The sequence below is a fragment of the Thioalkalivibrio sp. ALJ4 genome, from assembly GCF_000377225.1.
Classification (GTDB): Bacteria; Pseudomonadota; Gammaproteobacteria; order Ectothiorhodospirales; family Ectothiorhodospiraceae; genus Thioalkalivibrio.
In genome coordinates this window covers 56,889-112,171 of the sequence record NZ_KB897917.1, presented here as the reverse complement: position 1 = coordinate 112,171, position 55,283 = coordinate 56,889, and the positions used below count along the sequence as shown (strand labels likewise).

At 68.7% G+C, this 55,283-nt stretch carries 54 protein-coding genes (1 of these 54 only partly in view); 24 read left to right on the top strand and 30 right to left on the bottom strand.

Translation table 11 applies throughout. The features are described from left to right. The 3 genes in view from C936_RS0100530 to C936_RS0100520 are tightly spaced (at most 13 nt apart) and all read right to left on the bottom strand, a layout consistent with a single transcriptional unit that may run on beyond the window. Positions 1-548, bottom strand: the 5' portion of a protein-coding gene (locus C936_RS0100530) for a class I SAM-dependent methyltransferase (protein ID WP_018174894.1). The gene continues 205 nt to the left of window position 1, outside the view; the window shows 548 of its 753 coding nt (coding positions 1-548); it begins with the start codon at positions 546-548; its stop codon lies off the left edge, out of view. Between the two features lie 13 nt (positions 549-561). Further along, complete coding sequence (gene bioB / locus C936_RS0100525; protein ID WP_018174893.1) at positions 562-1,557, bottom strand: biotin synthase BioB; 996 nt, start codon at positions 1,555-1,557, stop codon at positions 562-564. Then, complete coding sequence (locus C936_RS0100520; RefSeq protein WP_012983647.1) at positions 1,554-2,012, bottom strand: hypothetical protein; 459 nt, start codon at positions 2,010-2,012, stop codon at positions 1,554-1,556. Before C936_RS0100520 ends, bioB begins: the two co-directional genes overlap by 4 nt. Before the next feature lie 12 nt (positions 2,013-2,024). On the opposite strand from C936_RS0100520, the gene C936_RS15160 reads away from it, so the two are divergent. Then, positions 2,025-2,801 (top strand): ComF family protein, encoded by a 777-nt coding sequence (locus tag C936_RS15160; RefSeq protein WP_369771395.1) that lies wholly within the window; start codon positions 2,025-2,027, stop codon positions 2,799-2,801. Positions 2,802-2,806: 5 nt separating this feature from the next. On the opposite strand, the gene ubiA is transcribed toward C936_RS15160, so the two are convergent. The 10 genes from ubiA to C936_RS0100465 form a co-directional block, all read right to left on the bottom strand. Continuing rightward, entirely contained in the window at positions 2,807-3,676 is an 870-nt protein-coding gene (ubiA, locus tag C936_RS0100510) for a 4-hydroxybenzoate octaprenyltransferase (protein ID WP_012983645.1), read from the bottom strand. A 91-nt stretch (positions 3,677-3,767) separates the two neighbouring features. Beyond that, positions 3,768-4,433 (bottom strand): OmpA family protein, encoded by a 666-nt coding sequence (locus tag C936_RS0100505; RefSeq protein ID WP_012983644.1) that lies wholly within the window; start codon positions 4,431-4,433, stop codon positions 3,768-3,770. Between the two features lie 104 nt (positions 4,434-4,537). Continuing rightward, complete coding sequence (gene aroE, locus C936_RS0100500) at positions 4,538-5,386, bottom strand: shikimate dehydrogenase (protein WP_012983643.1); 849 nt, start codon at positions 5,384-5,386, stop codon at positions 4,538-4,540. Then, positions 5,383-6,399 (bottom strand): porphobilinogen synthase, encoded by a 1,017-nt coding sequence (hemB, locus tag C936_RS0100495; RefSeq protein WP_018174891.1) that lies wholly within the window; start codon positions 6,397-6,399, stop codon positions 5,383-5,385. Before hemB ends, aroE begins: the two co-directional genes overlap by 4 nt. Before the next feature lie 22 nt (positions 6,400-6,421). Further along, the gene (gene hemF, locus C936_RS0100490) at positions 6,422-7,351 is read right to left on the bottom strand and encodes an oxygen-dependent coproporphyrinogen oxidase (RefSeq protein ID WP_018174890.1); all 930 of its coding nucleotides are present in this window, start codon (positions 7,349-7,351) and stop codon (positions 6,422-6,424) included. 16 nt (positions 7,352-7,367) lie between these two features. Further along, a complete protein-coding gene (locus C936_RS0100485) occupies positions 7,368-7,961 on the bottom strand; it encodes an L-threonylcarbamoyladenylate synthase (protein ID WP_012983640.1) in 594 nt (197 codons plus the stop codon). Continuing rightward, positions 7,948-10,512, bottom strand: a complete 2,565-nt coding sequence (locus C936_RS0100480) for a DNA topoisomerase I (RefSeq protein ID WP_012983639.1) — start codon at positions 10,510-10,512, stop codon at positions 7,948-7,950. Before C936_RS0100480 ends, C936_RS0100485 begins: the two co-directional genes overlap by 14 nt. Positions 10,513-10,653: 141 nt before the next feature. After that, positions 10,654-11,139, bottom strand: a complete 486-nt coding sequence (locus tag C936_RS0100475; protein WP_018174889.1) for a DUF494 family protein — start codon at positions 11,137-11,139, stop codon at positions 10,654-10,656. Further along, on the bottom strand, positions 11,136-12,269 hold the full coding sequence (gene dprA / locus C936_RS0100470; RefSeq protein ID WP_012983637.1) for a DNA-processing protein DprA: 1,134 nt from the start codon (positions 12,267-12,269) through the stop codon (positions 11,136-11,138). The genes C936_RS0100475 and dprA overlap by 4 nt, the downstream gene beginning before the upstream one ends. Before the next feature lie 28 nt (positions 12,270-12,297). Beyond that, positions 12,298-13,467, bottom strand: coding sequence for a LysM peptidoglycan-binding domain-containing protein (locus tag C936_RS0100465; RefSeq protein ID WP_012983636.1), 1,170 nt, complete (start codon positions 13,465-13,467; stop codon positions 12,298-12,300). Positions 13,468-13,611: 144 nt separating this feature from the next. Here C936_RS0100465 and def point away from each other — a divergent pair, with 144 nt between their 5' ends. From def to msrA, 13 genes are all read left to right on the top strand, one after another. Further along, positions 13,612-14,145, top strand: a complete 534-nt coding sequence (def, locus tag C936_RS0100460) for a peptide deformylase (RefSeq protein ID WP_018138929.1) — start codon at positions 13,612-13,614, stop codon at positions 14,143-14,145. After that, positions 14,145-15,107 carry a methionyl-tRNA formyltransferase gene (gene fmt, locus C936_RS0100455; RefSeq protein ID WP_018174888.1) on the top strand — a complete coding sequence of 321 codons (963 nt, stop codon included), beginning with the start codon at positions 14,145-14,147 and terminating at the stop codon, positions 15,105-15,107. The genes def and fmt overlap by 1 nt, the downstream gene beginning before the upstream one ends. A 3-nt stretch (positions 15,108-15,110) precedes the next feature. Continuing rightward, positions 15,111-16,466: a 16S rRNA (cytosine(967)-C(5))-methyltransferase RsmB gene (gene rsmB / locus C936_RS0100450; RefSeq protein ID WP_018174887.1), complete on the top strand. Its 1,356-nt coding sequence runs from the start codon at positions 15,111-15,113 to the stop codon at positions 16,464-16,466. Positions 16,467-16,469: 3 nt separating this feature from the next. Beyond that, positions 16,470-17,039 (top strand): DUF4390 domain-containing protein, encoded by a 570-nt coding sequence (locus tag C936_RS0100445; RefSeq protein ID WP_018138932.1) that lies wholly within the window; start codon positions 16,470-16,472, stop codon positions 17,037-17,039. Continuing rightward, a complete protein-coding gene (locus C936_RS0100440) occupies positions 17,024-19,231 on the top strand; it encodes an ATP-binding protein (protein WP_038038520.1) in 2,208 nt (735 codons plus the stop codon). The genes C936_RS0100445 and C936_RS0100440 overlap by 16 nt, the downstream gene beginning before the upstream one ends. Then, a complete protein-coding gene (locus C936_RS0100435) occupies positions 19,228-20,607 on the top strand; it encodes a sigma-54 dependent transcriptional regulator (RefSeq protein ID WP_018174886.1) in 1,380 nt (459 codons plus the stop codon). Before C936_RS0100440 ends, C936_RS0100435 begins: the two co-directional genes overlap by 4 nt. A gap of 57 nt (positions 20,608-20,664) precedes the next feature. Beyond that, entirely contained in the window at positions 20,665-22,044 is a 1,380-nt protein-coding gene (gene trkA / locus C936_RS0100430; protein ID WP_018138935.1) for a Trk system potassium transporter TrkA, read from the top strand. Between the two features lie 13 nt (positions 22,045-22,057). Next, positions 22,058-23,512 carry a TrkH family potassium uptake protein gene (locus C936_RS0100425; protein WP_018138936.1) on the top strand — a complete coding sequence of 485 codons (1,455 nt, stop codon included), beginning with the start codon at positions 22,058-22,060 and terminating at the stop codon, positions 23,510-23,512. 28 nt (positions 23,513-23,540) lie between these two features. Continuing rightward, the gene (locus tag C936_RS0100420) at positions 23,541-23,879 is read left to right on the top strand and encodes a tetratricopeptide repeat protein (protein ID WP_018138937.1); all 339 of its coding nucleotides are present in this window, start codon (positions 23,541-23,543) and stop codon (positions 23,877-23,879) included. Next, positions 23,876-24,853, top strand: coding sequence for a lipid A biosynthesis acyltransferase (locus C936_RS0100415; protein ID WP_018138938.1), 978 nt, complete (start codon positions 23,876-23,878; stop codon positions 24,851-24,853). The genes C936_RS0100420 and C936_RS0100415 overlap by 4 nt, the downstream gene beginning before the upstream one ends. A 13-nt stretch (positions 24,854-24,866) precedes the next feature. Then, positions 24,867-25,691, top strand: coding sequence for an Fpg/Nei family DNA glycosylase (locus tag C936_RS0100410; protein ID WP_018174885.1), 825 nt, complete (start codon positions 24,867-24,869; stop codon positions 25,689-25,691). A gap of 84 nt (positions 25,692-25,775) precedes the next feature. Continuing rightward, positions 25,776-26,936 carry a PQQ-dependent sugar dehydrogenase gene (locus C936_RS0100405; RefSeq protein WP_018174884.1) on the top strand — a complete coding sequence of 387 codons (1,161 nt, stop codon included), beginning with the start codon at positions 25,776-25,778 and terminating at the stop codon, positions 26,934-26,936. Between the two features lie 31 nt (positions 26,937-26,967). Then, positions 26,968-27,603 carry a peptide-methionine (S)-S-oxide reductase MsrA gene (msrA, locus tag C936_RS0100400; RefSeq protein ID WP_018174883.1) on the top strand — a complete coding sequence of 212 codons (636 nt, stop codon included), beginning with the start codon at positions 26,968-26,970 and terminating at the stop codon, positions 27,601-27,603. Positions 27,604-27,621: 18 nt separating this feature from the next. On the opposite strand, the gene dut is transcribed toward msrA, so the two are convergent. The 3 genes from dut to C936_RS0100385 are packed head-to-tail and all read right to left on the bottom strand — an operon-like array spanning position 27,622 to position 29,927. Continuing rightward, the gene (dut, locus tag C936_RS0100395) at positions 27,622-28,083 is read right to left on the bottom strand and encodes a dUTP diphosphatase (RefSeq protein ID WP_018174882.1); all 462 of its coding nucleotides are present in this window, start codon (positions 28,081-28,083) and stop codon (positions 27,622-27,624) included. After that, positions 28,064-29,314, bottom strand: coding sequence for a bifunctional phosphopantothenoylcysteine decarboxylase/phosphopantothenate--cysteine ligase CoaBC (gene coaBC / locus C936_RS0100390; protein WP_018174881.1), 1,251 nt, complete (start codon positions 29,312-29,314; stop codon positions 28,064-28,066). Before coaBC ends, dut begins: the two co-directional genes overlap by 20 nt. Positions 29,315-29,324: 10 nt before the next feature. Next, the gene (locus C936_RS0100385) at positions 29,325-29,927 is read right to left on the bottom strand and encodes a DUF502 domain-containing protein (protein ID WP_018174880.1); all 603 of its coding nucleotides are present in this window, start codon (positions 29,925-29,927) and stop codon (positions 29,325-29,327) included. Positions 29,928-30,370: 443 nt separating this feature from the next. Here C936_RS0100385 and C936_RS0100380 point away from each other — a divergent pair, with 443 nt between their 5' ends. Beyond that, positions 30,371-31,318: an MBL fold metallo-hydrolase gene (locus C936_RS0100380; protein ID WP_018174879.1), complete on the top strand. Its 948-nt coding sequence runs from the start codon at positions 30,371-30,373 to the stop codon at positions 31,316-31,318. Between the two features lie 15 nt (positions 31,319-31,333). Here C936_RS0100380 and C936_RS0100375 read toward each other — a convergent pair whose 3' ends face one another. Then, the gene (locus C936_RS0100375) at positions 31,334-32,374 is read right to left on the bottom strand and encodes a lipid A deacylase LpxR family protein (protein WP_018174878.1); all 1,041 of its coding nucleotides are present in this window, start codon (positions 32,372-32,374) and stop codon (positions 31,334-31,336) included. Between C936_RS0100375 and C936_RS0100370 the strand changes: the two genes are divergently transcribed. Continuing rightward, on the top strand, positions 32,373-34,094 hold the full coding sequence (locus C936_RS0100370) for a potassium/proton antiporter (RefSeq protein ID WP_018138947.1): 1,722 nt from the start codon (positions 32,373-32,375) through the stop codon (positions 34,092-34,094). The genes C936_RS0100375 and C936_RS0100370 overlap by 2 nt on opposite strands. A 265-nt stretch (positions 34,095-34,359) precedes the next feature. On the opposite strand, the gene C936_RS0100365 is transcribed toward C936_RS0100370, so the two are convergent. Continuing rightward, complete coding sequence (locus C936_RS0100365) at positions 34,360-36,411, bottom strand: UvrD-helicase domain-containing protein (protein WP_018174877.1); 2,052 nt, start codon at positions 36,409-36,411, stop codon at positions 34,360-34,362. Between the two features lie 140 nt (positions 36,412-36,551). Between C936_RS0100365 and C936_RS0100360 the strand changes: the two genes are divergently transcribed. From C936_RS0100360 to C936_RS0100345, 4 genes are read left to right on the top strand one after another with little or no spacing between them, the layout of a single operon-like run. After that, positions 36,552-36,710 carry an entericidin A/B family lipoprotein gene (locus tag C936_RS0100360; protein WP_018138949.1) on the top strand — a complete coding sequence of 53 codons (159 nt, stop codon included), beginning with the start codon at positions 36,552-36,554 and terminating at the stop codon, positions 36,708-36,710. Positions 36,711-36,741: 31 nt separating this feature from the next. Then, entirely contained in the window at positions 36,742-37,068 is a 327-nt protein-coding gene (locus tag C936_RS0100355) for a co-chaperone YbbN (protein ID WP_081601210.1), read from the top strand. Further along, the gene (gene ampD / locus C936_RS0100350) at positions 37,065-37,631 is read left to right on the top strand and encodes a 1,6-anhydro-N-acetylmuramyl-L-alanine amidase AmpD (RefSeq protein ID WP_018174876.1); all 567 of its coding nucleotides are present in this window, start codon (positions 37,065-37,067) and stop codon (positions 37,629-37,631) included. The genes C936_RS0100355 and ampD overlap by 4 nt, the downstream gene beginning before the upstream one ends. Beyond that, entirely contained in the window at positions 37,628-38,215 is a 588-nt protein-coding gene (locus C936_RS0100345) for a histidine phosphatase family protein (protein WP_018138952.1), read from the top strand. The genes ampD and C936_RS0100345 overlap by 4 nt, the downstream gene beginning before the upstream one ends. A gap of 64 nt (positions 38,216-38,279) precedes the next feature. On the opposite strand, the gene C936_RS0100340 is transcribed toward C936_RS0100345, so the two are convergent. Beyond that, a complete protein-coding gene (locus tag C936_RS0100340; RefSeq protein ID WP_018174875.1) occupies positions 38,280-38,597 on the bottom strand; it encodes a DUF2322 family protein in 318 nt (105 codons plus the stop codon). A gap of 130 nt (positions 38,598-38,727) precedes the next feature. On the opposite strand from C936_RS0100340, the gene C936_RS0100335 reads away from it, so the two are divergent. Continuing rightward, positions 38,728-39,507: an inositol monophosphatase family protein gene (locus C936_RS0100335; RefSeq protein ID WP_018174874.1), complete on the top strand. Its 780-nt coding sequence runs from the start codon at positions 38,728-38,730 to the stop codon at positions 39,505-39,507. 65 nt (positions 39,508-39,572) lie between these two features. Here the strand turns inward: C936_RS0100335 and C936_RS0100330 are convergent, their stop codons facing one another. The 11 genes from C936_RS0100330 to C936_RS0100280 all read right to left on the bottom strand — a co-directional run bounded on the left by C936_RS0100330 (position 39,573) and on the right by C936_RS0100280 (position 51,670). Then, positions 39,573-39,911, bottom strand: a complete 339-nt coding sequence (locus C936_RS0100330) for a helix-turn-helix domain-containing protein (RefSeq protein ID WP_018174873.1) — start codon at positions 39,909-39,911, stop codon at positions 39,573-39,575. Between the two features lie 2 nt (positions 39,912-39,913). Further along, positions 39,914-40,906 (bottom strand): tRNA dihydrouridine synthase DusB, encoded by a 993-nt coding sequence (dusB, locus tag C936_RS0100325; RefSeq protein WP_018174872.1) that lies wholly within the window; start codon positions 40,904-40,906, stop codon positions 39,914-39,916. 60 nt (positions 40,907-40,966) lie between these two features. Further along, complete coding sequence (locus tag C936_RS0100320; protein WP_018174871.1) at positions 40,967-41,704, bottom strand: hypothetical protein; 738 nt, start codon at positions 41,702-41,704, stop codon at positions 40,967-40,969. 51 nt (positions 41,705-41,755) lie between these two features. Beyond that, positions 41,756-42,637: a 50S ribosomal protein L11 methyltransferase gene (gene prmA / locus C936_RS0100315; RefSeq protein ID WP_018138958.1), complete on the bottom strand. Its 882-nt coding sequence runs from the start codon at positions 42,635-42,637 to the stop codon at positions 41,756-41,758. Beyond that, positions 42,637-43,983, bottom strand: a complete 1,347-nt coding sequence (gene accC / locus C936_RS0100310; protein ID WP_018174870.1) for an acetyl-CoA carboxylase biotin carboxylase subunit — start codon at positions 43,981-43,983, stop codon at positions 42,637-42,639. The genes prmA and accC overlap by 1 nt, the downstream gene beginning before the upstream one ends. Positions 43,984-44,016: 33 nt before the next feature. After that, positions 44,017-44,478 (bottom strand): acetyl-CoA carboxylase biotin carboxyl carrier protein, encoded by a 462-nt coding sequence (gene accB / locus C936_RS0100305; protein WP_018174869.1) that lies wholly within the window; start codon positions 44,476-44,478, stop codon positions 44,017-44,019. A 7-nt stretch (positions 44,479-44,485) separates the two neighbouring features. Beyond that, the gene (gene aroQ / locus C936_RS0100300) at positions 44,486-44,929 is read right to left on the bottom strand and encodes a type II 3-dehydroquinate dehydratase (RefSeq protein WP_018174868.1); all 444 of its coding nucleotides are present in this window, start codon (positions 44,927-44,929) and stop codon (positions 44,486-44,488) included. Between the two features lie 285 nt (positions 44,930-45,214). Beyond that, positions 45,215-49,747 carry a DEAD/DEAH box helicase gene (locus C936_RS0100295; RefSeq protein ID WP_018174867.1) on the bottom strand — a complete coding sequence of 1,511 codons (4,533 nt, stop codon included), beginning with the start codon at positions 49,745-49,747 and terminating at the stop codon, positions 45,215-45,217. Positions 49,748-49,765: 18 nt separating this feature from the next. Then, a complete protein-coding gene (locus tag C936_RS0100290; protein WP_018138962.1) occupies positions 49,766-50,068 on the bottom strand; it encodes a hypothetical protein in 303 nt (100 codons plus the stop codon). A gap of 65 nt (positions 50,069-50,133) precedes the next feature. Further along, on the bottom strand, positions 50,134-51,267 hold the full coding sequence (locus C936_RS0100285; RefSeq protein WP_018174866.1) for an alkaline phosphatase family protein: 1,134 nt from the start codon (positions 51,265-51,267) through the stop codon (positions 50,134-50,136). Positions 51,268-51,349: 82 nt separating this feature from the next. Continuing rightward, on the bottom strand, positions 51,350-51,670 hold the full coding sequence (locus C936_RS0100280) for a BolA family transcriptional regulator (RefSeq protein WP_018138964.1): 321 nt from the start codon (positions 51,668-51,670) through the stop codon (positions 51,350-51,352). A 116-nt stretch (positions 51,671-51,786) separates the two neighbouring features. Here C936_RS0100280 and C936_RS0100275 point away from each other — a divergent pair, with 116 nt between their 5' ends. The 3 genes from C936_RS0100275 to C936_RS0100265 all read left to right on the top strand — a co-directional run bounded on the left by C936_RS0100275 (position 51,787) and on the right by C936_RS0100265 (position 55,200). Further along, the gene (locus C936_RS0100275; RefSeq protein ID WP_018174865.1) at positions 51,787-52,455 is read left to right on the top strand and encodes a haloacid dehalogenase type II; all 669 of its coding nucleotides are present in this window, start codon (positions 51,787-51,789) and stop codon (positions 52,453-52,455) included. A 98-nt stretch (positions 52,456-52,553) separates the two neighbouring features. Further along, a complete protein-coding gene (locus tag C936_RS0100270) occupies positions 52,554-53,723 on the top strand; it encodes a GNAT family N-acetyltransferase/peptidase C39 family protein (protein ID WP_018174864.1) in 1,170 nt (389 codons plus the stop codon). Then, positions 53,716-55,200 carry a RimK family protein gene (locus C936_RS0100265; RefSeq protein ID WP_018174863.1) on the top strand — a complete coding sequence of 495 codons (1,485 nt, stop codon included), beginning with the start codon at positions 53,716-53,718 and terminating at the stop codon, positions 55,198-55,200. The genes C936_RS0100270 and C936_RS0100265 overlap by 8 nt, the downstream gene beginning before the upstream one ends. Positions 55,201-55,283: the final 83 nt, after the last annotated feature.

Below are 55,283 nucleotides of genomic sequence, written 5' to 3'. Positions count from 1 at the left end.
GTCTCGATCTCCGGCCAGGGGAACGGCAGGTCGCGGTAGTGGCTACGGATATGGCTGCGTTCTTCCGGCCACCAGGGCGCCAGGGTGGTGTCGTGAAAGTCGGTCAGCAGGCGGTCCAGCGCCGGGTCCTCGGCGCGCAGGATGCCGTAGCCCCAGATCGCCAGCAGGCCGCCCGGGCGCAGGACGCGTGCAACCTCGTCATGGAACTCGGCGTGGCGAAACCAGTGCGCGGCCTGGGCGACGCAGGCGAGATCCACCGAGGTATCGGCCAGTGCGCAGGCCTCGGCGGCGCAGGCTACTCGGTTGATCCCGGCTGTCGCCGGCAGAGCGGCCAGCAGGGCTGGGGCGGCATCGGTCGCTACGACCTGGGAGAAGTGAGGCTGCAGGCCCTGCGCGGCCTGGCCATTGCCGCTGGCGCAGTCCCAGGCCTGTTCGTGGTGCGGGGTGCGCGCGGCCAGCCAGTCAAAGAGATCGGCGGGGTAGTCCGGGCGGTGGCGGGCATACGCCGCCGCCACCGCCGAGAAATGATCGGGAAAGTCGCCCGCCACTGGCCGGTCGGCATCAGGCCGATGCGGAGGCGGGCCGGTCCGATTCCCCGGGGGCTTCCGGGCCGGCCTCCGGGCGCAGGCCGAGGCGTTCGAACAGCGCGAGGTCGTGGTTCTCGCCGGGGTTCGGTGTGGTCAGCAGGGTGTCGCCGTAGAACAGCGAGTTGGCGCCGGCCAGGAAGCACAGGGCCTGCATCTCGTCGGACATCTCGGTGCGCCCGGCGGACAGGCGCACGTAGGAGGCCGGCATCAGGATGCGGGTCACGGCGATGGTGCGCACGAACTCCAGCGGGTCGAGGTCCTCGATCCCGTGCAGTGGGGTGCCCTCGACCTGGATCAGCTGGTTGATCGGGACCGACTCCGGGTGCTTCGGCAGGTTGGCCATCTGCTGCAGCAGGCGCGCGCGGTCGCGGCGCGACTCGCCCATGCCGAGGATGCCGCCGCAGCAGACGTTCATGCCGGCCTCGCGCACGTGCTCCAGGGTCTCCAGACGGTCATCGTAGGTGCGGGTGGAGATGATGTGGCCGTAGAACTCCGGCGAGGTGTCGAGGTTGTGGTTGTAGTAGTCCAGCCCCGCCTCGGACAGGCGCTTCGCCTGCTCGGCCTTCAGCATGCCGAGGGTCATGCAGGTCTCCAGACCCTCGTCCTTGACCGCGCGCACCATCTCGATCACGCGCTCCAGGTTCTTGTCGGTGGGGTTGCGCCAGGCGGCACCCATGCAGAAGCGGGTCGCGCCCTGGGCGCGGGCGTTGCGCGCGGCCTCGAGCACTTCCTCCAGCGGGAGCAGGCGTTCGCGTTCCAGCTCCACGTCGTGGTGCGCGCTCTGCGGGCAGTAGGCGCAGTCCTCCGGGCAGGCCCCGGTCTTGATCGACAGCAGGGTGCTTACCTGAACCGCGTTGGGGTCAAAGTGCTCGCGGTGCACCGTCTGCGCGCGAAAGATCAGGTCGTTCAGCGGCAGGTCGAGCAGGGCCTCGACCTCGTCGGTGTTCCAGTCGTGGCGGGGCGTGCTCATGAGTGTGGCTCCTTGTCGGCTTCCGCCGGGATGGCGACATCGGCCCAGGGTTCGCGGTAGACGCGGAACAGGGCGTAGACCGTCCACGGCAGCAGGATGGCGGCAGCCACGGCCCAGTAGGCGCGGTAGTAGGCCAGATCCGGCGGGAAGAAGGTGGCGACCCCGATCAGCAGGCCCATCAGCGCGTAGTAGCGATAGGCCGCCCACTGCGTGAAATGGCCCACTCGCGGATCGGGGTGGTGCTTGTTCAGGGCGTACACCAGCATGGAGGCGCCAAACCACAGCACTAGCGGCACGATGCCCATGATCGCGGCAATGATGAAGCCGACTCCGACCCCCTCGCTGCTGACCACAAACAGCGGGATGCCGGCAATCGACACGCTGATCAGATTGCCGACGTCGAACATCGCGGCGGCGCGCCGCGAACTGCGTGCGGAGACGGTCTTGGTCGCCATGGACTACCCTGAATGCAAAAGCGGAAGCATACCATCATGGCTCATCCCCCTTCAGCCACGCCGGGGCAAACTGGAGAGCGATCGGGCGCGCTGCGTGCGCTGAGCGCCTGGGCGGCCCGGGCGCTGTATCCCGACCACTGTGGCTTGTGTCTGGCCCCGTTGCCGGAGGGCGGGGCCATCTGTCCTGCCTGCCGCAAGGACCTGGTGCGGGTGGAGGTCCCGTGCCCGGGTTGCGCGGCACCCCTGCCGGCGACAGTGGCCTGCCCCGCCTGTCAGCGCCGCCCTCCGGCGGTAGACGCCCTGCGGGCGCCATGGGCCTATGCCTGGCCGCTGGATCGGGTGCTGCTGGCCTACAAGCGCAGCGGCCACGCCCGCGCTGAACGGATCCTCGTGGACCTGGCCGCACAGGCAGCCCGCGAACGCCGGGATGCGTCGACGCCGTTGCCTACCCGCGTGGTGCCGGTCCCGTTGCACCCTTCGCGCCTGCGCGAGCGTGGGTTCAATCAGTGTGAGCCTCTGGCACAACGTGTCTCTGAGGAACTGGGGCTCCCGCTGGATACCGGGTGCGTGCTCCGTGTGCGGGCCACGCCTTCGCAGCAGACGCTGAGTGGTCCTCAGCGGCGCCGGAACCTGCGCGATGCGTTTGCCGTAAAGATGGCGCTGGCGGGCGAACGGGTGCTGCTGGTGGACGATGTGGTCACGACCGGGGCGACCCTGGATGCGCTGGCCCGTGCGCTGCGGGCGGCGGGAGCGGCATCGGTCGAGGGTCTGGCGCTTGCCCGCGCGTAACCGAGTTAGCCCCCCAGATGATGGTCTGCGATCATCGCGAGCAGGACCACGGCACCGAGATAATGGTTGTTCTTGAATGCCCGCAGGCAGTCGGTCGGCTCGCGTTCGGCGATCAGGAACTGCTGGTAGAACATCAGCATCGCCACGATCACCAGCCCCGCCGTGTAGTAGCCGCCGAGCCCGGCATGCTGGCCGATCAGGTACAGCCCCAGCCAGACGAGCACCTGGAGCCCCGCGGTGATCAGACGGTCCATCTCGCCGAACGCGATGGCGGTGGACTTCACCCCGATTTTCAGGTCGTCTTCTCGGTCCACCATCCCGTAGAAGGTGTCATACACCACGGTCCAGGCGAGCACGGTCACGTACAGCAGCCAGGCGAGCGGCGGCGGGTGATCCCCGGTGACCGCGGTAAAGGCCATGGGCACGGCCCAGGCGAAGGCCGCGCCCAGGTGCACCTGCGGAAAGTGGTGAAAGCGCTTGGCGAAGGGATAGGTAGCGGCCAGCACCACCGCGACCAGGGAATAGAGAATGGTCAGCAGGTTGGTGAACAGGACCAGCACGAAGGCGGTCAGGGCCAGCACGGCGAAGGTCGCCAGTGCCTCGTTCGGGGTGATCGTGCCCAGCGCCAGCGGGCGGTCGCGCGTACGGGCGACATGGGCGTCGAAGTCGCGGTCCGCGTAGTCGTTGATCGCACAGCCGGCCGAGCGCATCAGCACGACGCCGGCAACGAAGATGAAGATCAGCGAACCCGGCGGCCAGCCCTCGGCTGCGATCCAGAGCGCCCACAGAGTCGGCCACAGCAGCAGATAGATGCCGACAGGCCGGTCCAGGCGGACCAGTCGGGCCAGTTCCCACAGGCGTGCACGTGCGTCCATGGCGGCCAAGCTTACCAGCCCGGCGCGCCGGATGGATGAGGAAGGGGGCGGGTCGGGCAATCCCCGGCCCGATCGTGCTGGGGGCCGGCGCTCAGTCCGCGGTCAGCGGGAACAGGGTCAGTTCTACACGCCGGTTCAGCGCGCGGCCCTCGGCGGTTTCGTTGGTCGCGATGGGCTGATGCGGCCCGAAGCCGACGGTGTCGACGCGCACCGACTGGACGCCGCGCCGTATCAGGGCGCGCCCGACGCTCTGAGCGCGCCGTTCCGACAGGTCCATGTTGTACTCGACGCGTCCGGTGATGTCGGTATGGCCGGCGACCTCGATACCGGTCTGGTCGTATTCGGCCAGGACCAGCGCCACCGAGTTCAGCACCTCCTCGAACTCCGGTTTGATGTCGGTGCGGTCGATATCGAAGGTGATGTGCCCGGGCATGTTCAGGATGATGTTGTCGCCGTCGCGGGTCACGCTGACACCGGTTCCCCGCAGCTGCTCGCGCAGCTCGGCCTCCTGGCGGTCCATGTAGTTGCCGATCGCACCGCCGGCCAGGGCCCCGATCCCGGCCCCGATCATCGCGCGCTGGGTGCGGTTGCGGCGGCTGGTGATGCTGCCGACCACGGCCCCGGCAGCCGCGCCGACACCGGCGCCGATGGCCGTGCGCGATACCCGCTCCTCGCCGGTATAGGGATCCGTGGTGGTACAGCCGATGGCGAAGGTCAGAAAACCGACCAGTACCAGAACACCAATGCGCGAGATCATGCTTGCCCCCCAGCCGGGAAGGAACTCCCGGGTTTCAGTCTGCGCCCACGGGCGCGCTCGGGAACAGGATTGCGCCGTTGCTTGAACGGAAGGTGAACCGGGCGTCAGGCCGTGTCGTTTTCGTGACGCAGTTGGCGCAATACCGGGGTGGTGTCGGGGTGGATGCCGCGCCAGGTCGCGAAGGCCTCGGCGGCCTGCTCGACCAGCATGCCCAGGCCGTCGGACGTCTGCCGGCAGCCAGCATCCCGGGCCCAGTCAAGGAACCGGGCCGCACCGGGGCCGTAGACCAGGTCGTAGGCCAGGCTGTCCGGGTGCACCAGCGTCGCGGGCAGGTTCAGCCCCGCGTCGGACAGGCCGGCGGCGGTGGCGTTGATGACCAGATCGAACGGGCCGGCGGGCAGGGCGTCGAGGCCGCAGGCGGAGAGCTCGGTATCGATCGCCAGGTCGGCGAAGTCCTCGGCCAGTGCCTCGGCCCGCGCCGCAGTGCGGTTGGCGATCACCAGCTGTGCGGGGTGGCGCTCCAGCAGGGGCTGCAGCAGCCCGCGGGTCGCGCCGCCGGCCCCGAGGATCAGGATGCGCCGGCCGGGCACCTCGCCACCCAGGCGGTCGAGGTCGCGGCAGAAGCCGATGCCGTCGGTGTTGTCGCCGTGGAGCTGGCGCTCGTCGTCGCGCCAGAGGGTGTTCACGGCGCCGGCGCGCCGGGCGCGGTCGGTCAGGACCCGGGCCAGGGCGAACGCCTCTTCCTTGAACGGGACGGTCACGTTCAGGCCGCGGAACCCGGAGGAGAACCATGCCCAGACCTCCTCGGCGAACTGACCCGGGGTGCCCAGCAGGGCCTCGTAGGTCAGGTGCTGCCCGGTCTGTTCGGCGAATAGGGCATGGATGCGCGGCGACAGCGAATGGCGGATCGGGTTGCCGACCACGCCATAACGATCGGGGCGCGGCTCGCTCATCGGGCCGCGTCCTCCGTCAGCCATTCGGCCACGGTGCGGGCGTAGTAGGTGAGGATGCCGTCGGCCCCGGCGCGCTTCATGCCGGTCAGGGCCTCCAGCACGCAGGCGCGCTCGTCCAGCCAGCCGCGTTCGGCGGCGGCCTTGAGCATCGCGTACTCGCCGGAGACGTGATAGACGAAGGTCGGGCGCTGGAACTCGTCGCGAATCCGGCGGACCACGTCCAGGTACGGCATCCCCGGCTTGACCATCACCATGTCGGCGCCCTCGGCCAGGTCGAGCGCGACCTCGTGCAGGGCCTCATCGCCGTTGGCCGGGTCCATCTGGTAGGTCTCCTTGCCGCCCTTGCCCAGATTGCTGGCTGAGCCCACCGCATCGCGGAACGGCCCGTAGAAGGCCGAGGCGTACTTGGCGGAGTAGGCGAGGATGCGCGTGTGCACGTGCCCGCCATCTTCCAGCGCGGTGCGGATCGCGCCGATGCGCCCGTCCATCATGTCGGAGGGGGCGACCACGTCGGCCCCGGCCGCGGCATGCGACAGCGCCTGCTCCACCAGCGCCTCGACGGTGATGTCGTTCACCACGTAGCCGTCATCGTCGATGATGCCGTCCTGGCCGTGGGTGGTGAACGGGTCCAGGGCGACGTCGGTGATCACGCCGAGCTCGGGGTGGGCCTGCTTCAGGGCGCGTACCGCGCGCTGGGCCAGGCCCTCGGGGTTCCAGGCCTCGGCGGCATCCAGGCTCTTCTTCTCGCCCGGGACCACCGGGAACAGGGCCAGCGCCGGGATGCCGAGGCGCACGGCGGCGGCCGCCTCCTCCAGCAGCAGGTCGATGCTGACGCGCTCCACGCCGGGCATCGACGGCACCGCCTCGCGCACCCCTTCGCCCTCGGTGACGAACACCGGCAGGATCAGGTCGTCCGCGCGCAGGTGATGCTCGCGCATCAGGCGGCGGGAGAAGGCGTCGCGGCGCATGCGGCGCGGACGGCCGGCGGGATAGGGGGCGATCGGTGCGGTCATGCGGGTCGTCCTTGTTGGTGGGTCAGCCGGCGGACTCGGCCAGCCAGTCGCGCGGCTTCAGATAGTGCTCGTAGAGTTCGGCCTCGGGCGTGCCGGCCTCCGGCTGGTAGTTGTATTCCCAGCGCACCAGCGGCGGCAGCGACATCAGGATCGACTCGGTGCGCCCGCCCGACTGCAGGCCGAACAGGGTACCGCGGTCGTAGACCAGATTGAACTCGACATAGCGCCCGCGCCGGTAGAGCTGGAACTGGCGCTCGCGCTCGCCGTATTCGGTCGCGTGGCGACGCTCGACGATCGGGCCATAGGCATCCAGATAGGCATTGCCGACGCTCTGCATGTAGCCGAAGGCGTGCTCGAAGCCGCCCTCGCTGAAGTCGTCGAAGAACAGCCCGCCGACGCCGCGCGGCTCGTCGCGGTGCTTGAGATGAAAGTACTCGTCGCACCACTGCTTGTGCGCCGGGTAGAGGTGCTCGCCGAACGGACGACAGGCGGCCTCGGCCGTGCGGTGCCAGTGGATGCAGTCCTCGTCGAAACCGTAGTACGGGGTCAGGTCGAAGCCGCCGCCGAACCACCAGATCGGCTCCTCGCCGGGCTTCTCCGCGATGAAGAAGCGCACATTCGCGTGCGAGGTCGGCACATACGGGTTGTGCGGGTGGATCACCAGCGACACGCCGGTGGCCTGGAACGAGCGTCCGGCCATCTCCGGGCGGTGCGCGGTGGCCGAGGCCGGGAGGTTGTCGCCCATCACATGGGAGAAGTTGACCCCGGCCTGCTCGAAGACCCGCCCCTCGTGCATTACACGGGTGCGGCCGCCGCCGCCGGCCGGGCGTTCCCAGGCGTCCTCCTGGAAGCGGGCCTGGCCGTCCAGGCCCTCGAGACCCTGGCAGATGCGGTCCTGCAGGCCCTGCAGGTAGTCGATGACACGGTCGATGGAGACGTGGTCCTGGCTCATGCTGCGTCCCGGTTGGTTATTCGTGGGTATCCGGCGCGCCCCGGAGCCAGGCCCCGGTGCGGGCATCGCGGATCGTGCTGGGTGCGGTGCGCCCGCCACATTCTGCCTGCAGGATCGCGTCGATGCCCGCCCCGAGCTGCGTGTTCACGCAGTCCCAGGTGCGGCAGGGCTCTATGCCCGCGCGGTTGGCGCTGGTGGAGACCAGGGGGCTGCCCGCGGCCGCGCACAGCGCGCGCGTCTCCGGGTGGGCGGTGACGCGTACCGCGAGGCTGTCGTGTTCGCCGCGCAGCAGCGGCGGGCAGGCATCGGTGACGGGTAGCAGCCAGGTGGTCGGCCCAGGCCAGCTGGCGTCGATCTCGGCCCGGCGTTCGGCCGGTAGCGGCGCCAGCCAGGGCGCGAGGCGATCCAGCCGGTCGGTGACCACAATCAGTCCCTTGGTGGCCGGGCGGCCCTTGATCTCGAGGATGCGATCGATCGTCCGGGGGTCATCCGGGCGGCAGCCAAGGCCGAAGACCGCCTCGGTGGGGTAGGCGACCACGCCGCCGTCGCGCACGCACTGCGCGACGGGCTCGATCTCGGGGGTTAGCAGCGGTTGGCTATTCGGATCCACGGTCGCCGGAGGGCTGGGCACTCAGGCGGCTGTCGCCGCTGCCGGATTTCGCGCTACCAGACTTGGCGGTCGAAGCCTTCTTCGCCGGGGCCTTCTTCGACGTGCTCGTCTTCTTTGCGGTGGCCTTTTTCGTGCCCGTCTTGCTGGCGGCCTTCTTGGTGGTGGCTGCCTTTTTCGTGGTCGTCTTCTTTGCGGTCGACGACTTGGAGGCGGTTTTCCCGGAGGACTTGCCGGTCGACTTGGCCGCCCCCTTGCGGCCGCGGCCCTTGCGTTCCGGGGCGGCGGCGATCAGTTCCTGGCACTGCTCCAGCGTCAGGGACTTGGGATCGGTCTCCTTGGGGATCTTGGCGTTCTTGTTGCCGTCGGTCACGTAAGGGCCGTAGCGCCCGTTGAGGACCTGGATGCCCTCTTCGTCGAAGCTCTTGATGAAGCGTTCGGCGTCCTTCTTCTTCTTCTCGGCGACGATCTCCAGCGCGCGCGGCAGCTCGATGGTCCAGACGTCGTCGTCCGGGCCGAGGGAGGCGTACTTGGAGCCGTACTTCACGTACGGTCCGAAGCGGCCGATGTTGACCATCACCGGCTCGCCCTCGGGCGTCTCGCCGAGGTCGCGCGGCAGCTTGAACAGCTCCAGCGCCTCGTCGAGGGTGATCTTGTCCATCTTCTGCCCGGGCAGCAGGCCGGCGAAGCGCGGCTTCTCCTCGTCGTCCTTGGTGCCGATCTGCACGATCGGGCCGAAACGGCCCAGGCGCACGCTGACCGGGCGTCCGCTCTGCGGATCGGGGCCCAGTTCGCGCGACTGCACGGCCTCGGCGCGAGTGACGTTTTCTTCCTTCTCCTTCACCCGGTCGCGGAAGTCGCCCCAGAAATCCTCCAGCACCGGGACCCAGTCCTTCTCGCCGCGCGAGATCGCGTCCAGCTCGTCTTCCAGCTTCGCGGTGAAGTCGTAGTCCACGTAGCGGTCGAAGTGCTGGGTCAGGAAGCTGTTCACGATCCGGCCGGTGTCGGTCGGGATGAAGCGCTTGCCGTCCATCTCCACGTACTCGCGCGACTGCAGCGTGGAGATGATGCTGGCGTAGGTGGACGGACGGCCGATGCCGTATTCCTCCAGCGTCTTCACCAGGCTGGCCTCGGTGTAGCGCGGCGGCGGCTCGGTGAAGTGCTGGTCGGCGGTGACCTCTTCCAGCTGGACCGTGTCGCCCTCGGCCATTTCCGGCAGGCGCTTGTCCTCGTCGTCATCCTGCGCGTCGTCGCGGCCCTCCTGGTAGACGGCGATGAAGCCGGGGTCGACCAGGGTGGAGCCGGTGGCGCGGAACTGGTGTCGGCTGTCACCCGGGACCAGGTCGGCGGCCACGGTGTCGAAGGTCGCGTGGATCATCTGGCAGGCGACGGTGCGCTTCCAGATCAGGTCGTACAGCCGGGCCTGGTCACTGCTCAGGCGGGCGCGGACCTCGTTCGGCAGGCGGCGCACGGAGGTCGGGCGGATAGCCTCGTGGGCCTCCTGCGCGTTCTTCGACTTGGTCTTGTACTGGCGCGGGCTGTCGGGGACGTTGTTGGCGCCATAGCGCTCCTCGATCAGGCCGCGGATCTCGCCAATCGCCTCGCCGGCCAGGGCCACCGAGTCGGTACGCATATAGGTGATCAGGCCGATCGCGCCGGAGCCCAGATCGATCCCCTCGTACAGCTGCTGCGCGGTGCGCATGGTGCGCGATGCGGTGAAGCCCAGCTTGCGCGAGGCCTCCTGCTGCAGGGTCGAGGTGGTGAACGGCGCAGCCGGGTTGCGGCGGCGCTGCTTCTTCTCGACCTTGGCGACACGCAGCTCGCCGTTCGCGGCCTCGGTCAGGCGCTTCTGGGCGTCATGTGCGAGTTCGGCGCTGTTCAGGTCGAACTGGTCCAGCTTGTTGCCGTCCAGGTAGGTCAGGCGCGCGGTGAACGGCTGCTCCTGGCGCTCGACCTTCGCATCCAGGGTCCAGTATTCGCGCGGGACGAAGGCCTCGATCTCGTTCTCGCGCTCGCAGATCATGCGCAGTGCCGGGCTTTGCACGCGCCCGGCGGACAGGCCGCGCTTGATCTTGCGCCACAGCAGCGGGGAGAGGTTGAAGCCGACCAGGTAGTCCAGCGCGCGGCGCGCCTGCTGGGCATCGATCAGCGGCTTGGCCAGGTCGCGCGGTTCCTCGATCGCCTGCTGGATCGCCTTCTTGGTGATCTCGTGGAACACGACCCGATGCACGCCACGATCGTCTAGCAGGCCGCGGTCACGCAGCACCTCGTAGAGATGCCAGGAGATTGCCTCGCCTTCACGGTCGGGGTCAGTCGCGAGGATCAGGTCATCGGATTTCTTCAGAGCCTTGGCGATCGCCTCGATCTGCTTTTCGCTGCGCTCGATCACGTCGTACTTCATGCGGAACCCGTTTTCCGGGTCCACCGCCCCTTCCTTGGGGACCAGGTCGCGGACATGGCCATAGGAGGCCATGACCTGGTAGTCCGGGCCGAGATATTTTTCGATGGTCTTGCCCTTGGCGGGCGACTCTACAATGACGAGGTGCTTGCTCATGTCGCTCGGGACCGTCTCCGTGGCAGCGGGTTCCGTATCGGGGCGATCGCGGTCGCATGGCAGCGACCGGGTTCACGGGCGCTAAAGACTAGAGGAGGAAAACGCCCGTGGCTACCGCATTGTCTGCGGAGGACGGTGGACTCAGTGCAGATAATCCACGGCCGACGGGCCGGCATCGTCGCGCATCACCTCTTCCAGGCGGGAATAGGCGATCGCATCGTCGGGCTGGTTGAACAGCACCATCAGCACCACCCAGCGCAGCTGGTCGAAGTCGATCTCCTCGGCGTCCAGTTCCATCACGCGGTCCAGTACCAGCTCGCGGGTGCCGGCGGTCAGCAGCCCGTTTTGCTCCAGGTGCAGCAGGAAGCCGTGCGCCTCGGTGTCCAGGCGCTTGCGCTCTTCCGGGGCATAGATGCGCTGGGCCGCGCTGTCGCCGCCGCGACCGGTGAGGGGGGCCTCGCTCATCAGGCGATCCAGCCAGCCCAGGGCGCGGTCGATCTCGGGGCGGGCGAAACCGGCCTCCACCAGGTGGCGTTCCAGTTCCGCGCGATCCGGCTCCTCGTCGGATTCCTCGTCCATGGTGTGCTCGAACAGGTACATGAGCACATCCAGCACGCTTTCGTTCATGATTCAGGGGATCCTGCGTCGAGGCGCTGGTAGCGCCCGTGGTCGAGGGCGGCCACACGGCCGTTGAGTTCCAGCAAAACCAGCATGGATGAAAGGCGCTCGATGGTCAATTTGGTGCGATCCCGCAGGGTTTCCAGCGGGATCGGGTCAAAACCCATCGCGTTCAGCACGCGTTCCTGCTCCGGATCCAGTGGCTCCCGGGCCGGTTCCGGTGGTGTGCTGGCTGTCTCCCCGGGGGCGACGCCGAGCCAGTCCGCCAGGTCTTCCAGCACCTCGTCGGCCGATTCCACGAGTTGCGCCCCATCACGGATCAGGCGATGGCAACCTCGGCTGACCGGGCTCAGTACCGAGCCCGGCACCGCGTAGACCTGCCGGCCCTGTTCCGCCGCCAGGCGGGCGGTGATCAGCGATCCGCTCTTCAGTGCGGCCTCGACCACGACCGTGCCCAGGGCCATGCCGCTGATCACCCGGTTGCGCTGCGGGAAGTTGCGCGCCAGTGGGCGCGTGCCGGTTGGCCACAGCGATACGACCAGTCCGTGATCCGCGATGCGGTGGGCGAGGCGACGATGCTGCGCCGGGTAGATGCGGTCGGGGCCGGTCGCGACGACTGCGATCGTGCGGCCACCGGGGGCAGCCAGGGCGCCCTCGTGGGCCACCCCGTCGATGCCGCGCGCCAGGCCGCTGGTCACCACCACGCCGGCACCGGCGAGCTCGCGCGCGAACTCCCCGGCCAGGCGTTCGCCCTGCGGCGTGCACTCGCGTGCGCCGATGATGGCGATCTGCGGCCGATGCAGCAGGCTCGGGTCGCCGTTCAGGTACAGGACCGGGGGCGGATCGGGGATTTCGGCCAGTAGCGGCGGGTAGTCGGGGTCATCCCGGCATAGCAGGTGGTGCCGCTCGTCCTGGTCGAGCCAGGCCTGGTCGGCATCGGCGGCTGCCGTGCGGGCCGCCGGGTCGATATTCAGCTCGACGCCGTGATGGCGCCATTCGCTAGGAGAAGCGGCCAGGGCGGCGCCGGGACCGCCAAAGGCCTCGACCAGATGCAGCAGGCGCTGGTGGCCGAGCCCCGGGGTGTTGATCAGTTCCAGCCAGGCGCGCTGATGCGTCGCCCGGTCCCAGTCGTCGGTCATCGGTGGTGCGGATGCCCGTGCGAGCGGATCAGTGCGACGGATGGCGGACCTTGTCACCCTCGCGCAGGGTGCGGTCGGACTCCGTGACCAGGATGTAGGAGACCTTCTCGAAGGTCTGGAACACCATCACCGTTCCGACCGATTCCTCGGGCAAGGTCACGACCTCGTTCGCCCGGTCGCTGATCGGGTCGCGAACCTGGCGGCCGGCGGTGTAGGCGGTCATCACCTGGCCGTTCTCGATGCCGTCACGCTCGCCACGGTTGATGATCGCAGCCTGGAGCTGGCCGATCTGGCTGATCGCGTCGAACAGGGAGATGATCGTGCCCTCCAGGTCTTCTGGCGGACGTCCGATCTCGAACAGCATGTCCTGTTCATCGGCATAGGGGACCAGGCGGTCGCCACGGATGGCTTCGCGCTCACCCTTGCGGATGTTTGCGCGTGCCACGTTGCCGGGCTCGACGATCTCGGCCTCGCCAATCGGCAGGGTCGCAATGCCCAGGTTCTCGCCGGTGTCCGGGTCCACCAGCTCGCCGTCACGACGCACGATGTGATAGAGGTCGTATTGCTGGGTGTCTTCGGCATTGCGCACGTAGACGCGGTCGCCCGGGCCGAAGATCACGCGCTCATCCTGCGAGGCCAGGATGTAGGGGGCGTTGTCCAGCGTCTCGTCGTCCAGCACCTGCGGACGGAACATGAACGACTGCAGCGTGGAGATCGGGGTCGCATCCTCATCGCGATCGACTACGCGAATCTCGGGCGACAGACGCTTGGTCGGGCGAACGCGCGGGCCGCCATCCACGGTGATGCGCGGTTCGCCGTCCACGTAGTAGATGCTGAGTACGTCGCCCGGATAGATCAGATGCGGGTTCTCGATCTCGGGGTTCACCAGCCAGATCTCCGGCCAGTACCACGGATCGCGCAGGAACATCGCGGCGATGTCCCACAGGGTGTCGCCCTCGCGGACCACGTAGCGTTCGGGAGCGGATTCGCGGATCTCGGGTTCCGGCTCCGGGGTCTCGGCGGCCCGGTCGGTTTCGCGGGAGGTGTCCTCGCTGCGGGCCGTTTGTGTGGCCTCGGTGTCCTCGGCGGTGGCAGCCCCCTCTTCGGTCTGGGTGGCTGCGCAGGCGCCGAGCAACAGCGTTACACTGAATAAAATGCCCGGCAGAACGAAGGTCGTGGTCGCCCTGGTCTTGTACATTGCTGTCCCCTGTCAGATCCGCGCGCTCCCCGAGCCTTCTTTTGCTTTAGCCCGGCCCCATGCGGATGACGCAATTCCGCGGATATTGCGGTCCAACGTTAGCAGAATTGCGGCATCTGTACAGTACAAAGTTTGAGGTTTTTCATGGCCAAGCGCGAAATACTGCATTTCCCGGATCCCCGCCTGCGTCTGCAGGCGGAGCCGGTCGAGACGGTGGACGACGAGGTCCGCACTCTGGTCGACGACATGCTGGAAACCATGTACGACGCGCCGGGCATTGGTCTGGCGGCCACCCAGATCAACGTGCAAAAGCGGGTGTTGGTGGCGGATGTCTCCGATGACCAGAGCGAGCCGCACGTGCTGATCAACCCCGAGATCCTCGAGACCTCCGGCGAGGAGGAGATGGACGAGGGCTGCCTGTCGGTGCCCGGATTCTACGAGCGGGTGCAGCGCGCCGACCGTATTCGTGTGCGTGCCCTCGGCCGAGATGGCCAGCCCTATGAGCTCGATATCGATGGCCTTCTGGCCGTGTGTATCCAGCACGAGATCGACCACCTCGACGGCAAGCTGTTCGTGGACTACCTCTCCAGCCTGAAGCGCAATCGCATCCGCAAGAAGCTGGAGAAGCAGGGCGCGCGGGCCGGCGCGGGAGACAAGGCCGCGGCGCCCGCCGTCTGATGAAGCAAGGCAACAAGGACGTGCCATTGCCGCGTGTGGTCTACGCGGGTACGCCCGACTTCGCGGTCCCTGCGCTGGAGGCCCTGATCGAGCGCGGCCCGAGGCCCGTGGCCGTCTACACCCAGCCGGATCGCCCGGCGGGGCGGGGGCGCCAACTGCGCCCGAGCCCGGTCAAGGTCGCCGCCGAGGCGGCCGGCATCCCGGTGCTGCAGCCGGAATCCCTGAAATCGCCCGAGGCCCAGGCCGAACTGGCCGCCTGGCGCCCGGATATCCTGATCGTAGCGGCCTACGGGTTGATCCTGCCGCGAACGGTGCTGGAGATCCCCGGCCGGGGCGGGCTGAACATCCACGCCTCGCTGTTGCCCCGCTGGCGCGGTGCGGCACCGATCCACCGCGCGATCCTGGCCGGCGATACCGAGACCGGGGTCTGCCTGATGCAGATGGCGCCCGGCCTGGACACGGGCCCGGTGCACGCCTGTCGCTCGACTCCGATCACGGTGACGACGACCACCGGCGAGATGCACGATACGCTGGCCACGCTGGGCGCCGAGCTGCTGCTGGAGCGGCTGCCCGAGATCCTCGCGGGGCGTTCGCAGCCGGAACCACAGGACGATGCCGGCGCGACCTACGCGCACAAGCTGGAAAAGGGTGAGGCCTGGCTGGATTTTGCCCGCCCGGCGGTGGAGCTGGATCGCCAGGTGCGGGCCTTCAACCCCTGGCCGGTTGCCCAGGCGCGCTGGGGCGAGCAGGTGATCCGCGTGCATGCCGCGCGCCCTTTGCCCGGGCCGGCGGACCCGGAGCCGGGCACCATCCGAGCCGCGGGCCGTGACGGGGTGCAAGTGGGCACCGAACAAGGTCAGCTGCTTCTGGAGACCGTGCAGCTGCCGGGCAAGCGCCCGGTTGCGGCCGCGGACTGGGCCAATACTACGGCGCTGGTCGGGCAGCGCCTCGCGGGCGGCTGAGCGATGGCGGGCAAGCGCAACGGACGCATCGTACCCTCGCGGGTGGACTCGCGCTCCCCGCGCCAGCGGGCGCTGGAGGCGGCCGAGGGGGTCGTATTGCAGGGGCATTCCCTGACGCGCGCGGTCGAGCACGCAACCGAAGGGCTGAACGCCCGCGACGCGGCCTGGGTGCAGGCGCTGGCCTACACCACGCTGCGCTGGTATCCGCAACTGTCGGCGCTGGTAAACGGGTTCCTGGAGCGCCCGCTGCGCAAGAAAGACGCCGTGATCGGTGTGCTGCTGGCGCAGGGGCTGGCCGAGCTGATGCATTTCTCTACCCGTGACCACGCGGCCGTGCGCGAGACCGCGGAGCTGGCGCGGGCCATCCATCGCCCCGGTGCGGTGGGACTGATCAATGCGGTACTGCGGCGCGCGCAGCGCGAACAGGATGCGCTGGAGGCGGCAGTCCGGGAAGACCCGGCGCTGCGTTATGCCGTTCCGGAATGGCTGCTGGAGGCGATCCGCGCCTCCTGGCCCGACGACTGGGAGATGTTGCTGGAGGCGGCCACCCGTCCCGCACCTATGACCCTGCGCGTGAACCTGTCCCGCACCTCGCGCGAGGACGCCCTCCAGGCGCTGGTCGAGGCGGGGCACCCGGCACAGGCGCATCCTCAGCTGGAGGCAGCCCTGACACTGGAGGAACCCGCGGACGTCGCTCGACTGCCCGGTTTTGCCGAGGGCCGGCTCTCGGTGCAGGACGCCTCTGCGCAATGGGCGGCGGTCCTGCTCGATCCGCAGCCGGGCGAACGCGTGCTGGATGCCTGCGCGGCCCCGGGCGGCAAGACCGGTCATCTGCTGGAACGGGCGGGTGGTGATCTCCAGTTGACTGCGCTGGACAACGATGCCGAGCGACTTGTGCAGGTGCGCGAAAATCTCGACCGACTGGGCTTCGCCGCGCAACTGACCGCGGCCGACGTCGCCGACCCCGATGCCTGGTGGGATGGCCAGCCCTTCGATGCGATCCTGCTGGATGTGCCCTGCTCGGCGACTGGGGTGATCCGGCGTCACCCGGACATCAAGACCCTGCGTCGCGCCGACGACATCCCGCGCCTGGCGGCGGAGCAGGCGCGTATTCTGGAGGCGGCCTGGGGACTGCTGCGCCCTGGCGGGCGCCTGCTGTATGCGACCTGTTCGCTCCTGTCGGAGGAGAACGACGCGGTGGTCGCGGGCTTTCTCCAGCGCACGCCGGATGCGCGCGCGCTGGAGCCCGAGGGCGGCCCGCCGATCGCCGGCGCGCACGTACGCTCGGTCGGCTGGGCGCTGCCGCTGGGCCTGGAAGGCGGCGATGGCTTCTACTACGCGTTGTTGACAAAGGACTAGGGCATGCGCGCGGGGCGGTCGCCGATCGGATTCCTGCTGGCGTGGTCGCTCGTGCTGGCGCTGGTCCCGGGTACGGCGCAGGCCCTGGAGATCCGCGACGCCCGGCACATGTGGATGGACGATGACACCCTGCTGGTGCGCCTCGTGCTCGACATGCGACTGCCGCAGGTGCTGGAAGATGCGCTGGCCAATGGGGTCACACTGGAGTTCGAGGCCGAGGCCCGGATCGAACGGGATCGCTGGCTGGGACGGGAGTCCGTGCAGCGCGAGACACGCCGGGTCAAGCTGCAATATTTTGCGCTGAACCGGTATTACCTGGTAACCGACGTGAACGACGACCGGATGGAGCTCAAGCCGACCCTGGGCGATGCCCTGGAGTATGTCGCCCGCCGACTCGGGCGCCTGCCGATGCACGGCGTCCCGGGGGCGGTGCGCGAGCGGCCGGAAGACTACAACATGGCCGCGCGGCTGTTGCTTGTGTATTCGGCGCTGCCCTTGCCGTTGCAGCTGGATGCCGGTCTGCGCGGTGACCTCACCACCCGGCGGGAGTGGCATCGATGGTCCCTGGATTAAGACGCTTCCCATGGGGCCTGCTGGGCATGGGCCTGCTGTTCCTGCTGCTGCTGACCTCGCTGGTGGTCATGGGCGGGGCGGCGCAGGACCAGGCCCGCTTCGAGCAGCTGTTCCTGTGGCTGCTGGTATTCCACGCCGCAATCCTGCTGGTGCTGGGGGGGCTGATCGTCCACCAGTTCGTGCGCATGGTCGCCCAGTATCGCCAGGGGGTGCCCGGCAGTCGCCTGACGCTGCGGCTGGTCGGGGGGTTCATGCTGGTCGCGGTGCTGCCGGTATCGGTCGTCTATTACTTCTCCTTCGAGTTCCTGAACGAGGGCGTGGACTCCTGGTTCGACGTGCGCGTGGACTCCGCGCTGGAGGATGCCCTGGAGCTGTCGCGTTCGTCGCTGGATCTGCGTGTGCGCCAGCTGGCGACCGAGACGCAGGAGATGATGAGCGAGCTGGAAGGGGTCTCGGAGGGCCTGGTTCCGCTGGCGTTGAATGACTACCGCCGTCAGGTTGGGGCCCAGGAGTTGACGCTGGTCGGCTCCAACAACCGCATCATTGCCTCCTCCACCGACAGCCCGATCCGCCGCCTGCCGAGTCCCCCGGGGGCCGATATCCTGATGCGCGTGCGCCCGGAGCAGCCGTATTCGCGCCTGGAGCCGCAGACCGACGGCTCGCTGGTCATCCGTGTGGTGGCGACCACCAGTAGTCGAAGACCGGGGGCGGAGAACCGCATCCTGCAGGGGATTTATCCGGTGGACCCGCGCATGTCGGCCCTGTCGCAGCGTGTGGAGGACGCCTTTGCCGGCTACCGCGAATTCGCCTACCTGCGCGGTCCGATCATTCAGGGGTTTATCTTTACCCTGTCGCTGGCGCTGGCGATTTCGCTGATGGCGGCCCTGTGGGCCGGGCTTCTGGTGGCAAGGCGCATGGTGCGTCCGATCTCCGATCTGGTGCAGGGGACGCGCTCGGTCGCGGCTGGCGACTACTCCACCCGGCTCGCGGTGCAGCGGGCCGACGAGCTGGGCTTTCTGGTGCAGTCGTTCAACGCCATGACGCGCACGCTGAACGAGGCGCGTGACGAGGCCGAACGCAACCGCCGCCTGCTGGATGCCGAGCGCGCCTACCTGGAGAGCGTCCTGCAGCACCTGCGCTCCGGCGTGCTCGCGCTGGATGGCAGTCTGCGCCTTCGTACCGCGAACGAGGCCGCCGGCCAGATCCTGGAGTGCGACCTGCAGGGCGCCCGCACGCGTCCGATCTCCGAGCTGGGCGCCGAGTGTCCGCTGGTCGGGCAGTTCTTCGAGGCGATCAACGATGCCCTGGCGCGCCAGGAAGACGAGTGGTCGCGGCAGGTTGTCGTGTTTACCCGTTCCGGGCGCAAGGTGCTGATGACGCGTGCCGTATGGCTGCCAACCTCGGGCTCCAGCCGCGGCCTGCACGCGATCGTGTTCGATGACATGACCGAGTTCCTGAAGGCGCAGCGCGACGCGGCCTGGGGCGAGGTGGCGCGGCGTTTGGCACACGAGATCAAGAATCCGCTGACCCCGATCCAGCTCTCCGCCGAGCGTCTGTCGCGCCGGCTGGGCAAGGTCCTGGACGGGGCAGACCGCGAGGTGCTGGATCGCGCGACTGGCACGATCATCCAGCAGGTGGAGGCGATGAAGACGCTGGTCAACGCCTTCCGCGATTACGCCCAGGCCCCGCGCCTGGAACTGGGATCGGTGGACCTGAACCAGCTGATCCAGGATGTCTGCGAGCTGTATGTCGATTCCGACGGCCATTCCCGTGTGCAGACCGACCTGGAGTCGGGCCTCCCCGGGATTCGGGGCGACGCCGGACGCCTGCGACAGCTGCTGCACAACCTGATCAAGAACGCGCTGGAGGCCGGCAAGGACCAGGAGGCGTTCGTGGTGCATATCGCGACCGCCTATCTCGACGATCCGACCGGACCCCATATCGAGCTGCGGGTGACCGACACCGGCCCGGGTATCAAGCCCGAGTTGCTGGAACGCATCTTCGAGCCCTACACCACCGACAAGCCGCGTGGAACCGGTCTCGGTTTGGCGGTCGCGCAGAAGATCGTCGAGGAACATGGCGGCATGATTGAGTGCCATAATGAACCGGCGGGCGAAGGTGGGGCGGTTTTCCGCATTCGCATCCCGGTCGAACATACCCCGCAGGCCCTGGCCCACGAGGAACCGGAATGAGCGAACCCTACGTACTGGTCGTCGACGACGAACCGGATATCCGGATGCTGTTGCAGGATGTCCTCGAGGACGAGGGCTATCAGGTGGCGCTGGCCGGCTCGGTGGCCGAGGCCAAGGCTCAGCGCCGTAGTCGCCGGCCGGATCTGATTCTCCTCGACGTCTGGATGCCGGATGGCGACGGGATCTCCCTGCTCAAGGAGTGGGGCGACGACGAGGGTCTGCCCTGTCCGGTGGTGATGATCTCCGGCCACGGCAATGTCGAGACCGCCGTCGATGCCACGCGCCTGGGGGCCTACGACTTCATCGAAAAGCCACTGTCGATCGACAAGCTGCTGATCACGCTGAACAACGCCCTGGAGGCCGCCCGCCTCCAGCGCGAGAACGTGGGCCTGAAACGCCATGCCGGCACGGTCGCCGACCCGGTGGGCGGCAGTGCGGTGATGGTGAACCTGCGCGACCAGGTGCAGCGCATGGCGCAACACGACACCTGGGTGCTGATTACCGGCGAGCCCGGGGTGGGCAAACAGACCTTCGCCCGGCTGCTGCATGCGCGCAGCGCCCGTCGGGACAGTCCGTTCATCGTGGTATCGGTCGGTTCGCTGTCGGGCGACGAGGCCGTGGCCGAGCTGTTCGGAAGCGAGCAAGGCGATCGTGTGCGCTACGGGCTGCTCGAGCAGGCCGCCGGTGGCGTGCTGTTTCTCGACGAGGTCGCGGAGATGGACATGCAGACGCAGGGGCGTCTGCTGCATGCCCTGGATACCCAGCGCATTACCCGTATCGGCGGCGATCAGCCGATCAGCGTCAACGTGCGGGTGATTGCCGCCAGCCAGCATGACCTTGGCGCGGCGGTGGAGCAGGGCCGGTTTCGCGAGGATCTGTATTACCGGTTGAATGTCCTGCCGCTGGCGATCCCGCCGCTGCGCGAGCACGCGGAGGACATCCCGGAGCTGCTGGACTACCATATGCGCCATCTGCACCAGCAGGAAGGCCTGCCGATGCGGGTGTTCCAGCGCCCGGCGCTGGAGCGGCTGCAGCAGTATCAGTGGCCCGGCAACGTGCGCGAGCTGCGCAACCTGGTGCAACGGCTGATGATCCTCGGCTCCGGTGACGAGATCACCCGCGACGAGGTCGAGCGCACCCTGACCGGCCAGCCGCAGCGCGGTGAGGAGTTCGAGGAGGGGGCACTGGCGATCCCCGACCTGCCGCTGCGCGAGGCGCGCGAGCAGTTCGAGCGCGAGTATCTGATCCAGCAACTGGAGCGCTCGGAAGGCAACATGACACGGCTGGCCGAGCGGGTGGGGCTGGAGCGCACCCACCTCTATCGCAAGTTCAAGGCACTGGGCATCGATCCAAAACGGGTGAAGGCCGACGGCTGAGACGCCAGCCTTCGTTTCCCTGGCACGACGCCCTGACATCTCCGGGACGGGAGACGCATGAAGCACATCATCATCCTCGGCGCCGGGCAGGTGGGCCAGTCATTGGCCGAGGCCCTGAGCGCCGACGGCATCGACATCACCATCGTCGACTCCCGCGGCGAGCGCCTGGCCGAGCTGGAGGACCAGTTCGACATCAAGACGGTGAACGGCTTCGCCTCGCACCCGAGCGTGCTGGAGGCCGCCGGGGCACAGGATGCCTCGATGGTCATCGCGGTGACCGACTCCGACGAGGTGAACATGATCGCCTGTCAGGTTGCCTCGACCCTGTTCAACGTCGAAACCAAGATCGCCCGTGTGCGCTCACGGGATTACCACGAGACCCCGGAGCTGTTCGCCCAGGATGCGATGCCGGTGGACATGCTGATCTCGCCGGAGGCGATCGTCACCCGTCACATCCACCGCCTGATCGAACATCCGGGCTCGCTGCAGGTGCTGGAGTTTGCCGAGGGGCTGGTCTCGCTGGTCGGCGTGCGCGCCTACTACGGTGGGCCGCTGGTCGGGCACGAGCTGAAGAACCTGCAAAGCGACATGCCCGGCATCCACACGCGGGTCGCGGCGATCTTTCGCCAGAACCGCTCCATCCAGCCGGATGGCAGCACCGTGATCGAGGCCGACGACGAGGTCTTCTTCGTCGCCGCGAAGAAGAACATCCGTGCAGTCACCTCGGAGCTGCGCAAGCTGGAAAAGCCCTACAAACGCATCATGATCGCCGGCGGCGGCAATATCGGCGAGCGCCTGGCGGAGACGCTCAGCAAGCGCTACCGGGTCAAGGTGATCGAGCGCGACCCGGATCGCGCCGACCACCTGGCGCGCTCGCTGCCCAGCAATGTGCTGGTCCTGCATGGCGACAGTGCGGACGACCGCTTCCTCGAATCGATCGGCATCGAGAACAACGACGTCTTCTGTGCGGTGACCAACGACGACCAGGCCAACATCTTTGCCGGCATGCTGGCCAAGCGCTGGGGCGTGCGCAAGGTGATGTCGCTGATCAACCGTCCGAGCTATGTGGACCTGCTGCAAAGCGGCACGATTGACGTCGCGATCTCGCCGCAGCAGGCGACCATCAGCGCGCTGCTGGCGCGCGTGCGCGAGGGCGGAACGGCCACCGTGCATACCCTGCGTCGCGGCGCCGCCGAGGCAATCGAGACGGTGGTGAACGGCGATGCCCGCACCTCCCAGGTGGTGGGGCGGCGGATCGAGGAGATCGACTTCCCCGAGGGTACGAGTGTGGGCGCGGTGGTGCGCGGCGAGGACGTGATCATCCCGCACCACGACACGGTGATCGAGGCCGGTGACCACGTGATCCTGTTCCTGACCGACCGGCGCAAGGTCAAGCAGGTGCAGCGCCTGTTCCAGCCCTCCGCGCTGTTCTTCTAGGTCGTACTGGCCGATGCTGCATTTCGCATCCACCGCCCGCCTGCTTGGGGTCCTGCTGACGCTGTTCAGCCTGACCATGCTGCCGCCGGCGGCGATCGGATTTCTCTACGGCGAGTCCACCGCCTGGGTGTTCCTGCAGGCGTTCGCGCTGCTGCTGCTGATCGGCGGGATCCTGTGGGGCTCGATGTACCGGGCGCGCAGCGACCTGCAGGTGCGCGACGGCTTCATCCTGGTCGTGCTGTTCTGGCTTGGGCTGGGGATTGCCGGGGCGGCGCCTCTGGTACTGGACCCGAACCTGCCGGTTTCGTTTACCGATGCGGTGTTCGAGTCCATGTCCGGGCTTACCACCACCGGGGCGACGGTGCTCACCGGGCTGGACGACCTGCCGCGCGCGATCCTGTGGTATCGCCAGCAGCTACAGTGGCTGGGTGGCATGGGGATCATCGTGCTGGCAGTGGCGATCCTGCCGCTGCTGGGCGTGGGCGGCATGCAGCTGTTCAAGGCCGAAACCCCCGGCCCGATCCGTGACAACAAGCTGACCCCGCGCATTGCCGAGACCGCGCGCAACCTCTGGTACATCTACCTGGGCCTGACCGTGGCCTGCGCGCTGGCCTACTGGGCCGCCGGGATGGAGGCCTTCGACGCGGTCGGGCATGCGTTCTCGACCATCGCGATCGGGGGGTTCTCCACCTACGACGCCAGTATCGGGCACTTCGATTCGGTGGCGATCGAGACGGTGGCGATCGCGTTCATGATTCTTGGCGGGATGAACTTTGCGCTGCACTTCCTGGTGCTGCACCGCGCGACCTGGAAGCCGTACCGGCGTGACGAGGAACTGCGTACCTACCTGATCCTGCTGGTCTCCGCCGCCGTGATCGTGGTCGGCTACATGCTGTGGAGCGGCTTTGCCGCCGATACGAACGATGCCCTGCGACGGGGGATCTTCCACGTGGTGTCGGTGGCGACCACCACGGGCTTCACCACCGATGCGTTCTACCTGTGGCCGGGCTTTCTCCCGGTGCTGCTGATCTTCCTGTCGTTCATCGGGGCCTGCACCGGCTCCACCGGCGGCGGGATGAAGGTGGTGCGCGTACTGCTGCTGGTGAAGCAGGGGCTGCGCGAGATCAAGCGCCTGATCCATCCGCATGCCCGGATCGCGGTGAAGGTGAACGGCAAGGAAGCGCCCGACCGCGTGGTCCAGGCGGTCTGGGGCTTCCTCGCCGCCTACGTGATGGTCTTCGTGGTGATGATGCTGCTGATCATGGCCTCCGGGCTGGACCAGGTCACCTCGTTCTCCGCGGTGGCCGCGACCCTGAACAACCTTGGCCCCGGGTTGGGCGAGGTCGGGGCCAACTACGCCTCGATTAACGACTTCAGCAAGTGGGTGCTGGTGCTGGCGATGCTGATGGGCCGGCTGGAAATCTTTACCGTGCTGGTGCTTCTGTCGCCCGCCTTCTGGCGGCGTTAGCCTGACGATATCCAGAAGGAGGAGCTCCATGAGTGACATGATCGAACGCTTCCAGAACATGCTGGATGGCGGACAGGACTCCGCGATGCTGCGCTTTTCGCTGGGCAACGCCCTGGCGACCGACGGCCAGAAGGAGGCCGCGATTCCGCACCTGGAACGCGCGCTGGAACTGGATGGCGGGTATTCCGCCGCCTGGAAGCTGCTGGCCAAGACCCTCGTTGACCTGGAGCGGCCGCAGGCCGCGCTGTCCACCTGCGAACGCGGCATTGCCATCGCCACCGAGAAGGGCGACCTGCAGGCGGCGAAGGAGATGGAGGTCTATGCGAAGCGCGCGCGCAAGCAGCTCGATGCGGGCGGGGGCGCATGAGCGAACAGGCCGGGGAGACCCGCTCGGGCCAGGAGGCAGGCGCCTATCAGGCACCGCTGACCGGCCGTCATTTCGCCCCGCGCTACTGGGGCAGCTGGCTGCTGCTGGGCGTCGCCTGGGTGCTGCAGGAGATACCGCGCCCGGCCGTGCATGCACTGGCCCGGGGGCTCGGGCGACTGATCCGCAAGGGCGCCGGGCGCAGCCGCGCGGTGGTGGAGTGCAACCTCGAGCTGTGTTTCCCCGAAATGACCCCGGCCGAGCGCGAGAAGCGCATGGAGGCCTACTACCGCTACCAGGCGCAGACGGTGCTGGACTACGGCCTGCTCTGGTTCGGCAAGCCCGGCCAGCACGCCGCGCGCATCCGCATCGAGGGGCTGGAACACTACGAGCGCCTGCAGGCGGCCGGTACGCCGGTGATCGTCCTCGCCCCGCATTCGCTGGCGCTGGACTACGGCGGCGTGCGCATGAGCCAGATGTACGACGGTGTGTCGTTCGCCAAGCCGATGAAGAACCCGGTGCTGGAGTGGATTAACCACCGCAGCCGCACACGCTACTCGGGCGACATCTTCGCCCGTGAGCAGGGCCTGCGTCCGGCCATTCGCCAGCTTCGCCGCGGCCGTTTCTTCTACTACCTGCCGGACGAGGATCTGGGGGCCGAGGGAGCGGTGTTCGTCGACTTTTTTGGGGTACCCAAGGCGACGCTCACTGCGCTGGGACGCCTGGCGCGCATGTCGAAGGCGGCCGTGCTGCCCAGCTTCGCCTGGTACGACTCGGTGGCGGACCAGTACGTGATGCGCCTGTGGCCCCCGCTCGAGGGCTTCCCTAGCGGCGATGACCATACGGATGCCCGGCAGATGAACCAGGCCATCGAACGCGGGGTCACACAGGCCCCGGCCCAGTACCTGTGGTCCATGCGCCTGTTTCGCACCCGTCCCGAGGGCGAGCCCCCGCTCTATCCCAGCCGCAAGCGCTGATCGTCCATCCGCGATGCCCGAGGGCGATACCATCCACAAGCTGGCCCGGGCATTGGGTCCGCTGCTGACCGGCGCCGCGCTGGAGGCCGTGTCGACCCGGTCCCGGCGTGGTGCGGCACTGGTGGAGCATGGGGCCATGGCTGCGCGTGGCGTGAGCGCGCGCGGCAAGCATCTGCTGATCGAGCTGGACGACGCCGCGGGCCGCGCCTGGCAGCTGCGCACGCACCTGGGCATGTACGGGACCTGGCACCAGTATGCGCCGGGGGCCGTCTGGCACAAGCCGGAGTATCAGGCCTGGGCCGTGCTGCGGCTCGCGGACCGGGTGCTGGTCTGTTTCCATCCGCGCGAACTCGCCTGGCAACCCCGGCCGGAGGGGCGCGGCGACCCGGAGCGACTGGATGCGCGCGTGGGGCCGGATCTGCTGGACCCGGAGGTGGACCTGACCGCAGTCGTCCGGCGTATCCGTGCCCGCAGCGCCCCCGCGCGACCCATTCTGGATGTGCTGCTGGATCAGTCGCTGGCGTCCGGCATCGGGAACATCTACAAGTCGGAGGTGCTGTTCCTGCACGGACGACATCCACTCGACCCGGTCGGCGCGATTACGGATGACGAGCTCCTGGCGCTCTACTGCGAGGCGGCGCGCCTGCTGCGACGCAACCTCAAGCCGGGCCCGCGTATCACGCGCGCGCGGGCCGAGACGGACGAGTACCTGAACGTGTACGGACGCAGCGGGCAGGCCTGCCGCACCTGCGGGACACCGGTGGAGCGGGCGCTGGCGGGCGAGCACCTGCGCTCCACCTACTGGTGTCCGTCCTGTCAGCCGGGGAAACACGGATGAATGCACACGCTCGCGTTGGTGCCCCGGGGAACCCGGCGGCGGGTACGGGCCACCAACGGGTACGGACCTAACGAGGGCAGGGACATGGACAAGCGATACCCGGGGCGGTTGCTGGCGGCCCCGTTGCTGGGCGGGCTTCTGGTGGCCTGCGGGGGTTCGGCCGGGATCGCGGCCGAGGAATTCTCCACCGCCGACGGCGAGCTGCGGGGCGAAGTCCTGCACTCGGGGCTCAATCACCCCTGGGCGATTGCCTTTCTGCCGGATGGCGGGGCGCTGATCAGCGAGCGGCCCGGGCAGCTGCGCTATTTCCCCGACGCGGAGAACCTCGAGGGGCGCGGCGAGATGGTGTCCGGCCTGCCGGACGACCTGGTTGCGAATAACCAGGGCGGGCTGCTCGATCTGGCCCTGCACCCGGATTACGAGGACAACGGCTGGCTGTACTTCACTTATTCCGCGCAGGTGGAGGGCGGTCAGACGACGCGCCTGGCCCGCGGGCAGTTCACGGACGGGGCGCTGGAGGCGGTCGAAGTGCTGTTCTCCGCCGAGCCGGCGGCCCGCGGCGGGCGTCACTTCGGCTCGCGCATCGTGTTCGACGACGAGGGCTATGTGTACGTCAGCATCGGCGATCGTGGTGACCAGGATCGCGCCCAGAAGAAGGACGACCATGCCGGCAGCATCGTGCGCCTGCACGATGACGGCTCGGTACCCGACGACAACCCGTTTGTGGACGAGGATGGCGCCCATCCCGAGCTTTGGGTGATCGGCGTGCGCAACCCGCAGGGGATGGTGATCGATCCCGAGACCGGCACCTTCTGGCAGAACGAGCACGGGCCGCGCGGTGGCGACGAGGTGAATATTATCGAGCCCGGCCTGAACTACGGCTGGCCGGTGATCTCGCATGGCGGCGCCTACTCCGGTGGCCCGATCGGTACCGGCGAGTCCGAGAAGGAGGGGATGGAGTCCGCCATCCACTACTGGACGCCGGCCATTGCCCCGTCCGGCATGGCGATCCTGCGTGATTCCGCCTTTGCCGCCTGGGATGGCGATCTGCTGGTGGGTGGCCTGCGGGGCCAGACCCTGCGCCGGCTGACCTTCGAGGGCCGCGAGCTGGTCAACGAGGAAGACCTGCTCCCCGATCTTGGCCGCCGCATCCGCGATGTGCGCGTGCACGATGGCGCGATTTACGTGCTGACCGACCACAACCCGGGCGAGCTGATCCGGCTGACCCCGGCCGATCCCGGCTGACGAATCCACGTTTCCGGAAGGAGCCCTTGTGATGTTTGCGTTTTCCGAGCCGCGCATGCCCGCGCCCGAGGAGGCCCTGCCCGGGCGCGACGAGCCGCTGCCGGTCCCGCCACGGCACATGGTGCTGGGCACGCCACTCGCGCCGCCTTATCCGGACGGCATGCAGGTGCTGCATGTGGGCATGGGCTGCTTCTGGGGAGCAGAACGGCTGTTCTGGCAGACCGACGGTGTGTATTCGACCAGTGTGGGCTATGGCGGTGGCTACACCCGCAACCCGACCTACCGGGAGGTCTGCTCCGGGCAGACCGGGCACACGGAACTGGTGCGCGTCGTGTTCGACCCGGCCCGGTTGTCCATCGATACGCTTTTGCGGGTGTTCTGGGAGGGGCACGATCCCACCCAGGGTATGCGTCAGGGCAATGATGTCGGCACGCAGTACCGCTCCGCGATCTATGTGGACTCGGCCGAGCAGCAGGCGGCGGCCGAGGTCAGCCGCGAGCGCTACCAGGCGGCGCTGGACGCCGCGGGGCGTGGCGCCATCACCACGGAGATCCAGCCGCTGGACGCCTGGTACTTTGCCGAGGACTACCACCAGCAGTACCTGGCCAAGGTGCCCAACGGCTACTGCGGCCTGGGTGGTCTGGGCGTGTCCTATCCCTCGGGCTGAGAGATCATCGGGGCACGGTCATCCGCGGCCGGAGGAGCCGAAGCCGCCGACGCCACGGGCGCTTTCCTCAAAGTCCTCGACCACGCGGAAACGTGGCTGTACCACTGGTACGATCACCAGTTGTGCCAGGCGTTCGCCCACTTCCAGGGTGTACGCCTTGCTGCCCCGGTTCCAGCAGGAGACCATCAGCGGCCCCTGGTAGTCGGCGTCGATCAGCCCGACCAGGTTGCCCAGCACCAGGCCGTGCTTGTGGCCCAGCCCGGAGCGGGGGAGGATCATCCCGGCGTAGCCCGGGTCCTCGATATGGATCGAGAGCCCGGTCGGGATCAGTTCGGCGGCGCCCGGCGCCAGCGTCAGCGGTGCCTCGATCATCGCGCGCAGGTCCACGCCGGCCGAGCCGTCGGTGGCCGGGGCGGGCAGCGGGAAGTCCGCGCCCATGCGCGGGTCCAGGATCTTCAGGTCAATCTCGGGGGCGGGCATTCGGGGTTCCTTGATCCGTTTCGCATTCGGCCCAGCGCTCGACGATCAGATCGATCAGCGCCCGTGCCAGTTGGGTCTTCGGCTGGCTGGGAAGCCGGCACTCGCCGCCCTCCCAGAGGCACAGCAGTTCGTTGTCGGGGGTGCCGAAGGCGCGGCCCTCGCCGACCCGGTTGGCGGCGATCAGGTCGAGCCCCTTGGCGCGGCGCTTGGCCTCGGCGTGTTCGCGCAGGTGCTCGGTTTCGGCCGCGAAGCCGACCAGGAACGGGCGCCGGGGGAGGGAGGCCGCCTGAGTTGCCGCCTCGGCCAGGATGTCCCGGGTGCGCTCCAGCGCCAGGTGCATCACCGGGTCGGACTTCTTGATCTTCTGCGCCCGCGGCTCGGCCGGGCGGTAGTCGGCTACGGCCGCGGCCGCGATCAGGATGTCGGTCTCGGGCAGCCGCTCCATCACTGCGGCATGCATGGCGGCCGCCGTCTCCGTGGCAATGCCCGCGACGCCCGCGGGTACGGCCTCGGCCGTCGGCCCATGCACCAGGGTCACGTGTGCGCCCGCGTCGCGTGCCGCCGCGGCCAGGGCAAAGCCCATGCGCCCGGAGCTGCGGTTGCCGATAAAGCGCACGGGGTCGATCGGCTCGAAGGTGGGGCCGGCGGTAATCAGTACGTGACGCCCGGCCAGAGGGGCGTGTGCCGGCTGCAGCAGCTCCCGCGCGATCGCGGCGGGCTCGCGCATGCGACCCTCGCCCTGCTCGCCACAGGCCTGGTCGCCGCTGTCCGGCCCGATCAGGGTCACGCCGCGCTCGCTCAGGGTCGCGATATTGGCCTGCGTGGCCGGGTGGGCCCACATGCGATGGTTCATCGCCGGTGCCAGGGCGACCGGTGCGGTGGTGGCCAGCAGCAGCGTACTCAGCAGATCGTCCGCCAGGCCCTGGGCGTAGCGGGCGATCAGGCTGGCGCTGGCCGGGGCGACCACGATGCGGTCCGCCCAGCGTGCCAGGGCAATGTGATCCATGCCGGATTCCGCCTCGGCATCTAGCAGCTCGGTGCGCACCGGCGCGCCGGACAGGGCCTGGAAGGTCAGCGGGGTCACGAAGGCGCGGGCGCCGGCCGTCATCACCACGCGCACCTCGCAGCCGGCGCGCTTCAGCTCGCGCACCAGCTCGCAGGCCTTGTAGGCGGCGATGCCGCCGCTGACGCCGATCAGAATCCGTGGCTGGTGGTCGTGGTGGTCCGTCATGCAGCGAATTCTACCCGGTTCCCTTGTCCTGGCGCGCGGAGACACCGGCGGTCAGGGCATAGCGCATCGCGTCCTCCAGCGAGAGACCCAGTGGCTCGATGCGGTCGCGCGGCAGCATCAGGGTGTAGCCGCCGATCTGGTAGCTCATCGGCATGTAGACCGCGATCGTCTCCGGGCCACCCAGGTTTTCCGGAAGCCCCTCGAAATCCTCGCGGGTGACAAAGCCGACCAGCTTGAAGTCGCTGCCCGGAAAGGTCACCAGCACGGCCTGCCCGAAGCGCTGATGGATGTCGCCGGAAAGGAGATTCGTTACGTCGCGCACGGTCCCGTGGATGGTCTTGACCACTGGGATGCGCTGCATCAGCGATTCCACCCAATCGAACAGGCCGCGCACCACATAGGCCTGCAGCAGAACGCCCAGCGCGAACACGAGCCCCAGCCCGGCCAGGATGCCCAGGCCCGGGAAATACAGGGCATCGGGCAGGATCGCGCGCAGCAGCCCGCCCAGCACCGTCTCCGCCGTGGTGCCCAGCCACCAGAGCAGGGCCAGGGTGATGACCAGGGGCAGGATGGCCGCCAGGCCGGTCAGGAAGGTCCGGGAAATCTTGCGCACCTGCAGTCTCCATCCTAGGGAAACACTGATCAATGTACACGCTCGCGCTCGCGCTCGAGTCGCTTTTGCGTGCGAACAAGGCGCGGTGAGCGCAGTGTAGCCGAGCTACATAAGCGAGCCGCAACGCCGTACGCACGCAAAAGCGGCCGAGCCCCTGCTGTTCAATGGTTTGTGGGGTTGGCACCCCAGGTTCCCCGATCCTGCGTTGCGCCGCTTGCGGGTAGAACCACCACTACCCGCTGCACGACGCTCCTTGTCTCGGAAAACCTGGGGTACCAACGCGAGCGTGTACATTGATCAGTGTTTCCCTGGGGGGAGGCCCCGATGCTATCAGTTTCGGCCGCGTAGGCGGCGCAGCGCACTTTGCGGCGGCTGGCGGGTCTATTCTTCACGATCGGGAATAGTCGGGGGTGATTGCCATGCAGGGATGGAAACCATTGGGTGTGGTGCTGGCGGGTCTGGCGATGGCCTTGGCCTTCACGACGTCGTCGCCGGCTGGCGAGCCGGCGGCGCCCGAGGACTACGAAATGCAGCCCGAGGCCGTGGCCCCCGGGGTCTACGCCGTGATGACATCGGCGCGCGATTTCCCCAGCCGCGAGAATCTCGGCTGGAACGCGAACATGGCGTTCGTGGTGACCGACGAAGGTGTACTCGTGTTCGATACGGGCTCGTCCGAGACCATGGGCGTGGCCCTGCGCGAGGCCATCCGCGAGGTGACCGATCAGCCCGTGCGCTGGATCGTGAACAGCCACAGTCATGGCGACCACTGGCTGGGCAATCATGCGTTCGCCGAAGACGAGCCGGAGATCATGGCCGGCCCCGAGGCCATCGAGCGTATGGAGGCGGAGGCCGAGACCTGGGTCGAGAACTTTCGCGAGATGACCGATGGTGCGACCGGCGATACCACACCATTGCTGCCGAACAAGCCCGTGGACGAGCGCGTCACGCGAGTCCTGGGCGGTACCGAGGTCGTCATCTTTCCCTCCGGCGGTGCCCACTCCCCGGGTGACCTGATCGTCTGGTTGCCGCAGACGAAGATCCTGCTGGCCGGGGATGTGGTGTACAGCGATCGCGCGCCCTCGGTCTGGGATGGCGATGTCGCGCAGTGGATCGAGCTGCTGGACGAGCTGATCGCGCTGGAACCCGATGTGGTCGTGCCCGGCCACGGCCGGCTCGAGGGGGCGGAGACCCTGCCGCGCCTGCAGAACTATCTGGTCACCCTCTGGGATGCGATTGAGGAGGGCGTGGAGCAGGGGCTGGCCGACTTCGAGACCGTGCCGCTCGTGCGCGAGCGCATGGCGGACATCCTCGAGGACTACCCGGGCTTCGAGGACAAGATCGACCGCTCGGTCGCCACGACCTACCCCGACGTCGAGGCCGCGGTGTTTTGAGGCGCGCGGCCGGAGTCAGAACTGCCAGGTGGCGTGCAGCGAGCCGAACTCCGCCGCGCCCTTGGCCTGGCCGCTGAACTCCCGCGAACGCCACACATGGGTGTAGCCCAGGCGCACCCCGCCCACATGGAACACGAACCCGGCGGTCAGTTCCCCCACTGCTGGGTGCTTGTCCACCGAGGGCCCGTCGCGAAACAGCGGGCCGTCCAGGAACAGGTCATAGGCCATCAGCCGGGTATCTACCCCCGCGAACAGATAGCCGCCCATGGAGCCGACCGTCTCGAAGGTATGCGAACCCGATAGGGCCGGATTGATCCGAGGCGGGCCGTAGTCGCGTGGCAGGTTGCGGCCGGCGCGCACGATTGCACCGGCGTTGGCGAAGGTGAACGGGCTGCCCACGGTCGCGCCCCAGTGTGGCGTCAGGTCCCAGCCCCAGCCGCCCTCGGCGCGATGCGAGCGCCCGCGTAGCTGGCGCTCGTAGCCCACCATCAGGGTTGCCTCGTTGCCGATCTGATCGTCCCAGCCTTGTGGTTGCGGCGCGCTGGACCAGCTGTGGACTTCCTTCTGTGTGCGGTCGGCCAGCGAGGCGGGCCCGACGGTGCCCACGGTGACCTGCAGGCGGTCCAGGCGGTCGCCATGATCCTCGGCCAGGCTGAAGTTCAGGTACAGCCAGCCGGCGTAGGGACGGTCGTCCGGGTCCGCGGGCGAGCGCTCGATGTCCTCCGGGGTGTACATGTTCTGGCCCAGGTGGATGGCCGATTTCAGGCGCCCGCGCTCCTCGCGATCGACGAAGTAGGGCAGGGCGTCCGCGACCCGCTGCAGCCAGGGGGGTACGCGCTCCTCGCTGCGCGTCCAGCCGATGCGGAAACCATTGGTGTAGTAGCGGTCCTCACCGGCGAACAGGTCGTTCTCGAACTCGAAGTGCAGCGCGTCGACGCCGCGCTCGGCGGCGGCCGGCGCTGCTGCGAGACCCAGTGGGACAGCCAGCGCGCCGGCCAGGGCAAGGGCCGCTCTCCCCGGGCGGGTTTTCGGGGGCTTCCGGTATGATCGACGCATGGACCTCTCCAACCAGATCATCTTCCTGGCGGCCATTGTGCTGTTGGGCAGCATCCTTTCGAGCGTGATCACCTCGCGGCTGGGTGTGCCCCTGCTGCTGGTGTTCCTGGTGATCGGCATGCTGCTCGGGCCGGAGGGCCCGGGCGGTCTCGAGGTGGAGAATATCACCCTGGCCTATCTGATCGGCTCGGCCGCGCTGGCGATTATCCTGTTCGACGGCGGGATGCGCACTCCTGCTCGCAATTTCCGTATCGGGTTGAAACCGGCCCTGGGACTGGCCACGCTCGGGGTGCTCGTGACCTCGGGCCTGACCGGAGTGTTTGCCGTCTGGTGGCTGGGGCTGTCCTGGCTGGAGGGGCTCCTGCTGGGAGCGATTGTGGGATCCACCGACGCGGCTGCGGTGTTCTCGCTGTTGCGTTCGCGCGGGCTCGAACTGAAAAGCCGTGTCGGCGCCACCCTCGAGATCGAGTCCGGCTCCAACGACCCGATGGCGATCTTCCTGACCATCGTGCTGATCGAGCTGTTGCTGATGCCCGACCAGCAATTCGGGGTGGTCGTCGCCATCGAGTTTGTCCAGCAAATGGGGCTGGGGGCCTTGTTTGGTGTGGCGGGCGGTTTCGCCCTGCTGGCGCTGATCAACCGGGTGCCGATGGCGGGCGGGCTGTACCCGCTGTTCGCGATGGCCGGGGCACTGGCCATCTTCGGCCTGACCGGCCTGGTGGGCGGCTCGGGCTTTCTGGCCGTGTACCTGGCAGGGCTGCTGATCGGCAACCGCCCGCTGGAGGCCTCGCAGAACATCAAGCGCTTCCACGACGGGATCGCCTCGCTGGCACAGATCGGCATGTTCCTGATGCTCGGCATGCTGGTGACGCCCTCGGGGCTGCCCCCGGTGGCACTGGATGCGGGGCTCGTCGCCGCGGTCCTGATCCTGGTTGCCCGGCCCCTGGCCGTATGGCTGTGCCTGTACCCGTTCCGCTTCCCGTGGCGCGAACAGGTCTTCATCGCCTGGGTCGGTCTTCGCGGCGCGGTACCGATCATCCTGGCGCTGTTCCCGCTGCTCGCCGGGCTGGAGCTGGCGGGCTACTTCTTCCACGTCGTGTTCTTCGTGGTGCTGATCTCGCTGCTGGTGCAGGGCTGGACCGTCGCGCCCTCGGCGCGCTGGCTGGGACTGGAGCTGCCCCCGACCACCGCGCGGGTGCAGCGCACCGAGCTGGACATCCCCGGACAGCAGGAGATGGAGCTGGTCGGCTATCGCCTGGCCGAGACCACGCCGGTGGTGCGCGAGGCGTGGTCGAACTTCCGCCTGCCGGGCAGTGCGCGGGTCGTGGCTCACCTGCGCGAGGGCAAGCTGCTGGACACGCTCGAGCTGCTCGATCTGCATGCCGGCGACCACCTCTACATCATGGTCGCCCCGGCCGATCTGCATGACCTCGACCGCCTGTTCGTCCCGCAGGACCAGGTGCCGGAACGCCTGACCGAGCAAAGTGTGTTCGGGGAGTTTGCCCTCAATGGCGACGCCCAACTCGGGGCGGTCGGCATGGCCTACGGCGCCCCGGTACCGCCCGAACACCAGGGCGACACCCTGGAGGACTACCTGCGTCGTGAACTCCAGGCCGAGCCGGTCGTCGGCGACGCCGTCGACCTTGGCCCGATGCGCCTGGTGATCCGCGAGATGGACGGCGCCCGCATCACCAAGGTCGGCCTGAAGCTGCGCCACTGATGCCGTCGATGCCGTCGATGCCGGAGGCCGGACAGGGGGCTTGCTTGATCAGATCCGTATGGATCGCATTTGCGGCTTCAATTGAGGTGGGGGCTTTGATATAAGAATCAAAAGCAGGGTGTGACAAATTTCATACTTTTGGGCCGCCTGAGGCGCTGGGCGCGCACGGCGAGATGCCAAGAAGACGAAGGGGGGAGCGGGCCGGGGCGTCCGGAATGGGCCGGGCGCCCCAGTAGTGAGCGAAGGCTCCCCGGCCGCGCAGCGGCTATTTGCCGAGCATGGCCTTGAGGCCGGCCAGGTGGGCCTGGGCAGTGAGCTTCTGGGTCTCGGGATCCGGCGGCCTGGCGTCCGGCCATTCGAGGTGTTCTTCGGGCAGCTCGTCGAGAAAGCGCGAGGGCTCGCATTCGAGGGTCTCGCCGTAGCGGGTCCGGTTCTGGGCGTAGGTGATCAGCAGGGTCTGCTGGGCACGGGTCAGCCCGACATAGGCGAGCCGCCGCTCCTCCTCGATGGAATCGTCCTCCACGCTGACCCGGTGCGGCAGCAGCTCCTCCTCGAAGCCGACCAGGCAGACATGCGGGAACTCCAGCCCCTTGGCCGTGTGCAGGGTCAGTAGTTGCACGGACTCGTCGCCGTCCTGGGACTCCCGGTTGCGGTCGAGAATGTCCATCAGGCTGATGCGGTTGACGATATCGGCCAGGTCCATGGTCTGCGCGTCGTCTGCCTCGTCGTCGCCGTACTCCGCGGTGGTGTTGCCGCCACCCATGCGCCCGACCCAGTCGATGAACTCGCGCACGTTCTCCATGCGTCGGGTCGCGGCACGCGGGTTGGAGCTGTTCTCCAGCAGCCAGGACTCGTAGTCGATGTCCTCGACCAGGGTGCGCAGCAAGGCGTCCGGCGCTTCGTCCTCGCCGCGGCGCTGGAAGCCGTCGACCCAGTCGGTGAAGCGTTCCAGGCGTGCCTGCGCCCGGGCGTCCATGTACTCGGACAGGCCGGCCCCGCGCGCGGCCTGCAGCAGCGAGGTGCCACGCTGGTTGGCGTAGTGGCCGAGTTTCTCCAGCGTCGCCGGGCCGATCTCGCGGCGCGGCACATTGACCACGCGCAGGAAGGCGGTGTTGTCGTCCGGGTTGGCGAGCAGGCGCAGATAGGCGACCAGGTCCTTGATCTCGGCCTTCTCGAAGAACGACTGCCCACCACTCAGGCGGTAGGGGATGCCCTGCTCGCGCAGGAGCTTCTCGAACAACCGTGACTGGTGGTTGCTGCGGTAGAGGATGGCGAAGTCGCCCCAGCCCGCGTTCAGGCGAAAGCGCCGGCGCATCAGTTCGGAGACTACGCGCGCGGCCTCGGTGTCGGCGTCGGAGCAGCCGATCACCTCGATCTTCTCGCCCGCGCCGAGCGCACTCCACAGGCGTTTCTCGAACACATGCGGGTTGTTGGCGATCAGCGCATTCGCGGTATGCAGGATGCGGTTGGTGGAGCGGTAGTTCTGCTCCAGTTTGATCACCTCCAGGCGCGGGAAGTCCTGCTGCAGACGCGCGAGGTTTTCCGGGCGGGCGCCGCGCCAGGCGTAGATCGACTGGTCGTCGTCGCCGACCACCGTCAGGCCGTCACTGACGCCCACCAGCAGGCGCACCAGCTGGTACTGCGCGGAGTTGGTGTCCTGGTATTCGTCCACCAGCAGGTGGCGGATGCGGTCCTGCCAGCGGTTGCGCAGCTCGGTGTCCGCGCGCAGGCAGTCCACCGGGCGCTTGATCAGGTCGTCGAAGTCCACCGCATTGTAGGCGCGAAGGGCATCCTCGTAGCGCGGGTAGAGATTGGCCGCGGCGGTCGCCTCCGGGGCGTCGCTCATCTGGCTGGCCTCGTGCAGCGCCTCCTCCGGCGTCATCAAGTCGTTCTTCCAGCGGCTGATGTGGCCGATCAGGGCGTCGACCTCGGAGCCGGTATCGTCGCGGTAGGTGATCTCGCGCAGCAGCGAGCGGCAGTCGCCCGGATCGAGGATGGAGAAGCCCGCACGCAGCCCGGCCGCGTCCAGTTCGCGGCGCAGGAAGTTCAGCCCGAAGGTGTGGAAGGTGGAGACGCCGAGCCCGCGCGCCTGTTCCTTCGACAGGCGTCCCTGGACGCGCTCGCGCATCTCGCGCGCGGCCTTGTTGGTAAAGGTGATCGCGACAATCCGGCGCGCCTCGAGCCCGCGCTGCTCGATCAGGTACGCGATCTTCTCGGTGATCACCCGGGTCTTGCCCGAGCCCGCTCCGGCCAGGACCAGCAGGGGGCGGTCCGTGGTGGTCACGGCCGCCTGTTGTTGCGGATTCAGGTCGGACACAGGGTTGCGACTTCCTTCACGAAAAGAGGGCGGCGCGTAAACTACCCCAGTGCGTGCGCCTCATAAAGTGTGACCGTCCCTGGAGTGCCCTTTGGCAGTCGGTATCACGGACCGAATCACGAAAGAGACAAGGAGCTCGCATGCATTTCACGCAATGCATTCCCGCCGCCCTGCTGATCCTGCTGGTGGCTCTGGGCTCGCTTGGCATCGCTGGTTGCGCCACTATGGAGGGGTTTGGCGAAGACGTGCAGGATGCCGGTGAATCCATTGAGCGACAGGCCGAAGACAACTCCAACTGACCCGACCCTGCGTCAGACGGGCCTGCCCCGGCTGACCCAGTTCGACTTTCATCAGCACCTCCTGGAGGTCCCGGGTCCGGCGGTGATCCTGTTTACCCGCCGGGGCTGCGGGGCCTGCAAGGTGATGGGCCGGGTGCTGGAGCAGTGGCAGGCCGAGCCCGAAGCGCCCGCCCTGTTCGTCGTCGATGCAGAGATGGATACCGCGCTGGTGCGCGAGTTCGAGGTCTTCCACCTCCCGGCCCTGTTCGTTTTCAATGCCGGTGCCTACCACGGCCGCCTCGAGGCCCCGCCACGCCTGCCGTTGCTGCTCGAGGCCCTCGCGGCCTGCCTGCAGCGCCCGCCCGAGGAGGCCCCGTGACCGAGACTATGATCGTCGATCGCGACTGGTGGCCGTCGGCCCAAGTGCTTGAGAGCCCGAACCAGGACGCACGCCCTGCGGGGATGGAGCCCGAGTTGATCGTCGTGCATGCCATCAGCCTGCCGCCGGGCACGTTCGGCGGGCCGCACGTGGCCGAACTGTTCCAGAACCGGCTCGACCCCGGTGCCCACCCCTACTTTGCGCAGATCGCCGATCTGCGCGTGTCCGCCCATGTGCTGATCGATCGGGCGGGGGTGGCGACCCAGTTCGTGCCGTTCTCCCGGCGGGCCTGGCATGCCGGCGCCTCGCAGTGGCGTGGCCGCGAGCGCTGCAACGATTTTTCCATTGGCATCGAACTCGAGGGCACCGACGACGATCCGTTCACGCCGGTGCAGTACGCCGAGCTGGCCCGTTTGATCGGCTGGCTGCGCGAACGCTTTCCGGCCATTACCCCGGATGCGCTGGTGGGCCACTGCGACATCGCCCCCGGGCGCAAGACCGACCCGGGCCCGCATTTCGACTGGGCCTGGCTGGAGGCCTGCCTGAGCGAGGACACGGCATGATTGTGGATCTGTTGCGACACGGCGAACCGGAGGGCGGGCAGCGCTATCGTGGGCATGGCTGCGACGACCCGCTCAGCGCGCAGGGGTGGACGCAGATGGAACACGCGGTGCGTGACGATGACGGCTGGCAGGCGGTCGTTAGTTCGCCGATGCACCGCTGCCGGGCGTTTGCCGAGCGCCTGGCGGACGAGCGTGACCTGTCCCTGCATCTGGAGCCGGACCTGCGCGAGGTCGGCTTTGGCGACTGGGAGGGACGCACACGGGTCGAGCTGCAGCGCGAACGGCCGGAGGAATACCGGGCGTTCTATGCCGATCCGGTCCATTCGCGGCCGGCCGGGGCGGAGCCGCTGGGCGCCTTTCGCCGGCGGGTGGAGGCGGCCTTCGAGACCACGGTCGGCGGCCAGCCGGTGGAACGAGTGCTGGTGATCGTGCACGCCGGGGTCATCCGTGCGTTGGTCGGCTGGGTGATGGGGGTGCCGGACGAGCGGCTGTTCCAGCTGGAATGCGAGTATGCGAGCCGGACCCGACTGCATCGGCATCCGACGCGCGGCTGGCGCGTGATCCACACCAACCGCCTGCCGTGATGTGCGGAGGACGCGTTCCGGTTTGCACGTATGCGCCGGAACGGGAGAACGTCTCCGCAAGGAACTAGCTGGCGCGGCTCTTGCGCTTGGGTACAGCCTTCACCGACAGGTAGTAGCCCTTGTCGAGGATCTCGAACAGGCGGTCGATGTTCGGGTGTTTGCCCGGGTTGGCGCGGGCATCGTCGGCATGGCTGCCGTACATCAGCAAACCGGAGTTGGCGGCCTTCGGGCCGATGCCGCCGTAGTCCAGCGCCAGCTGGTAGTAGATCTGCAGCGACAGGGTCTGGCCGTCCACGTTCTCGATGGTCGCGCTCGGGTTGTAGTCCTCGCCGAACAGTTCCAGGCGTTCGAGATTGCTGACGTCGGGCAGCTTCTTGGGCATGTCGGACTCCTCGAAAAGATGGCGGCATTATCGGGGCATGCCGGGGCCGGGACAACCGCCGACCGCTTCCTGGCCAGAGCCGCTGGGGGCGGCATGCTAAGATAGCTCCTTTTTTTGAAGGGGTAGCAGCATGCAGCAAAGCGCGTTTATGGAGGCCGCCCAGGCCGCCGCCGATGCCGCGGACAAGGTCATTCGTCACTACTACGCCGCCGGCGTCGATGTGGAGACCAAGCCCGACGACACGCCCGTGACGCGCGCCGACGTGGAAAGCGAACAGGCGATCCGCCAGGTGATCCGCGAGCGCTTCCCGGATCACGGCTTCTACGGCGAGGAAACCGGCCAGTCGGACATGGACTCCGACTATGTCTGGCTGATCGACCCGATCGACGGCACCAAGAGCTTCGTGCGCCGCTACCCGTTCTTCTCCACCCAGATCGCGCTGATGCACAAGGGCGATCTGATCCTGGGGCTGTCCAATGGCATGCAGTTCGGCGAGCGCGCCTGGGCGGAAAAGGGCCAGGGCGCCTACCTCAACGGCGAAAAGATTGCCGTCGCCCCGACCACCGAGCTGGGCCGCGCCTCGCTGTCCACCGGGAACCTGAAGACCCTCGCGCAGAATCCCGAAGGCTGGGCGGCGCTGGGCGGGATCATGGCCGAGGTCAATCGCACGCGCGGCTATGGCGACTTCTACCACTACCACCTGCTGGCGCGCGGCAGCATCGACCTGATCATCGAGTCGGATGTGAACATCCTCGATATCGCGGCGCTGGCCGTGATTGTGCGCGAGGCGGGCGGGACCTTCACCAATCTGTCTGGCGGCGAGCTGGACCTGCAGACCACCAACGTGCTGGCGGCCGCGACGCCGGAACTGCACCGCACGGCGCTGCAGCGCCTCGGCTGGAAGGGCTAGATCGGTCGATGATTGCGCACACGCCCGTGCAGGTGGCGGGCGTGTGCCGGGTCCGGCGGGGTGAGTTAGCGCTGGGCGCCGTTCCCGTTTCCGTTCCCGTGGCCGTTCTCGCTGATCAGGCCATGGGCACGCAGCTTCTTGCGCAGCGTGGCGCGGTTGAGCCCCAGAAGCGCCGCCGCCCGGCTCTGGTTGCCGTTGCAGCGCTCCAGCACGCAGGCCAGTAGCGGGCGCTCGACCTCGTTCATTACGAGCGCATAGAGGTCGTGACTACTCTGCCCGTCCAGCGTCTCGAAATACTGGTCCAGCGCATTGCGCACCGACTCGGCGAGTACGCAGCCCGACGCGAGGTTGCCGGATGATACCGGTTCCCCGCTTTGTTCTTGTTCTAAAGAGGGTACGTCCATCCTCATGCGGCCTCGCTTGTGATTCCTGACAGAATGGCGCGCAGGCGCCCAAGCTGTTCACTAGCGGTAGTGGCGGCGAGAAGGGAAGCCCGTGCCGCCCGGGTTGGGTCCTCCCCGAGACCCATGTGCTGAAGATACCAGCCCAGGTGCTTGCGCGCGATACGCACGCCCTGCATTTCGCCGTATTGCGCATGCAATGCCTGCAAATGCTCCTCGATCAGCGCAAGAAGCGTATCCCATGCCGGGTCGGCTGGCACCGGTTCGCCGGCCAGGGCGGCGCGGATCTGGCCGGGTAGCCAGGGGCGCCCCTGTGCCCCGCGCCCGATCATCAGTCCGGTCGCGCCGGTGGTTGCGAGCGCCCGGCGCGCACTGTCGATGTCGACTACATCGCCGTTGGCCAGCACCGGGATGGAAACGGCGCGTACCACACGCGCGATGGCCTCGTAGTCGGCCGTGCCACGATAGGCGTCGGCGCGGGTGCGCCCGTGCACGGTCAGCATCGCGATGCCGCAATCCTGCGCGATGCCCGCGATGGTCTCGGCGTTGATCCGCTCGCGATCCAGCCCCAGGCGCATCTTCAGCGTGACCGGGACCTCGACGCTTTCCACCAGTGCGGTCAGCAGCTCGCGTACCCGCCCCGGTTCCCCCAGCAGGGCCGAGCCTGCGGCCTTGCTGCAGACCTTCTTGGCGGGGCAGCCGAGGTTCAGGTCGATCACGTCCGCCCCGCGGCGCACGTTCTCGCGCGCGGCCTCGGCCAGCGGTTCGGGTTCGTTGCCCAGCAGTTGCACGATGCGCGGGCGGGGTTCCTGGCGGTGGTCCAGCCGGTGCCGGCTCTTGTCGCTGCCCCACAGGCGCGTGTCCGAGGTGACCATCTCCGAGACAGCCGCGCTCGCGCCCAGGCGCCGCGCGATCAGGCGCAACGGCCGGTCACTGACACCGGCCATCGGGGCCAGGAACACGGGTGGGCCGGGGAAATGGTGGGGGCCGAGCTGCATGCGGGATTTCGAACCAGCAGGGTAAAACCCGAGAGTCTAGCAGCGTTGAGCGGGGCGGGGTCAGTGCAGCGTGATGTGGGCCCCGGTGATGTGCGGCCCGGTATCAGGTAATTCGATCTCGATCGCATAGCGGTGACCCGCCGCCATCGGTGCCTGAAGGTTGGCATGGCCGTCCGCCGGATGGAGTCGCCAATGGCCGCGGGGTGTCCCCAGTCGGTCCGACAGCCAAACGTCTATGACCGGCCATCCCTGTTGCAGTGGGCTTTCCAGCTCAAAGCGCATGGACAGGTCTCCCGCGTTGGCGAGGTGCAGATCGGGGGAGGAGACGCGGATGCGTTCCGGTTCGCGCCCAGGTTCCCATGGCGGGCAGAGATCCTCGACCCGCGGGGTGGCACAGAGACTCGCCCGGGCGTCGTCCAGTCCGCTCCAGGCCCCCGGGGGCACCGGCGGCGCCAGCAGGAGTTGCAGGGCGAGGAGGGCGAGCAGCAGGAGGGCCAGAAAGGCAGCGAAGGCCCGCCCCGGGCGTCGTCCCGGAAATGCCGTGGTCTGCCCGGGGCGGGTATCGATATCGAGTTCCAGTGTCTGGCGCCGGGGGCTGCGCTCGATATCCAGGGAGGCAGTGTGGCGCACCGCCGAGATGCCGGGGCCGGTTGCCCGTTCGCCGGCGCCGCCGATCTCGAGTGCCACGAACAGCGCAAAGTCCGCACCGCAGGCATCACAATGTGCCCGGTCCAGTCGTAGCTCTTCGCCGCGGGTCAGGGTGTGGGCAACCCCACAATGGGGACAGCGGGCGAGCATCGCGAGGGGCTCCGGTCAGCCGTGCCAGAAGACCGGTCGCGGGCGCATACGCTAGCGCCGGCGCCCGCTGAGCAGGGCCCAGCCCTCGCGGGTGTCCTCGATCCCGATGTCGAAGGCGTCCGCGTAGGCCGCCATGACCTCGTCGGCCTGGCGCTCCAGCAGGCCGGCCAGCAGCAGGCGTGCCCCCGGGCGGGCCGCGCGGGCCAGTTCCGGGGCGAGGTCGATCAGGGGCTTGGCCAGGATGTTGGCAATAACCAGATCAAAGCCGGCATTGGGTACCGGGTGATCGGTCAGTCCGACCTCGATCCGGTCCTCGGAGATGTCGTTTTCCGCCGCATTGCTGTAGGTGGCCTGGACGGCCTGGCGGTCGATGTCGGTGCCCACCGCATGTCGTGCCCCCAGCTTCAGCGCCGCGATCGCGAGGATGCCGGAGCCGCAGCCGTAGTCGAGCACCTGCTGGTCGCGTGGCGGGTTCGCCGCCAGTGATTTCAGGCACATCGCGGTGGTCGGGTGATTGCCGGTGCCAAAGGCCAGGCCCGGGTCGAGATGCACGAACACGCCATCCTCGACGTCGGGCGGGGTCTCCCAGGAGGGCACGATCCACAGCGGGCCCCCGCAGTGGATGGCGCCCAGGCCATCGAGCCCCGCGCGCACCCAGTCCTGATCCTCGATCGCGACCACGGAGATGGATTCCGGCGCCGGCTGGAGTCGCTCAAGCGAGGCCGCGGCCAGCTCGGCCTGGGTGGCGTCGGCGAACACGGCCTTCAGGCACACGCTGGACCAAAGCGGATGGGTACCCAGCGGGGGCTCGAACAGCGGCTCGTCGGCGCCGTCGTGGAGCTCCACGCTGACGGCGCCAAGCTCGAACAGGGCATCCTCCAGGGGCTCGGCCTGCTCCGGGGCAATCTGGCACTGCAGCTCGGCGAGGCTCATCAGGTCAGCGACTTCAGCTTCTTCTCCAGGTAGTGGATATCGGTCCCACCGTTCTGGAAGTTCGCATCATTCATCAGCTCGCTGTGCAGGGCGATGTTGGTCTCGATCCCGTCGATCACGATCTCGCCGAGCGCGCCGCGCATGCGGGCGATTGCGATCTTGCGGTCAAACCCGTGGGCGATCAGCTTGCCGATCATCGAGTCGTAGTAGGGCGGCACCGCGTAGCCGTTGTAGATGTGGGTGTCCATGCGGATGCCGAGCCCGCCCGGGGCGTGATACTGCTGGATGGTGCCCGGGCTGGGGATGAACGTGGCCGGGTTCTCGGCGTTGATGCGGCACTCGATCGCGTGCCCGCGGATCTCCACCTGATCCTGGGTCAGGGACAGCGGTTCGCCCGCCGCGATGAGAATCTGTTCGCGCACCAGGTCGATACCGGTGACCTGCTCGGTCACCGTGTGCTCGACCTGCAGCCGGGTGTTCATCTCGATGAAGTAGAACTCGCCGTTCTCGTACAGGAACTCGAAGGTCCCGGCGCCGCGGTAGCCGATCTCCTGGCAGGCCCGCACCAGCCGCTCGCTCATGGCCTGACGCTGTTCGTCGGTGATGCCCGGTGCCGGGGCCTCCTCGATCACCTTCTGGTGGCGGCGCTGCATCGAGCAGTCGCGCTCGCCCAGGCAGATGGCGTTGCCGTGGCTGTCGGAGAGGATCTGGAACTCCACGTGGCGCGGGTGCTCGAGGTACTTCTCCATGTACAGGGTGTCGTTGCCGAACCCCTGCTGGGCCTCGTTGCGGGTCAGCGAGATCGAATGCAGCAGCGCGCCCTCGGTGTGCACCACGCGCATGCCGCGGCCACCGCCGCCCGCGGCGGCCTTGATGATCACCGGGTAGCCAATCTCGCGGGCCAGCGCCATGTTGGTGTCGGCGTCGTCGGTCAGCGCGCCGCCGGAGCCGGGCACACAGGGGACGCCGGCATCCTGCATCGCCTGCTTGGCCGAGACCTTGTCGCCCATCAGGCGAATCGTCTCGGCGCGCGGGCCGATAAAGGCAAAGCCCGAGGACTCCACGCGCTCGGCGAAGTCCGCGTTCTCCGACAGGAAACCGTAGCCGGGGTGGATCGCGCCGGCATCGGTGACCTCGGCCGCGGCGATCAGCGCGGGGATGTTCAGGTAGCTCTCGCCGGAGGCGGCCGGCCCGATGCAGACCGACTCGTCGGCCAGGCGCACGTGCTTCAGGTCGCGGTCGGCGCTGGAGTGCACCGCGACCGTCGCAATGCCCATCTCGCGGCAGGTGCGCAGGACCCGCAGGGCGATCTCGCCGCGGTTGGCGATCAGAATCTTTTCAAACATGCTCGGACCTGTAGGCAGCGAAGTCGGGGGGCGTCAGCCGATGATGAACAGGGGCTGGCCGTATTCCACCGGGTTGCCGTTCTCGACCAGGATGTCGCGGATGGTGCCGGCTTGGTCCGCCTCGATGGGGTTGAGCATCTTCATCGCCTCGATGATGCACAGCGTCTCGCCGACCTCTACCGTCTGGCCGACCTCGACAAAGGGCTTCGCGCCGGGACTCGGGGCACGGTAGAAGGTGCCGACCATCGGCGCGGTGACCGGGTGGCCGTCCACTTCCGGCGCCGCCGGTGCCGCGGCCTCGCCCGCCGGGGCGGCCGGGGCGGCCGGGGCGGCGGCCGGTGCCGGGGCGGGCATCGCTGCCGGGGCGGCGGCCACGGCGGAGCCGCTCGGCGAACGGGTGATGCGCACCGATTCCTCGCCTTCGTGGATCTCGATCTCGTGGATGCCGCTCTCGTCGAGCAGATCGATCAGTTTCTTGACCTTGCGAATATCCATGGGGTGTCTATGACTCCTTGAGGGCCGCGATTGCCGCGTCCAGTGCCATCCGGTAGCCGATGACGCCGAACCCGCTCAGGGTGCCGGCGGCGACATCGGCCAGGCGCGAAGTATGACGAAACGCCTCGCGCGCGTAGATGTTGCTGATGTGAATCTCGTAAAACGGGATGTCGACGCCCAGCAGGGCGTCGCGCAGGCTTACGCTGGTGTGCGTCAGGCCGCCCGGGTTGATCAGGATGCGGCGTACGCCCTCGCTGCGTGCCGCATGGATGCGGTCGATCAGCTCGCCCTCGTGGTTGCTCTGAAAGCAGGCCAGGGTCTCCCCGGCGGCCTGGGCGTGCGCAGTCAGGTCGGCCTCGATGTCCGCCAGCGTATGGTGCCCGTACCGCTCCGGCTCCCGCTGTCCCAGCAGGTTCAGGTTGGGGCCGTTGAGTAGCAGGATAGAAGGCATGATGGGCGGAATCGGCTGCGATCCTGTCGTGAATGGACGCGATTGCACCAAAAATGGAAGGTGCATCGAATGAACGGGATTCTGCCGTACCGGTGGTGCGAGTGTCCAGCCAGACAGGCGTTTTTTGCCCGGGCTCGTGTGATGGGCGACTGCGATATGCCGATGGGTTGGGGCAGCCGTTCGAGCTTCGAGAGATTCCGGGCGAACGGTGCGTTTCGCAGGGCTCAGCGCACCCTAGGTCGCGCCGATGTCACGGTAGGATGCCGATGAGCGCAGCGAATCGCATCAACGGCGGCCGGCGGGTGGCTCCAGGCGCAGGCCGCGGACCTCGCCTAGGGCGCCGCCGGCACGCAGGGCGGCGGCGAACGGGGACTGGCGCGCCGGTTCGCCGTTGATGCTCTCGATGGTGACGCCGCGGCGCTTCGGCAGCCAGCGGCTCCCGGCGAGCTGGCGGATGGCCTCGGTGACGAGGGCGGCGTGCTCCTCCGCGGTGTCGATGCCGGGGATGGTCTCCCAGACGAACAGCTGGCGACCGGAGGCGGCCAGGTACAGCAGCGGCTGGCCGCCGGCCAGCGCGACCAGCGCCCCGGCCACGCGGCGCAGGCGGCCCTCGGCCGCTTCCGGCGGCTGTGGCCAGGGCAGGAGCTGGCCCCAGGGGCTGGCCGGGTCGACGCTGGCCAGCCACTGCGGTTCGGGGGTGTCGTCGGCCGCGCGTTCCAGGGCGCGCAGGCGGTCCACCGCGCCGGCGCGGGCGAACTGCGCGCCGGTCAGGCCCTCGACGAAGTGGCCGCGGCGCAGCTTGCCGGCGTCCTCCATCGCGCGGTAGACGGGATACACGCGCCCGAAGCCGCCGGGCAGGCCCTCGGCGCGGGCCATCTCGCGGCTGACCACACCGTAGCGGGCCAGCAGGTTCTCGGCCTGTTCGCGGGCGCGCTCGGTCAGCGACACGCCGGGGTCGATCAGCTCGGCGACTCGTGACCAGCGCCCGCCCGCCAGACCCTGTCCCGGGCGTCGCCGGCCGCGCGCGGAGGTCCTGCGCTGGCCCAGGCTGCGCAGCGGCGCGAAGGTGTCGTTGGTGATCTGCCCGGCCCAGACCAGGTCCCAGATCGCGGCTTCGATCGCGTCCTGGCGGGCATCCGGCTGCGCCGTCCGGGCCGCGCGTTCCAGCTCCAGGTAGAAGCAGGCGCCGCGCTGGTCCAGGGTGTCCAGGATCGCCTGCGCCAGCGGGTCGTCGCTGGCGGGGGTATTCGTGGCATCGGCCTCCGGTTCCAGCAGCACCATCGCCTGTTCGCGGCGCAGGAAGCGGACCCGCCCGTTGCGCTGGCCCAGCGCACCACTGCCCACCCAGACGAACTCCCCGGAGGCGGTGATGCGGTCGAGCGCATCCAGCGAGAAGTCGCGCACCCGCATCGGCAGTACGTGGGCGGTCCAGGCGGACCAGGGCAGGGCGATGCCCTCCAGTTGCGTCAGCGTGTCGCGCAGGGCGCCGGCTCCGCGGCCGGGCTCGGTCAGGCCCTGCCAGGCGGGCAGGAAGCGGCCCAGCGCACGGGCATCGACCGCGGCCGCCTCGTCGCGCAGCCGCGCCAGGGTGCGGCGTTTCAGTCGCCGCAGGATGTCCAGTTCGCACCAGTCCTCGCCGGTGCCCTGCGGGCGGATCTCGCCGCGCAGCAGTACGCCGGCGCGCTCCAGGCTCTCGAGCGCCGGCAGCAGTGCGCCCGGCGCGAGGCCGTAGCGAGCGCCCAGGTCCTCGTTGCGGAAAGGTCCGTGGGTACGGGCGTAGCGGCGCAGCAGCTGTTCCAGCGGGCGCTGCGGCGGTTCCAGGAAGGTGGCGGGCAGGCCGGGCGGGGGCACCACGCCGAGGGCATCGCGGTAGAGCGCGGCGTCCTCGGCCGCGATCCAGCGCGACTCGCCGGCGATGCGCACCTCCACCGCGCGCAGGGACCGGGCGAGCTGTTCCAGCCACGGCCCCGGTGCCTCGGCACAGGCGGCCGCCACTTCGTCCGGGCTCAGGTCCCCGCGCCGGCGCAGCAGGTCGTGCAGGGCGTCGGCGTCCGGCACCCGGGTCGCCTCGGTGGCGTGCGCCAGCTCGGCCTCCAGCTCGGCCAGGGCCTCGGGGTCGATCAGTTCGCGCAGCTCGGCCTGGCCCAGCAGTTCGGCCAGCATGCCGCGGTCGAGCGTGAGCGCCTGGGCCTTGCGCTCGGCCATCGGCGCGTCCTGCTCGTAGATGTAGGCCGCGACATAGGCGAACACCAGGCTGCGGGCGAACGGGGAGGCCTGCGGCGTCTCCACCTCGTGCACGCGGATGCGGCGTTCCTGCACGCCGCGCAGGATCTGGCGCAGGGCGTCCAGGTCGAACACGTCGGCCAGCACCTGGCGGTAGGTCTCCAGCACCACCGGGAAGCTCGCGTACTCGCGCACCGAGGCCAGCAGTTGCTGCGACTTCAGGCGCTGCGCCCACAGCGGGGTGCGCTGGCCGGGGCGGTTGCGTACCAGCAGCAGGGCGCGTGCCGCGTTCTCGCGAAAGGCGCTGGCGAACAGCGTGGAGTGGCCCAGCTCGCGGGTGACCGCCTCCTCCAGCTCCTCCGGGTCGGGGAACAGGCTGTCCAGCTCGGGCAGGTCCTCGCTGTCGGCCAGGCGCAGCACGATGCCGTCGTCGGTGTACATCACCTGCACCTCGAAGCCGGAGCGGCTGGTCAGCGCGCTCTGCAGGGCCAGCGCCCAGGGGGCGTGCACGCGCGCGCCAAACGGGGTCAGGATGCAGACGCGCCAGTCGCCGACCTCGTCGCGGAAGCGCTCGACCACGATGCGCTGGTCGGAGGGCAGCTGTCTGGTGGCCTCGCGCTGCTCGTCGATGTAGTCGCTGAGGGTCTCGACCGCCGCCTCCGACAGTGGCGCGTGTTCCCTGAGCCAGGTCGTGCGTTCGGCGCGGTTCATGCGGGCCAGCCGCTCGGTCGCGGCGCCGATGGCCTGGCCGAGCTGGATCGGGCGGCCGGGGCCGTCGCCATGCCAGAACGGCAGCTTGCCGACCTCGCCGGGGGCGGGGGAGACGAGCACGCGGTCGCGGGTAATCGCCTCCACGTGCCAGGTGCTGGCACCCAGGGTCACGTTCTCGCCGGTCTTCAGCTCGAACACCATCTCCTCGTCCAGTTCGCCGATGCGCGGCCCGCCCTCGCCGACATGCACGCCGTACAGCCCGCGGTCGGGGATGGTCCCGGCGTTCAGGCGCGCGGCGAGAGCCGCTCCTCGGCGCGGGGTCAGCTCGTCGCGGGCGCGGTCCCAGGCGAGCCAGGGGCGCAGGTCGGCAAAGTCGGTGCTCGGGTAATGGCCGGAGAGCATGTCCAGCGTGGCCTCGAGCAGCGCCCGCGACAGCTCGCGCCAGGGTGCGGCGCGGCGGACCAGCGCGTGCAGCTCGTCCACCGTGCGCGGGCGTTCGCAGACCATCGCGACGAGTTGCTGGGCCAGCACGTCCAGCGGGTTGTGCGGGGCGTGGATCGGTTCCAGCGCGCCGGCCTGCATGCGCTCGCCGATCACCGCGCATTCGAGCAGGTCGCCGCGAAAGCGCGGCAGCAGCAGCGAGCGCGAGACCTGGCCCACGCCGTGCCCGGCACGCCCGGCGCGCTGCAGCCCACGGGCGACCGCGCCGGGGGATTCGACCATGATCACCAGGTCCACCGCGCCCATGTCGATGCCCAGTTCCAGCGAGCTGGTCGCGACGATGCCGCGCAGGCGCCCGGTCTTCAGCCGGCCCTCGATCTCGGCGCGGCGCTCGTGGGACACGCTGCCGTGGTGAGCGGCGACCAGATCCTCCACCGGTTCGGCATCCTCCGGCTGCTGCTCGCGCCAGGCCTCGTTGATGCGCTGGACCAGACGCTCGCACAGCCCGCGGCTGTTCACGAACACGATGGTGGAGCGGTGCTCCAGGATCGCGGCCAGCAGGCGCGGCTCCAGGCGTGCGGCGCGGTCGCCGCCAGCGGCGGGGAGCTGCCCGGTGCCCTGGCTGTACACCGCGCCGAGGATGGAGCCGGACGGGATCGGGCCGGACGAGGGGGGCGTCGTATCCGGGCCCTCGACGGTCGGCGCTGCGTGCGCGGCGGGCGGCTCCTCGGGGGCGAGGATCTCCAGGTCCAGGCGCGGGGGCTCGGCGGCGTCGATCACCTCCACCTCGCGGTCGCCGCCGAGGAAGCCGCGCGCCACCTCCACCGGGTGCACGGTGGCGGACAGCCCGATGCGCTGCGGGTCCTTGTCGCAGCGCTCGGCCAGGCGTTCCAGCGACAGGGCGAGATGTGCGCCGCGCTTGTTGCCGGCCAGCGCGTGCACCTCGTCGATGATCACCGTGTGGACGGATTCGAGGTTCTCGGCGGCCTGCGAGCCCAGCAGCAGGTACAGCGACTCCGGCGTGGTCACCAGGATATCGCCGGGTTCGCGCGCCTGAGCGCGGCGCTCGGCCTGCGGGGTGTCGCCGGTGCGGATATGGACCACTGGCTCGCGCGAGGCATCATCGCCCAAGCGCGCGGCGGTCTGCGCGATCCCGGTCAGCGGGGCGCGCAGGTTGCGTTCGATGTCGGTGGCCAGCGCCTTCAGCGGCGAGATGTAGAGCACCGAGTAGCCGCGACGGGCATCCGGGGCGGGCTCGCCGGTCAGGCGATCAATGGCGCTGAGGAAGGCGGCGAGGGTCTTGCCGCTGCCGGTGGGGGCGATCAGCAGGCAGTGATGGCCGGCCCGGATCGCGGGCCAGCCGCGCGACTGGATCGCGGTCGCCTGCCCGAAGGCCTCGCCGAACCAGGTATCGGTCGCGGGGCGAAAGGGCGTGACCGGCATCGGCTCGGGCGTAGCGGGTCAGGCGTGGCCGACGGTGGTGTCGGTGGTGGCGTGGAAGTAGTCGCTGTCGCGCGCCAGCTCGTCAATCAGCTCGTGCAGCATGGCCAGACGGCTCTCGGCGTCCGCGAACGGGGCGCAGTCCTCGCACAACGGATCGCCGCAGGGCTGGCGGCTGTACAGCCAGAAGTGCACGGCACCGGCCAGCAGGCCGTCGGCGACGTCGCCGGTCTCGGTGGCCTGGCCGTCATCGGCGAGCCGGTTCGCCAGCTCGATCAGGTGCTGGGCGGCGTTGTTGTAGGTCTGGTCGGCGGTGTCGTTCATGGGATCTCGGGACAGTCTTGTTTCAGCCAGCGCCAGCCCGTTTGGCCGGCACAGAACCCGATAGTTTACCGCGACTGGCCGATATTCCGAAGAAACAGGGGAATATGCCGCTCTTCCGGCGACAGGCCGCCGTGGGCGCCGACGAAGAACGGCCCCTCGTCGTCGTCCGGTGGGTCCACCAGGTAGGCGTCCTCCGCGGGCAGCAGCAGGTAGTCGCCGGCGCGTGCCCGCAGCTCGGGGTGCTCACGGTCATGCCCCGGCGGCAGGCCCAGCGTGCCGGGCCCCAGCCAGTCAGCGGCGGGGACTGCGGCTACGTCCGCGCCGAAGGCGGCGTCCAGGGCCGTCAGGAAGTCCGTGTCGCGTCCTTCGCGCACATGGGCGATGGCGGCACGTGGCTCGCCGGTCAGGCGGTGGCGCAGGCAGGCCTGCACCGCCGGGTGCTCGCGCAGGTCCAGGCGGCGTTCCATGGTACGCATGCCGTGGTCGGCGGTGGTCAGGAACACGCTTTCCGGGCGCTGGATCTGCGCGCAGGTCGCGGTGTAGGCCAGGTCCAGCTGCTTCAGGTGGCGCTCCACCTCCGGGCTTTCCGGGCCGTATTGGTGGCCCAGGTGGTCGAGCTCCGACCAGTAGACGTAGGTGAAATGCGGCCCCGGGGTCGCGTTCACGTGCGCGGCCACCCGCGCCGGCAGTTCGGACAGGTCCTCGAAACCGATGAACGCGGCGGAGCTGTTCATCATGCGGTTGTACGGGGTGCCGCCGATCCAGTCCGGGCCGATCATGGTGGTGTGGCAGCCGAGCCGGTCGACCAGGCGGTCTGGCTGTACGCGGCCGGTCAGCTCGCGGTAGCCGAGCGTGGCCGGGCGGTCCTCGGCGTCGCGCTCCTGGCCCATCAGTACCGTCAGCGTGCGTTCGGCGGACGGCAGGCGGGTGTGCCAGCCGAGCAGGCCGTGCTGCGCGGGCGTGCGCCCGGTCAGGATGCTGGTGATCGCGGTGGCCGTGGTGCTGGGGAACACGGTCTCGAGGTCGGTTACGTAGTCCGCGCCCAGCAGCGGTGTATGGCGGCGATAGCGGGTGGCAAAGCCGTCGATCAGCCACAGCACGATGTGGCGGTCCGGCCCCAGGTGCTCGGATACGCCCGGCAGCGGCGGGTGGCTGGCCGCCGGTTTCAGGCTGGCCTCAATCTGGCCGAGCAGGTCCATCAGCCCCGGCGCTTCCAGCCGAGCGCGCAGGATGTGGTCGACGGCCGATTCGGGCGCGGGGATCTCTGTTAGCGGCAAGGGATCAGGCCTTGCCGCCGTCGCCACCCATGCAGGGCGGGGAGTCGGCGACCTTGCCGGCGCGCTCGAACCACTGGTCTGGGTCCAGCGTGTGCAGCGCCAGGGCGTGGATGCCACCGGCCAGTTCGTCGGCCAGGGCCTGGTTCACCAGCCGGTGCCGCGCGATCAGCTTCTGGTCACGAAAGGCCTCGGACACCACCGTGACCTTGAAATGCGACTCCGAACCCGGCGGCACGTTGTGCATGTGGCTCTCGTTCACCACCTCCAGATGCTCGGGCGCAAAGCGCTCCTCCAGCTTCCGGGTAATGGTCTCCTGCATGGTCATGGATACTTCCTGACAATTGGATTCAACACGTGCAGTGTTTCGCCGAGCAGCGGCGATGTCCAGAACCGCCATCCGGCGGGCGGGATGCAGCAGGGTCAACGCGAATAGGAGGGGCTATGGGGCAGACGCTGGCGTTTGATGTGTACGGGACGCTGATCGATACGCAGGGGATTGCGGCGACGCTCGAGGGGTGGATGGGCGACCGGGCGCCGGTGCTGGCGCGGGCCTGGCGCGAGAAGCAGCTGGAGTACACCTTCCGGCGCGGGCTGATGGGGGCGTACGCGGATTTCGACACCTGCACCGAGCAGGCGTTGCGGTACTGCTGCGAGGCACTGGGTGTCGCGCTCGAAGCGGAGCAGGAGGCGGAGCTGTTGCGGCGCTATCGAGAGCTCCCGGCCTTCGCCGATGCAGGGCCGGCCCTGGACGAGCTGCGGGCGGAGGGACACCGTCTATTCGCGTTCTCCAACGGGACGGCCGAGACGGTTATCGGGCTGCTGCGGAACGGCGGGCTGGCGGATCGCTTCGAGGATCTCGTCAGCGTGGACGAGATTGGCTGCTTCAAACCGGACCCGCGCGTGTACCGGCATTTCCTGCAGCGGGCGAATGCGCTGCCCCAGCAGGCATGGCTGGTTTCAGGCAACCCCTTCGACGTGATCGGTGCGCAGGCTGCGGGCATGCGCACGGTCTGGCTTGACCGGGCGCGGCAGGGCCTGTTCGACCCCTGGGGCAAGGAGCCCACGGCCACCATCGGCGGCCTGGACGAACTGTCCGGGGCACTACGTTAGCCGGGGTCTTGCCGTCGGCAAATATTCCTGCTGGAGCGGCCTATTGGCGCCCGGTGGTTGCGCTACGATGGAGATCGGGCCGCCGCCGGGAGAGGAGCGTGAGCCAGCAGGTCAAGCAACGGGTCGCGCCCGCCGCGGAATCGCCCTTGATCCGTCCGGCCACGCTGGAGGATCTGGAGGCGCTGGTGGCGCTGGAGGATGCGGCGTTCGAGATCGATCGCATCTCGCGGCGGCAGTTTCGCTACCTGCTGACGCGCGGACATGCGGCGACGCTGGTGGCGGAGGGACCCGGCGGGGAGGGCTTGCTCGGCTACGTGATGCTGCTGTTCAGCCGTGGTACCTCGCTGGCGCGGCTGTACTCGATTGCGGTCAGCGCGCGGGCGCGCGGCCAGGGGCTGGGCCGGCGCCTGGTGGAGGCGGCGGAAGACGCGGCGCGCCAGCACGGGCGGACCGATCTGCGTCTGGAGGTGCGGCGCGACAATGCGGCCAGCCTGGCCCTGTTCCGCGGGCTCGGGTATCGCGACTTCGGCACCATCGACGACTACTACGAGGACCACATGGATGCGCTGCGGCTGCAGAAGTCGCTGGCGACCGGCCCCGATCCGGCGCTGGTACGCGCCCCGTACTACGCGCAGACGCTGGAGTTCACCTGTGGCCCGGCTGCGCTGATGATGGCGATGCGCGCGGTGGACCCGGCGCTGAAGCTGGACCGGCGCCTGGAGCTGCGCCTGTGGCGCGACGCCACCACGATTTTTATGACCTCGGGCCACGGCGGCTGCGGGCCGTACGGGCTCGCGCTGGCGGCCACCCATCGTGGGTTCGAGGTGGAACTGCTGGTGCGCGATCGCGGGGTGGCGTTCGGGGATTCCGTGCGCAGCGCGGAGAAGAAGGAGGTGATGCAGCTGGTGCAGGAGGACATGGTCGAGGAGCTGGAACAGCTCGGGGTGCCGGTGGTGCACGGCCCGGTGAACGTGTCCCAGCTGGAGGCGCGCTTTGGCGAAGGCGGGGTGCCAGTGGTTCTGATCAGCAGCGTGCGGCTGTATGCCGAGCGCTTCCCGCACTGGGTCACGGTGACGGGTTTCGACGAGCGCTTTGTCTACGTGCATGACCCGTTCGTGGACGTGGAGCAAGGGGAGCGCGCGGTGGACTCGGTGAACATGCCGATCGCGCGTGCGGACTTCGAGCGCATGGCGCGCTACGGCCGCGCGGGCCTGCAGGCAGCGGTGATCGTCGGCCCGCGCCGGGCGGCGGAGGGCGCGCATGCCTGAGCACCGCATCCTGGTCGAGCGCCGGGCGGACTGGAAGCCGCACTTCCCCGACCTTCCGGTCATGGCCATCGACGACTACCTGCGCGGCCCCGCTGCCGACGACCCGGCCACCCTGCGTGTGATCAACCTGTGCCGCAGCCAGCGTTACCTGTCCGCCGGGTACTACGGCTCGCTGCTGGCGGAGGCGCGCGGGCACCGGGTGATCCCCAGCGTGCGCACCCTGCAGGACCTGTCGCGCAAGTCCATCTACAGCCTGGATACCGAGGAGCTGGACGAGCGCGTGGCGCGCGTTCTGGGCCGCAGCCGCCAGGGCGCGCAGCCCGAGCGCCTGGAGCTGACCGTGCTGTTCGGCCAGTGCGACGAGCCGGCACTGCAGGAGATCGCCGGCCAGCTGTTCGCCCTGTTCCCCGCGCCGATGTTCCGGGTGGAGTTCCGGCTGCAGGGACGCTGGCAGATCCACGCCCTTCGCCCGTTCGCGCTGAACGCGCTGGAACCCGAGCAGGAGCCAGCCTTCTTCGCCGCGCTGGAGCGCTACCTCTCCAAACCCTGGCGCCGCCGCCGCGGGGCACGCAGCGCGCGCTACGAGCTGGCCATCCTGCACAACCCGGACGAGGCGATGGCCCCGTCCACGCCGGCCACGCTCAAGCGCTTCGCCCGCGCCGGGCAGGAGCAGGGGATGGATGTCGAGCTGATCCAGGCACGCGATCTGCCACGGCTGGCGGAGTTCGACGCCCTGTTTATCCGCGAGACCACGGCCATCGACCACTACACCTATCGCTTCGCGCGCAAGGCCGAGGCCGAGGGCATGGTGGTGATCGACGACGCCGACTCCATCCTGCGCTGCACCAACAAGGTCTACCTGGCCGAACGCCTTGCCGCCCATCGTGTGCCGACGCCAAAGACCGTGATCCTCAACCGCGAGACCATCCTGCGTGCGGAGGAACAGATCGGCTATCCCGTGGTGCTCAAGATCCCGGACGGCAGCTTCTCGCGCGGGGTGTTCAAGGCGAACGACCGCGCCGAGCTGGAATCCATTGCCCGGCGCCTGCTGAAGGAGAGCGATCTGATCCTCGCCCAGGAGTTTGTCTACACCGAGTTCGACTGGCGCATTGGCGTGCTCAACCGCCAGCCGCTGTACGCCTCGCAGTACCTGATGTCGCGCAAGCACTGGCAGATCGTCAACCACGACGCCAAGGGTGGCCCGCGCGAGGGCGGCTTTCGCACGCTGGCACTGGCGGACGTTCCCGCCGCCGTGGTCAAGACGGCCGTCAAGGCCGCCAACCTGATCGGCAATGGCCTCTACGGCGTCGATCTCAAGCAGACCCCGCGCGGCGTGATGGTCATCGAGGTCAACGACAACCCCAACCTCGACGCCGGCATCGAGGACAAGGTCCTCGGCGAAACGCTCTACACCACCCTGATGCAGGACTTCGTCCGCCGCCTCGACGCCGCCCGCCGCCACCGCGCCGCGCCCTGACGTGGCGCGTTGAACGGCGTTACGCTATACGCCATTGGCGTACAGACCGGATGAAGAAGCGTCGTAGGATGTGATGAGCGAAG

What these genes read in the sequence shown, in the direction of transcription:
- trkA (WP_018138935.1), top strand. Translation starts at nt 20,665, where the DNA reads ATGAAGCACATCATCATCCTCGGCGCCGGGCAGGTGGGCCAGTCATTG.
- C936_RS0100340 (WP_018174875.1), bottom strand. Translation starts at nt 38,597, where the DNA reads ATGCCCAAGAAGCTGCCCGACGTCAGCAATCTCGAACGCCTGGAACTG.
- hemF (WP_018174890.1), bottom strand. Translation starts at nt 7,351, where the DNA reads ATGAGCCAGGACCACGTCTCCATCGACCGTGTCATCGACTACCTGCAG.
- C936_RS0100445 (WP_018138932.1), top strand. Translation starts at nt 16,470, where the DNA reads ATGCGCGCGGGGCGGTCGCCGATCGGATTCCTGCTGGCGTGGTCGCTC.
- C936_RS0100290 (WP_018138962.1), bottom strand. Translation starts at nt 50,068, where the DNA reads ATGAACGACACCGCCGACCAGACCTACAACAACGCCGCCCAGCACCTG.
- C936_RS0100275 (WP_018174865.1), top strand. Translation starts at nt 51,787, where the DNA reads ATGGGGCAGACGCTGGCGTTTGATGTGTACGGGACGCTGATCGATACG.
- C936_RS0100420 (WP_018138937.1), top strand. Translation starts at nt 23,541, where the DNA reads ATGAGTGACATGATCGAACGCTTCCAGAACATGCTGGATGGCGGACAG.
- C936_RS0100320 (WP_018174871.1), bottom strand. Translation starts at nt 41,704, where the DNA reads ATGCTCGCCCGCTGTCCCCATTGTGGGGTTGCCCACACCCTGACCCGC.
- C936_RS0100410 (WP_018174885.1), top strand. Translation starts at nt 24,867, where the DNA reads ATGCCCGAGGGCGATACCATCCACAAGCTGGCCCGGGCATTGGGTCCG.
- accB (WP_018174869.1), bottom strand. Translation starts at nt 44,478, where the DNA reads ATGGATATTCGCAAGGTCAAGAAACTGATCGATCTGCTCGACGAGAGC.
- msrA (WP_018174883.1), top strand. Translation starts at nt 26,968, where the DNA reads ATGTTTGCGTTTTCCGAGCCGCGCATGCCCGCGCCCGAGGAGGCCCTG.
- C936_RS0100330 (WP_018174873.1), bottom strand. Translation starts at nt 39,911, where the DNA reads ATGGACGTACCCTCTTTAGAACAAGAACAAAGCGGGGAACCGGTATCA.
- C936_RS0100415 (WP_018138938.1), top strand. Translation starts at nt 23,876, where the DNA reads ATGAGCGAACAGGCCGGGGAGACCCGCTCGGGCCAGGAGGCAGGCGCC.
- C936_RS0100440 (WP_038038520.1), top strand. Translation starts at nt 17,024, where the DNA reads ATGGTCCCTGGATTAAGACGCTTCCCATGGGGCCTGCTGGGCATGGGC.
- def (WP_018138929.1), top strand. Translation starts at nt 13,612, where the DNA reads ATGGCCAAGCGCGAAATACTGCATTTCCCGGATCCCCGCCTGCGTCTG.
- C936_RS0100465 (WP_012983636.1), bottom strand. Translation starts at nt 13,467, where the DNA reads ATGTACAAGACCAGGGCGACCACGACCTTCGTTCTGCCGGGCATTTTA.
- accC (WP_018174870.1), bottom strand. Translation starts at nt 43,983, where the DNA reads ATGTTTGAAAAGATTCTGATCGCCAACCGCGGCGAGATCGCCCTGCGG.
- C936_RS0100295 (WP_018174867.1), bottom strand. Translation starts at nt 49,747, where the DNA reads ATGCCGGTCACGCCCTTTCGCCCCGCGACCGATACCTGGTTCGGCGAG.
- aroE (WP_012983643.1), bottom strand. Translation starts at nt 5,386, where the DNA reads ATGAGCGAGCCGCGCCCCGATCGTTATGGCGTGGTCGGCAACCCGATC.
- C936_RS0100375 (WP_018174878.1), bottom strand. Translation starts at nt 32,374, where the DNA reads ATGCGTCGATCATACCGGAAGCCCCCGAAAACCCGCCCGGGGAGAGCG.
- aroQ (WP_018174868.1), bottom strand. Translation starts at nt 44,929, where the DNA reads ATGCCTTCTATCCTGCTACTCAACGGCCCCAACCTGAACCTGCTGGGA.
- dprA (WP_012983637.1), bottom strand. Translation starts at nt 12,269, where the DNA reads ATGACCGACGACTGGGACCGGGCGACGCATCAGCGCGCCTGGCTGGAA.
- bioB (WP_018174893.1), bottom strand. Translation starts at nt 1,557, where the DNA reads ATGAGCACGCCCCGCCACGACTGGAACACCGACGAGGTCGAGGCCCTG.
- C936_RS0100475 (WP_018174889.1), bottom strand. Translation starts at nt 11,139, where the DNA reads ATGAACGAAAGCGTGCTGGATGTGCTCATGTACCTGTTCGAGCACACC.
- C936_RS0100405 (WP_018174884.1), top strand. Translation starts at nt 25,776, where the DNA reads ATGGACAAGCGATACCCGGGGCGGTTGCTGGCGGCCCCGTTGCTGGGC.
- prmA (WP_018138958.1), bottom strand. Translation starts at nt 42,637, where the DNA reads ATGAGCCTCGCCGAGCTGCAGTGCCAGATTGCCCCGGAGCAGGCCGAG.
- C936_RS0100370 (WP_018138947.1), top strand. Translation starts at nt 32,373, where the DNA reads ATGGACCTCTCCAACCAGATCATCTTCCTGGCGGCCATTGTGCTGTTG.
- C936_RS0100285 (WP_018174866.1), bottom strand. Translation starts at nt 51,267, where the DNA reads ATGGACCTGCTCGGCCAGATTGAGGCCAGCCTGAAACCGGCGGCCAGC.
- dusB (WP_018174872.1), bottom strand. Translation starts at nt 40,906, where the DNA reads ATGCAGCTCGGCCCCCACCATTTCCCCGGCCCACCCGTGTTCCTGGCC.
- C936_RS0100345 (WP_018138952.1), top strand. Translation starts at nt 37,628, where the DNA reads ATGATTGTGGATCTGTTGCGACACGGCGAACCGGAGGGCGGGCAGCGC.
- C936_RS0100505 (WP_012983644.1), bottom strand. Translation starts at nt 4,433, where the DNA reads ATGATCTCGCGCATTGGTGTTCTGGTACTGGTCGGTTTTCTGACCTTC.
- hemB (WP_018174891.1), bottom strand. Translation starts at nt 6,399, where the DNA reads ATGACCGCACCGATCGCCCCCTATCCCGCCGGCCGTCCGCGCCGCATG.
- ubiA (WP_012983645.1), bottom strand. Translation starts at nt 3,676, where the DNA reads ATGGACGCACGTGCACGCCTGTGGGAACTGGCCCGACTGGTCCGCCTG.
- C936_RS15160 (WP_369771395.1), top strand. Translation starts at nt 2,025, where the DNA reads ATGCAAAAGCGGAAGCATACCATCATGGCTCATCCCCCTTCAGCCACG.
- C936_RS0100435 (WP_018174886.1), top strand. Translation starts at nt 19,228, where the DNA reads ATGAGCGAACCCTACGTACTGGTCGTCGACGACGAACCGGATATCCGG.
- dut (WP_018174882.1), bottom strand. Translation starts at nt 28,083, where the DNA reads ATGCCCGCCCCCGAGATTGACCTGAAGATCCTGGACCCGCGCATGGGC.
- fmt (WP_018174888.1), top strand. Translation starts at nt 14,145, where the DNA reads ATGAAGCAAGGCAACAAGGACGTGCCATTGCCGCGTGTGGTCTACGCG.
- C936_RS0100520 (WP_012983647.1), bottom strand. Translation starts at nt 2,012, where the DNA reads ATGGCGACCAAGACCGTCTCCGCACGCAGTTCGCGGCGCGCCGCCGCG.
- C936_RS0100280 (WP_018138964.1), bottom strand. Translation starts at nt 51,670, where the DNA reads ATGACCATGCAGGAGACCATTACCCGGAAGCTGGAGGAGCGCTTTGCG.
- coaBC (WP_018174881.1), bottom strand. Translation starts at nt 29,314, where the DNA reads ATGACGGACCACCACGACCACCAGCCACGGATTCTGATCGGCGTCAGC.
- C936_RS0100265 (WP_018174863.1), top strand. Translation starts at nt 53,716, where the DNA reads ATGCCTGAGCACCGCATCCTGGTCGAGCGCCGGGCGGACTGGAAGCCG.
- C936_RS0100480 (WP_012983639.1), bottom strand. Translation starts at nt 10,512, where the DNA reads ATGAGCAAGCACCTCGTCATTGTAGAGTCGCCCGCCAAGGGCAAGACC.
- C936_RS0100360 (WP_018138949.1), top strand. Translation starts at nt 36,552, where the DNA reads ATGCATTTCACGCAATGCATTCCCGCCGCCCTGCTGATCCTGCTGGTG.
- C936_RS0100425 (WP_018138936.1), top strand. Translation starts at nt 22,058, where the DNA reads ATGCTGCATTTCGCATCCACCGCCCGCCTGCTTGGGGTCCTGCTGACG.
- C936_RS0100335 (WP_018174874.1), top strand. Translation starts at nt 38,728, where the DNA reads ATGCAGCAAAGCGCGTTTATGGAGGCCGCCCAGGCCGCCGCCGATGCC.
- rsmB (WP_018174887.1), top strand. Translation starts at nt 15,111, where the DNA reads ATGGCGGGCAAGCGCAACGGACGCATCGTACCCTCGCGGGTGGACTCG.